Source organism: Limnospira sp. PMC 289.06 (genome assembly GCF_032350395.1).
GTDB classification, from domain to species: domain Bacteria; phylum Cyanobacteriota; class Cyanobacteriia; order Cyanobacteriales; family Microcoleaceae; genus Limnospira; species Limnospira platensis.
In genome coordinates this window covers 8312-54255 of sequence record NZ_JARPLC010000003.1, presented here as the reverse complement: position 1 = coordinate 54255, position 45944 = coordinate 8312, and the positions used below count along the sequence as shown (strand labels likewise).

At 44.9% G+C, this 45944-nt stretch carries 28 protein-coding genes, 2 pseudogenes and 1 riboswitch; of the genes and pseudogenes, 17 read left to right on the top strand and 13 right to left on the bottom strand.

Annotation, left to right across the window (positions count from 1 at the left end; genetic code table 11):
- Positions 1 to 204: 204 nt before the first annotated feature.
- The 4 genes from P5674_RS01435 to P5674_RS01420 form a co-directional block, all read right to left on the bottom strand.
- The gene (locus tag P5674_RS01435; RefSeq protein ID WP_315669736.1) at positions 205 to 2811 is read right to left on the bottom strand and encodes a GAF domain-containing protein; all 2607 of its coding nucleotides are present in this window, start codon (positions 2809 to 2811) and stop codon (positions 205 to 207) included.
- A 128-nt stretch (positions 2812 to 2939) separates the two neighbouring features.
- On the bottom strand, positions 2940 to 4073 hold the full coding sequence (locus P5674_RS01430) for a glycosyltransferase (protein WP_315669735.1): 1134 nt from the start codon (positions 4071 to 4073) through the stop codon (positions 2940 to 2942).
- A gap of 103 nt (positions 4074 to 4176) precedes the next feature.
- Positions 4177 to 4974 (bottom strand): DUF3153 domain-containing protein, encoded by a 798-nt coding sequence (locus P5674_RS01425; protein ID WP_006617168.1) that lies wholly within the window; start codon positions 4972 to 4974, stop codon positions 4177 to 4179.
- A 91-nt stretch (positions 4975 to 5065) separates the two neighbouring features.
- Positions 5066 to 5881, bottom strand: a complete 816-nt coding sequence (locus P5674_RS01420) for a carbohydrate ABC transporter permease (protein ID WP_006617167.1) — start codon at positions 5879 to 5881, stop codon at positions 5066 to 5068.
- A 475-nt stretch (positions 5882 to 6356) separates the two neighbouring features.
- On the opposite strand from P5674_RS01420, the gene P5674_RS01415 reads away from it, so the two are divergent.
- Together P5674_RS01415 and P5674_RS01410 are read left to right on the top strand one after the other, a co-directional pair.
- A complete protein-coding gene (locus P5674_RS01415) occupies positions 6357 to 7052 on the top strand; it encodes an aldehyde oxygenase (deformylating) (RefSeq protein ID WP_014276809.1) in 696 nt (231 codons plus the stop codon).
- Positions 7053 to 7811: 759 nt separating this feature from the next.
- Entirely contained in the window at positions 7812 to 8831 is a 1020-nt protein-coding gene (locus tag P5674_RS01410) for a long-chain acyl-[acyl-carrier-protein] reductase (RefSeq protein ID WP_006617164.1), read from the top strand.
- Between the two features lie 474 nt (positions 8832 to 9305).
- Here P5674_RS01410 and P5674_RS01405 read toward each other — a convergent pair whose 3' ends face one another.
- On the bottom strand, positions 9306 to 10508 hold the full coding sequence (locus P5674_RS01405; RefSeq protein WP_006618893.1) for an argininosuccinate synthase: 1203 nt from the start codon (positions 10506 to 10508) through the stop codon (positions 9306 to 9308).
- Between the two features lie 121 nt (positions 10509 to 10629).
- Between P5674_RS01405 and P5674_RS01400 the strand changes: the two genes are divergently transcribed.
- From P5674_RS01400 to P5674_RS01380, 5 genes are all read left to right on the top strand, one after another.
- Complete coding sequence (locus P5674_RS01400) at positions 10630 to 11556, top strand: glycosyltransferase family 2 protein (protein WP_006618892.1); 927 nt, start codon at positions 10630 to 10632, stop codon at positions 11554 to 11556.
- Positions 11557 to 11599: 43 nt separating this feature from the next.
- Positions 11600 to 11760: riboswitch (cobalamin riboswitch) on the top strand.
- Between the two features lie 20 nt (positions 11761 to 11780).
- Complete coding sequence (locus tag P5674_RS01395) at positions 11781 to 12536, top strand: energy-coupling factor ABC transporter permease (protein WP_014276806.1); 756 nt, start codon at positions 11781 to 11783, stop codon at positions 12534 to 12536.
- An 11-nt stretch (positions 12537 to 12547) separates the two neighbouring features.
- Complete coding sequence (locus P5674_RS01390) at positions 12548 to 12856, top strand: energy-coupling factor ABC transporter substrate-binding protein (RefSeq protein ID WP_006618890.1); 309 nt, start codon at positions 12548 to 12550, stop codon at positions 12854 to 12856.
- Positions 12857 to 13660, top strand: coding sequence for a cobalt ECF transporter T component CbiQ (gene cbiQ, locus P5674_RS01385; RefSeq protein ID WP_006618889.1), 804 nt, complete (start codon positions 12857 to 12859; stop codon positions 13658 to 13660). It begins immediately after the preceding gene.
- On the top strand, positions 13644 to 14495 hold the full coding sequence (locus P5674_RS01380; protein ID WP_006618888.1) for an energy-coupling factor ABC transporter ATP-binding protein: 852 nt from the start codon (positions 13644 to 13646) through the stop codon (positions 14493 to 14495). Before cbiQ ends, P5674_RS01380 begins: the two co-directional genes overlap by 17 nt.
- 5 nt (positions 14496 to 14500) lie before the next feature.
- Here P5674_RS01380 and P5674_RS01375 read toward each other — a convergent pair whose 3' ends face one another.
- Complete coding sequence (locus P5674_RS01375; RefSeq protein WP_152088577.1) at positions 14501 to 18088, bottom strand: sensor domain-containing protein; 3588 nt, start codon at positions 18086 to 18088, stop codon at positions 14501 to 14503.
- A 312-nt stretch (positions 18089 to 18400) separates the two neighbouring features.
- Here P5674_RS01375 and P5674_RS01370 point away from each other — a divergent pair, with 312 nt between their 5' ends.
- The 3 genes from P5674_RS01370 to P5674_RS01360 all read left to right on the top strand — a co-directional run bounded on the left by P5674_RS01370 (position 18401) and on the right by P5674_RS01360 (position 24028).
- Positions 18401 to 20428 (top strand): amylo-alpha-1,6-glucosidase, encoded by a 2028-nt coding sequence (locus P5674_RS01370; protein WP_006618886.1) that lies wholly within the window; start codon positions 18401 to 18403, stop codon positions 20426 to 20428.
- 117 nt (positions 20429 to 20545) lie between these two features.
- A complete protein-coding gene (locus P5674_RS01365; protein WP_006618885.1) occupies positions 20546 to 22765 on the top strand; it encodes a serine/threonine phosphatase in 2220 nt (739 codons plus the stop codon).
- 9 nt (positions 22766 to 22774) lie between these two features.
- Positions 22775 to 24028: a protein kinase domain-containing protein gene (locus P5674_RS01360; RefSeq protein WP_006618884.1), complete on the top strand. Its 1254-nt coding sequence runs from the start codon at positions 22775 to 22777 to the stop codon at positions 24026 to 24028.
- A 14-nt stretch (positions 24029 to 24042) separates the two neighbouring features.
- Here P5674_RS01360 and P5674_RS01355 read toward each other — a convergent pair whose 3' ends face one another.
- Complete coding sequence (locus P5674_RS01355; RefSeq protein ID WP_006618883.1) at positions 24043 to 24261, bottom strand: DUF4327 family protein; 219 nt, start codon at positions 24259 to 24261, stop codon at positions 24043 to 24045.
- Between the two features lie 273 nt (positions 24262 to 24534).
- Between P5674_RS01355 and P5674_RS01350 the strand changes: the two genes are divergently transcribed.
- Together P5674_RS01350 and P5674_RS01345 are read left to right on the top strand one after the other, a co-directional pair.
- The gene (locus P5674_RS01350; RefSeq protein WP_286131378.1) at positions 24535 to 24660 is read left to right on the top strand and encodes a hypothetical protein; all 126 of its coding nucleotides are present in this window, start codon (positions 24535 to 24537) and stop codon (positions 24658 to 24660) included.
- A gap of 97 nt (positions 24661 to 24757) precedes the next feature.
- Positions 24758 to 26083, top strand: coding sequence for a serine/threonine-protein kinase (locus P5674_RS01345; protein WP_172973449.1), 1326 nt, complete (start codon positions 24758 to 24760; stop codon positions 26081 to 26083).
- A gap of 21 nt (positions 26084 to 26104) precedes the next feature.
- On the opposite strand, the gene P5674_RS01340 is transcribed toward P5674_RS01345, so the two are convergent.
- The 6 genes from P5674_RS01340 to P5674_RS01315 all read right to left on the bottom strand — a co-directional run bounded on the left by P5674_RS01340 (position 26105) and on the right by P5674_RS01315 (position 37668).
- Entirely contained in the window at positions 26105 to 29170 is a 3066-nt protein-coding gene (locus P5674_RS01340; RefSeq protein WP_014276802.1) for a CHASE2 domain-containing protein, read from the bottom strand.
- 14 nt (positions 29171 to 29184) lie between these two features.
- Complete coding sequence (locus tag P5674_RS01335; RefSeq protein WP_014276801.1) at positions 29185 to 32067, bottom strand: CHAT domain-containing protein; 2883 nt, start codon at positions 32065 to 32067, stop codon at positions 29185 to 29187.
- A 104-nt stretch (positions 32068 to 32171) separates the two neighbouring features.
- Positions 32172 to 33611 (bottom strand): DUF1822 family protein, encoded by a 1440-nt coding sequence (locus tag P5674_RS01330; protein WP_006617157.1) that lies wholly within the window; start codon positions 33609 to 33611, stop codon positions 32172 to 32174.
- Between the two features lie 81 nt (positions 33612 to 33692).
- The gene (locus P5674_RS01325; RefSeq protein WP_006617158.1) at positions 33693 to 35165 is read right to left on the bottom strand and encodes a hypothetical protein; all 1473 of its coding nucleotides are present in this window, start codon (positions 35163 to 35165) and stop codon (positions 33693 to 33695) included.
- 87 nt (positions 35166 to 35252) lie between these two features.
- Complete coding sequence (locus tag P5674_RS01320) at positions 35253 to 37124, bottom strand: ThiF family adenylyltransferase (RefSeq protein WP_006617159.1); 1872 nt, start codon at positions 37122 to 37124, stop codon at positions 35253 to 35255.
- A gap of 16 nt (positions 37125 to 37140) precedes the next feature.
- On the bottom strand, positions 37141 to 37668 hold the full coding sequence (locus P5674_RS01315; RefSeq protein ID WP_006617160.1) for a hypothetical protein: 528 nt from the start codon (positions 37666 to 37668) through the stop codon (positions 37141 to 37143).
- Positions 37669 to 38346: 678 nt separating this feature from the next.
- Between P5674_RS01315 and P5674_RS01310 the strand changes: the two genes are divergently transcribed.
- The 5 genes and pseudogenes from P5674_RS01310 to P5674_RS01290 all read left to right on the top strand — a co-directional run.
- Positions 38347 to 38598, top strand: a complete 252-nt coding sequence (locus P5674_RS01310; protein ID WP_231852007.1) for a hypothetical protein — start codon at positions 38347 to 38349, stop codon at positions 38596 to 38598.
- A gap of 297 nt (positions 38599 to 38895) precedes the next feature.
- The gene (locus tag P5674_RS01305) at positions 38896 to 39495 is read left to right on the top strand and encodes a GerMN domain-containing protein (RefSeq protein WP_006617162.1); all 600 of its coding nucleotides are present in this window, start codon (positions 38896 to 38898) and stop codon (positions 39493 to 39495) included.
- 181 nt (positions 39496 to 39676) lie between these two features.
- A pseudogene (locus P5674_RS01300) lies at positions 39677 to 39985 on the top strand (Bax inhibitor-1 family protein); the annotation flags it as partial.
- Positions 39986 to 40271: 286 nt separating this feature from the next.
- On the top strand, positions 40272 to 41543 hold the full coding sequence (gene iscB / locus P5674_RS01295; RefSeq protein WP_315669734.1) for an RNA-guided endonuclease IscB: 1272 nt from the start codon (positions 40272 to 40274) through the stop codon (positions 41541 to 41543).
- A 651-nt stretch (positions 41544 to 42194) separates the two neighbouring features.
- Positions 42195 to 45944 (top strand): annotated as a pseudogene (locus P5674_RS01290) (DUF4347 domain-containing protein); the annotation flags it as partial.

Sequence of the window (45944 nt, the reverse complement as noted above, 5' to 3'; positions counted from 1 at the left end):
CATCAATTATCGATTATCCGGTAGGGGCGGGTTCCACGGTCAATGAAATTGACAACAAATAAGATTACTAAACCCGCCCCAAGCCACCTAGTCATCAATTATCGATTATCCGGTAGGGGCGGGTTCCACGGTCAATGAAATTGACAACAAATAAGATTACTAAACCCGCCCCACGCCACCTAGTAATCAATTATCAATTATCAATTATTTAGTTGTCATAGTATGGATACCATCCCAGTCGGAGGGTGGGGTATTTTGTAGATAATTGTGGGCGCGACCGATATGAATTTCGACGGCTCTATCATCCGATCGCATTTTTTTAGCCACTTCAAAATGCTGAATAGCTAAGGCAAAATCCCTGGCTAAATAAGCCTGTCGTCCCAGATTATAATATCCCAAAAACTCGACCCATTCATCATCTAAAGCCTGATTTTTTGAGCCAATCAACTCATAAATATTAACGGCATTATTTTTACCTTTAACCCGGACTTTATCCAACTCCCTAACCCAAATGCGATCGCCACACAAATTATAAGTCATTTCACTTAAAATAATATCACAGCCATACAATTTAGTAAGCTGTTCCAAGCGGGAACTCAAATTAACCCCATCGCCAATCACAGTATAATCCATCCGTTTTTGAGAGCCAATATTTCCCGATACTACTTCTCCCGAACTCATACCAATACCAATTTTAATTTGAGGTTCATTAGGTCGAGACTCATTAAAATCTTTCAACCGTTTTCGCATATCCAAAGCGGACTTAACCGCCATCCAAGCATGATTATCTCTGAGAGGAAGAGGCGCACCAAACACCGCCATAAGTGCATCTCCGATAAACTTATCCAAAGTTCCTTCATGGGAAAAAACGGCTTCCACCATAGTTTCAAAATATTGATTTAGCAACGCCACGACATCAGAGGCTTCCAAATTTTCAGTCAAGGTGGTATAGCCACGAATATCAGAAAATAGAATAGTTACTTCTTTCCTTTCCCCAATCATCAAAGCATCTTCTCCCAAAGCCATAACCCGTTCAGCGACTCCGGGAGTCATATAGCGATACATGGTAGTTTTCATACGTTTTTCGCGGCTAATATCTTCCAAAACCACCAAACCACCCCGGACACCACCTTCGGGGTTAGTCAAAGGATTAACAGTCAAATTAATGCTACGTTCTAGGAGTCTAATTTCGGAAGCGATCGCCTCATTATCAGCCAAAGAATTGCCATCCAAAGGCTGATATTCTTGACCCCAAACATGATAAATATCTGGTTTTTTCTCATCAGGAACCACCAAAATGGGGATGGGTGTTGTATCTCCAAATTCCCCAACTATCATTTCGACTAATCCTACAGTTAAACTTTGTTCGGGGACAAAATGGCGGGCGGCAAATTTGAGACTATCCTCAAGACGCAATTGCAAATTTTCAATAGGAAGAACATCCCAGATATATTGTCCGCTAAGTTGATATTCCCAATATTCGCGAATTTGTCGATGGCGGGGACGGTGACGGGGACAGCCGAGCAATTCTAAAGCGGCATCATTAATGGTAACAATGCGACCTTGTAAATCGGTAGAAATAACCACATCTGAGAGACTTTGGAGAATATCTTTTTGATACTGTTTCTCCACCATGACATTTTCAAACAGTTGGGCATTTTGCAAAGCAATACCCGCCTGAGCATTAAAAGCCCGCAGAAATTCCTCATCAGAATCGGTGAAACTGCCTTTATGTTTATTAATTAACTGAGTGACACCAATCAGCTCACCTTTAGCGTTGTCAACTGGCATACAGAGAATATTACGAGTGCGATAGCCAGTTTTGCGATCGGTTGTCGGGTCAAAGCGAGGGTCTGCATAAGCATTGGTAATATTTAGCACTTGACCTGTGGAAGCCACATAACCCGCAATTCCTTTATTAGCGGGAATGCGAATTTCCATCATGGTTTTACCATCAGCCTTAGCTACTTTAGTCCAGAGTTCCTCGGTTTCTTTTTTGAGTAGGAAAATGGTACTGCGATCGGCTTGCATTAGGTCTCTCGCCTGTTCCATTACGGATAACAAAGTAGTTTCGAGATCTAAACTTTGACCGAGGGTAGTGGTAGCTTTGAGGAGGGCTGCTACACCTCGCTGGTTACGGGCGGCCACAAAAAACGATTGACAGCTTTCGAGGATAATGCCAATAGAATCAGCAAAGGAGCGAAATTGCTGTTCGTCTTCCTCGGTAAAAGGGCGATCGCCTGCTTTATTGAGGAGTCGCACCACGGCGACGGCCTCTTGAGGATTTTGGGTGCTAAAAATGGGCATACAGAGAATGCTGCGCGCTTCGTACCCTGATGGTTGATCAATAGCGGGGTCGAAGAACTCATGGGTTTGAGCATCAGTGATATTGAGGGCTTCTCCGGTACAGGCGACATGGCCGAGAATACCCACATCCATAGGTAGGCGAATTTCCTCGGTATGTTTAGAGTCGGAGTTCCCCTCGCCGTCAGTTTCGTTGTTTTCGGGAGAGGTTTTGTACCAAAGCTGACCCTTGCTGCGATTAATCAAAAAAATGGTAGTGCGATCGGCTTCTAAGATTTGTCCGATTTTGAGAGTAAAGGCATCGAGAAGCTGTTCGAGGAGGGTTTCGATCGCTTCATTGTTAATCAGTTCGATAGCTCGGAGAAATTGTTGAAATTCTGCGGTAATGAAATCGAGAATACAAATAAACTCTCCCATTGGCAGATTTTTTACACGATCTGCCAACAAGCCCATGCGATTAACTTGAGTCAATGTAGCCAGAATGCTACCTGCGTGGGAAACTGTCATGGGTCGGGGTTAAATTGACAAAGGACTCCATCTGAACGGTTTATCCCCCGATTCAGTAGCCTAAAAAGGAAGAAGCAAGGAACAGCAATAATCCATTCCTTGTCTCAAGTCTACGGGTTTCCTCTCAGCTAGGCAACAGAGGGCAGTGATTGACGAGCTAAAATATTTTGATAATAGCGTCTCAGTTGGCTAGTGGCAGCAGCCCACCCCCAGCGTTCGGCTTCTAATCGGGCATTTTGTCGCAACCTTTCCCGCTCATCACTATGGGATAACAGTCTACTGGTGGCTTTGATGGCTCCTTGTTCATCCCTGGGGTCAAACAGATAGCCATTTACTCCATCAGTGACAATATCGGGAATTCCCCCAGACCGCGCGGCTACTACGGGGGTTCCTGCGGCCATAGCCTCGAGGAGGACTAAACCTAGGGTTTCTGTCCGGGAAGGGAAAATGAAGGCATCAGCGCAGGCGTAAGCGGCCGCTAATTGTTCTCCCCGCAGATAACCCACAAAGTTGGTGGGAGTTCCGGCGAAATGTTGTTCTAGGTTTTCTCGGTTCGGACCATCTCCGACTAGGGCTAGACGGGCGTTGGGTATTGCTGCTAGAATAGGTTTAATGCGATCGATTTCTTTTTCGGCTCCTAGTCTGCCTACATACAACAGTAGGGTATCGTCTGGGTTTCCCATACTGAGGCGATCGCGCATTTCTTTAGTGGCTTTATGGGGTTGGAACATTTCTGTATCCACCCCCCTCTGCCATAGGTCTACCCGTTCAATGCCATGATTGCGTAACTCCTCAACCATTGCTGTGGAGGTACACAGGTTTAACATAGCCTGATTATGGGCTGTACGCAATAACCCCCACAGGAATTCCTCTAGCATTCCTAAGCCGTAGTGGTGCAGGTATTGGGGTAGATGGGTATGGTAGGAGGCTACTAACCCGACGTTGAGTTTTTTACCATAATACAGGCCACTTAATCCCAATACGGCTGGGTTGGCTACATGGATAATATCTGGTTTAAATTCCGCTAATTTTGCCCCAATTCCCGGATGAGGAAGACCGATTTTGAGTTCAGGATACATGGGGAGAGGAAATCCCTCTACACCGTAGATTTGACAGCCTTTATATTCGGTTAATCCACCTTCTGGAGAAACTATTAGCACCTCATCACCTAGGCGATTTAGTTGTTCGGCGGTATGACATAAACGGGTGACAATCCCATCTATTTTCGGTAAAAATGTTTCAGTAAAAAGGGCGATTCTCATAAAAAGTTAGCGCGGCTTGTCAAATATTTTGGAAGGGTTTAGAGACCATAAAAAAACCAGTCTTTTCGACTCAAGTAATCACCAGTGTATAATTAACCCATTTTTAGTTATCTGAGGTAACGGGTTGATTATTGTTGGCGGCTGGTGTGGTAGTGGGTGATAACAGTCGATACTTCAGCAGGAAGCCAAAATATGCGAACAGGACAATGATGGCTGTGCCAATGCCGACAGGACTAGGAACCCAGAAAATGGCTTCTAGTCGGTTAATCTCCCCAGGTTGGAGAGTCCATACTACCAACTTGCCGTTTTCTTCTGTGGTCGGGTTGGAGTCAGAGTCGGGGTTGCCGTCAGCTATCACCCGCGCTCCCCAAGGGGTAATCAGCCTAAATTCTAGGTCGATCAGGTTTTCGGCCCCAACAATAACGTTATCCTCGCTGGCTACTAGGGCTAGGGATGTTAGGTCTAATTCTAGGTTAATCCGATTACGCAGAGCAAATATTAAGTTATTTTGCTTTAAACGCAAATCTGAGGCAAATTGTGGTAGTTGCCCTTCTGTAGCCGGAAGCGATCGGCTAGAGGGGGGAGTGATGGGGTTAAAAAAGGCGCTAAATTTTTTCTGTAAATCTGCCCCATTGTAAAAGGGGATAGTAACTTCAATCTCCTGATTGGACAATTGTTTAGCTTTACCGTTGAGAAGTTTGGCGCGACGACGTAGACTCGGAAGCCACTCATCTAAAGCGTCTGACCCTAAGTTAGTCACTTCTTCGGCTAACCGGATATGCTGGACAATTTTGCCGTGGGTCTGATCAGAAAATTCAATCCCTATATCGGAGTGAACACATCCCCCCAGCATCAGGGAAACTAAACCCATGATGATCAGAACTCGCAATCGTTTCAACATCCCTATTTGCCTCACCAGAACATCGGCTGCTCATCTGTTTCTCCTCTTCTCATCAAACCCGATCGCCAAACCATTGTCAATTGCTGAGGGGTTAATTTTTAATTCCTGTGGTAGCAATGCCTCGGATGAACTGTCGCTGACCCAACAGGAATAAGATCACCACGGGGACAGTGGCAATAACTACGGCGGCCATTAGTAGTTGCCAACTGCTGGTAAACTGTTCCTGAAATTCGGCTAAAGCTAGTTGTACGGTTCTTAACTCGGGTCGGGTGGTAAATACTAAGGGCTTGAATAAATCATTCCATTCGCCAATGAAGGTAAATAGAAACAGGGTTACCAGGGCGGGACGGGCTAGGGGTAGCATGATCTGGGTGAGAATTTGCCAGCGGTTGGCCCCGTCAATGGTGGCCGCTTCCTCTAAGGCTAAGGGAATGGTGATGAAATATTGGCGTAACAGAAAAATCCCGAAGCCATTGACGGCTGTGGGTAGGATTAAGGCCCAGTAGGAGTTGAGTAAATGACCCCATTTGAGGACGAGAAAAATGGGAACTACTAACAATTGAAAGGGAATTACCAAGGTCGCCAAGACTACTAAGACGATCGCCTGTCGGCCGCGAAATTTGAGTCGCGCTAGGGCATAACCCGCTAGGGCTGAGGTGATCACCTGAAAGGCGGTTACAGATAAGGCGACAAAGGTGGAATTAGCGAAGGCTAACAGAAAGCTACCCCGCTGCCATGCCTGTTGGTAGTTTGCCAGGGTAAGCTGAGAACTATCGGCGGCGCTAGGTTCTGATAGGGAGGTGAACACTACGATCACTAGGGGCAGCAGGACAATTCCCGCCCCCACCAGTAACAACAACAGGGTTAGCACCTGAAAAAAAGTATTCCAGTTTACAGATTTTTTCATAAAGTTGAGTTACAGAGCGATCGAAAATTGGATTAAGATAAACTTATCAAAAATGCCATGATTATTAAGTTTAACTGGGTGTGTCAGGAACTAATCTTAGAAAATACGACAAAGTTGGTCAATTCCTGGAATAAATAGATAAAGTAAACTATAAAGATCCTAATGCTTGCTGATGCTAAAGGCCATTGAGTGAGTCAGATGCCATAATTCTGTATCTGGATTCTCAGTGTAATGGCCATTGATGGGGGAAGCAAGCCATAAAAATAGCAGAATTTTGACCCCCACTGTACGGTCAGGCAGATCGAAACAGGTTCTCGGACATGAGAGCAAAACGCTTGGGGAGATATCTACCTCTGGATATCTGGCTTTCGAGTTGGATGTGTAAGTGATATCAGTGAACCAAGAATTCCACTGCTAATAAGGGTGGGAGTGTCAAGAACAGCTCATTTGTTTGTTACCAGGAGAAATTTAATTTATGCCACAGCTTGAAACAATTGCTGAACTAGACTTTCAGAACGAAACCTATAAAGATGCCTATAGCCGGATTAATGCGATCGTAATTGAAGGTGAGCAAGAAGCATATGATAATTACATCAAACTGGGTGAAATGCTGCCGGAAGAACGGGAAGAGTTGATTCGTCTGTCGAAAATGGAAAAGCGTCACATGAAAGGGTTTCAGGCTTGTGGTCGCAACCTGGAAGTTAGCCCCGACATGGACTTTGGCCGTGAGTTCTTTGCTCAACTGCATGGTAACTTCCAAAAGGCGGCGGCTGAAGGTAAGTTGGTCACTTGTTTGCTGATCCAATCTTTAATTATTGAAAGTTTTGCGATCGCTGCTTACAACATCTATATCCCGGTGGCTGATCCCTTTGCTCGCAAAATTACCGAAGGCGTGGTTAAAGATGAGTACGAGCATCTGAACTTTGGCGAGGAGTGGCTGAAAGCTCACTTTGAAGAGTCCAAAGCTGAATTAGAAGAAGCTAACCGCCAAAACTTACCCCTGGTCTGGAAAATGCTTAACCAGGTGGAAAAAGATGCCAGTATCCTGGGAATGGAGAAAGAAGCCTTAATTGAGGACTTCATGATTGCCTATGGGGAAGCTCTGAGCAATATTGGTTTCACTACCCGCGATATTATGCGGATGTCTGCTTATGGCTTGGCAGGAGTTTAACTTAGTCAGGTTGAGATTTTGAACAAAAACGGTCGGTGCTGTCGGTGCTGTCGGTGAGCGCAGCCGAACCGCTGAACAGGTGGCGGTCTGCGATCGCCACGGTCTTAATCGTCATAGCCTGATCCTCTGAGCAACAAATCCCAGCCCTAGAGCGTTTAATCCACGCAACAGCTAAACGTCCTGTCGTGAAATACCCGTCCATCGATAGGATATTCTACAAGTTCCCTAGCTACTACCGCAGAGCGGCCATCAGCGCCATTGGGCAGGTCAGCATCAAAACTGGCTTACGATGGGTCTAGGATGGTGAAACGAGACTCAAAAAACTATGCTCTGGCTGTATTTTCCCATGGGAAGCGCTATAACTGCGACCTGAATGGAAGTCAAGATATTGCCGAGAGGAATGCTGAAGCTCACTCGCAGAAATGACGGTGAGGAGGGCTCGCGCAAATGTTCTGGAGGTTCGCCTAGAAGCTGGGCTTGTTTGTGTGATATTTGGACTCAGGCGAGTCCGGGATTACCATAAGACACTCCCACCTCGCGCCCTCGCAGGTGGGGAGGGCTTCATTCTGAATTGCTGGCACTATGGGCAGGTTGGTGATGAGATTAAGGATAAAGTCACAAGCCAACCTGCTCCTTTGCAGGTAAAATTAATTTCTATATCCGGCATCGACTCCCATATTTTTGCCGGGAGATCGGTAAATAGAATAGCCTCCCCCAAGAGGATGTTAACTAAAAATAACTAAATAACTCAATCGAATCATGTTTGGTCTCATCGGTCATCTTACCAGTTTGGAACACGCCCAGGTTGTGGCTCGGGATTTGGGTTATGCAGAATATGCTGATCAAGGTCTGGATTTTTGGTGCAGCGCACCACCCGTAATTGTTGAGGATCTTAAGGTAACAAGTATTACGGGTCAGGTAATTGAGGGTAGGTATGTAGAGTCTTGCTTCTTACCCGAAATGTTGGCTACTAACCGCATGAAAGCTGCTACTCGCAAAATTATTAATGCTATGGCTCATGCTCAAAAAAATGGCATTAATATTACGGCTTTGGGGGGGTTTTCTTCGATTATTTTGGAGAGATTTAATTTGGATCAACTGGGTAGAATTCGCAACATTAAGTTAGAGTTTGAGCGCTTCACTACCGGAAACACACACACGGCTTATATTATTTGCCGTCAAGTTGAACAAGCCGCACCGAAATTAGGAATAGATTTATCTAAGGCTACTGTGGCGGTTTGTGGTGCTACCGGAGATATTGGGAGTGCGGTTTGTCGGTGGCTAAATGGCAGACTTGATGTGGCTGAAATACTATTGATTGCTCGCGATCGCCAAAGACTCCAAAACCTCCAAGCTGAATTGGGACGGGGTAAAATTATGGCCTTAGATGAAGCATTACCCAAGGCTGATATTGTGGTTTGGGTCGCTAGTATGCCCCAGGGGGTGGAAATTGACCCGGAGGTTTTGAAAAAACCCTGTTTGTTGATTGATGGCGGCTATCCTAAAAATATGGCAACTAAGTTTCAAAGTCCCGGTGTTCATGTCCTGTCTGGGGGCATTGTGGAACACGCTTTAGATATTGACTGGAAAATCATGAAAATTGTCAATATGAATGTTCCCGGTCGCCAGCTATTCGCCTGTTTTGCGGAATCTATGTTATTGGAGTTTGAGGCTATATATACCAATTTTTCTTGGGGCCGAAATCAAATCACTTTGGATAAAATGGATATGATTGGTCGGATGTCTATTAAACATGGTTTTAAGCCACTGATGTTATAATTCTTTCCCCCTCCTCACCCGCTATTCTCAAACTCTGTTGATCTGGCAATTTCGGGTGAGGATCTGATTATTACTTGTGGCTTTTGGGGGGAATGCACAAAATATGGTTTTTGTCAAGGGTGATAAAAATAGTGGGGGCATTTTCCTCAAAAACTCGTGCATCGTGAATTTTATTTTTTGCTGGCAGAATAACTTTAACCGCGAGATAATCAGGGTTTCCGGCTGTATTTTTGCATATAGGCACAGTAAGCCCTTGGGTGCAATTTCTCCCAGCTTACCACAACCCCTATAATCTCGTCAACTTTTTGCGAGGAATTGGCAATAAAATTGTATTAATTCTTAACAATCTTTGGAAAAAAAAATATATTTGGTTGTATTAATTAGCAAAACTTATATAAAATTCGACAAGTAGGGGCAGGGGGTGGGGCAGTTCATTAACGGTAGAACCCGCCCCGATAGTTGAGAATTAAAGGGTTAATCTCTCATTTTTTCAGACCAAACGCGAGTGGGAAGACCCCAAACATAGATAAATCCTTCGGCGGCTTTGTGGTCAAATACATCTTCAGAGCCGTAAGTAGCCAGGTCAAGGCTGTAGAGGGATTTGTCAGACTTGCGGCCGACAATGTTGCAATTGCCTTTAAACAGTTTTACCCGTACAGTGCCGCTGACCCGTTCTTGAGTTTGTTTGATAAAGGCATCGATCGCACCTTTGAGGGGACTAAACCAGAGGCCATTATAGACAATTTGGCTATAGGTTTCCTCAATGCCGCGTTTATAGCGGGTGACATCAGAAGTGAGAACCAGACTTTCAAGATCTCGGTGAGCCTGAATGAGTACAACCATGGCAGGGGATTCGTAAACTTCCCGAGATTTAATGCCTACCAAACGATTCTCGATCATATCAATGCGTCCGATACCGTGGTTTCCGGCGATCGCATTTAAGCGAGAGATCAGGTCAACCCCGTTGAGTGCTTCCCCATTGAGGCTAACAGGAATGCCAGCTTGGAAGCCAATTTCTACATATTCGGGCTCGTTAGGAGTATCAGCGATCGCTTTAGTCATCCCATAAATATCCTCTGGGGGTTCAACCCAGGGATCTTCGAGTGGTCCAGCTTCGATCGCCATACCAAGCAAGTTGCGATCGAGACTGTAGGGGGAAGACTTTTTAACCGGGAAGGAAATGCCACATTTTTCCCCATAGGCGATCGTCTCTTCCCGACTCATACCCCACTCCCTAGCCGGAGCCAAAATCTTAATATTAGGGTTGAGAGCGCCGATAGACACATCAAAGCGGACCTGATCATTGCCTTTTCCCGTGCAACCGTGAGCGATCGCGTCTGCTCCGTATTTTTCGGCAACTTCCACCAAAATCTGAGCAATCAAAGGACGTGCTAAAGCCGTAGCCAGGGGATAGCGATTCTCATACAAAGCATTGGCTTGAATAGCCGGAAAAGCAAATTCCTGGACAAATCGCTGTTGTACATCAATCACTAAAGACTCACTCGCGCCAGAGTCGAGGGCCTTTTGTTTCACTGGTCCTAGTTCATCACCTTGTCCCAAGTCAACCGCCACAGTAATTACTTCAGCTACCCCAAACTCGTTTTTGAGGTAAGGAATACAGACGGAGGTATCTACACCACCAGAGTAGGCAAGTACAGCTTTTTCAGCGCGACCCATAATCTACCAAAGCTCCTAGACAACAAACATTTCATTATCACCCCAATCGCCACGATTTAACAGTGAACGGGTAACAATTAGGTTATAGTTTCAGAGCATCGCCAACTGTCCCCCAAAATCTATGTTTTTTAGCGTTGTTATCCCCACCTATAACCGTTTACCGATTTTACAGAAGTGTCTGAGAGCATTAGAAAATCAAGCCTATAGCGCCGCCGTGACGGGTTTAGAGGTGGTGTTAGTCGATGATGGTTCCACTGATGGGACTGTGGAATGGTTGGCCACTCATCAGGGCGCATTTCCCCATCTTCGCATTTACCAGCAAGACCACCAGGGACCGGCGGCGGCGCGAAATTTGGGAGTTGAACAGGCTAGGGGAGAGATTATTGTTTTTATCGATAGTGATTTGGTGGTAACTGATAGCTTTCTGGAGGCTCACGCTAGGGCATTAATTGCCAACTCTCAAAAAAGCGATCGCATCTTTACCTATGGTCGAGTTGTCAATACCTGCAATTTTGAACATCCCACCACAGAACCCTATAAAATTACCGATTTTTCCGCCGCTTATTTTGCTACTGGAAATGTGGCGATCGCCCGCCATTGGTTAATCGAAGCCGGATTATTTGACCCTCAATTTCAGCTTTATGGTTGGGAAGACCTCGAACTAGGAGTTAGGCTAAAAAAATTAGGTTTAAAATTAATCAAATGCCCCGCCGCCGTCGGATATCATTGGCATCCACCCTTTAGCTTAGAACAAATACCCGCCCTAATTGAAAAGGAAAAACAAAGGGGCAGAATGGGGGTAGTTTTCTACCAAAAACATCCTACATGGTCAGTAAAAATGATGATTCAAATGACAATTTTGCATCGGATACTCTGGGGGATTTTATCCCTCAGAGGTCAACTTAATGAAAGGACAATGGCGCATTTTTTACAGTGGTTAATTAATCGTGGTCAGTCTCAATTAGCCTTAGAAATTTCTCGGATTTTTTTGAATTGGTATAATGTGCAAGCCGTACAACAATATTGGGCCACCCGAGAGCATACTTAATTAAATATTTGCCAGCTTGGTTCACTATTGACCTACACATGGTATAATAGCCAAAACTATAGGTTCTAGTGGGGAACAGCCACTAGGAGTAATGGGGAAAGTTCGGTGTAAATCCGGCACTGTCCCGCAACTGTAATCAGATTTAAGGCAAATTTTTCCACCCAATCTGTGAGTCAGGATGCCCGCCTATAGTTATTTCTCACTCACAAATCTGCGAGGTACAGATGAGCAAAAATCATCGAATGATACACCTAATCGCCATGATTGGGTTAACATTTTATTTGGTAATAGGTGCAGCCACTCCAGCTCAAGCAATGCACATTATGGAAGGTTTTTTACCTATTACCTGGGCGGTTTTTTGGTGGGTGTTAATCATCCCTTTCTGGGTAATTGGTTTACAAAAACTCACCAAAATCACCCAAAAAAACCCCGAATTAAAGCTATTAATTGCCCTAGCCGGAGCCTTTACTTTTGTCCTGTCAGCCCTGAAAATACCCTCAGTGACAGGGAGTTGTTCTCACCCCACCGGAACCGGATTAGGAGTTGTTTTATTCGGACCGTCAGTGATGACAGTTTTAGGCAGTTTAGTTCTACTTTTCCAAGCCGTATTACTCGCTCACGGCGGTTTAACTACCCTGGGAGCCAATGTATTTTCCATGGCAATTGTCGGCCCTTGGGTCGCCTATGGCATTTACCAACTATTCTGCCAATTTAACCAACAAAAACTAGGTATTTTCTTCGCAGCAGCCTTGGGAAGTTTAGCCACTTATTTAATTACCTCCATACAGTTAGCCGTAGCTTTTCCGGCTGCTTCTGGGGGGGTTATCGCTTCCTTTATCAAATTTGCGGGGATTTTTGCAGTCACTCAAATTCCCCTATCAATTAGTGAGGGACTATTAACGCTGGTAGTTTGGAATTGGCTAGAGTCCTACGCCTCAGAAGAACTGCAAACCTTGAAAATTGGGAAAGCTAATAGCTAAGTAAAATAATCATGACACCAACTTCTGATCAACCCGTCAAAAATCGCAATTTATGGATGATTTTAGCCGTCGTTATTTTATCCATAACGCCACTAATTTTTATCCGAGGAGATTATGAGGGAGCCGATGAACAAGCCGAAAATCTCATCGGCGAAATTCAACCCAATTATCAACCCTGGTTTGAACCTATCTTAGAAGTTCCCAGTGGCGAAATTGAGAGCCTGTTATTTGTTTCTCAAGCCGCCATTGGTGCGGGTATCGTGGGCTATGTGATTGGCTTATATAAAGGTCGTCAACAAGGCAAAAATCGCTCATCCTAAATGCACCATCAAATTGATGCGATCGCCTATACCAATCGGTTAAGGTATTTACCCTCTGAACATAAGTTAACCTTTGCCGCCACCCTGTTTTGTCTCAGTTTGGCGGCTCCCCCCCTCCTGCAAATATTGATCACCATTTGGGTGACAATTTGGGTTGTGATTTACGCTAAAATCCCCCTAGGAATTTATCTGAAATTGCAAGCCATCCCCTTTAGTTTTTGGTTAACTAGCATTCCCGCCTTACTATTGGGGGTGGTTAATTCAGCTAATCTCGAATTAATTAAAACTGATATTATCTGGGGATTTAACCTAGGGGATATCTTGATATATTTCAGTAATCAAGGAATGCAACAAGCTGGGTTTTTGCTAACTCGCTCCCTAGTGTTAACCTCCTGTATGTATTTTATTTTACTCACTACCCCCCTAGTGGAAATCATTAGAATTTTCCGTAAGATTGGCTGTCCGAGTTTAATCACAGAATTATTAATGTTAATGTATCGGTTTATTTTTATGTTAACTGAAACCGCTAGTCAATTATTAATCGCTCAACAGGTTCGCATCGGTTATGGTGACTGGAAAACTACCATTCGCAGTTTAGGAATTGTCACCAGTCAACTACTCCAACAAACCCTAGAAAATTATCGACAAATTTGTTTAGGATTAACCGCGCGGGGGTTTAACGGAGAGTTGCGGGTTTGGTCGGTTTATCGCCACCAACCTAACCCTCGATATACCTGGGAAGGATGTTGTGGTTGTCTACTATTGTTGGTGAGTATTGGATGGTTTTATGTCCTCGGAATTTGAGTTACTAGAATTTGAGAATGTTCAGTATACTTACCCCGGTAGTCAGCAGCCAACCCTGGAAAATATCACTTGTCAATTTGGTAGATATCAGCGTTATGCTGTCATTGGACGTAATGGCTGCGGAAAAACTACCTTATTTCGATTAGCTAATGGGTTATATCGTCCCCAGTCAGGGGTGATTAGTTGGCGAGGTCAACCGCTACAATATAAACGGCGATCGTTGAATCAATTGCGCCAAAATGTGGGTTTAGTATTCCAAAATCCTGAACAGCAGTTAGTAGCCACTACCGTGTCAGAGGATATTTCCTATGGCTTGTGTAACTTGGGTTTATCTACCTCAGAAATTGCTCAAAGGGTGCGCCAAATTTTGGCTGAATTTGATTTAGTCAGTTTGGCGGATTTACCGATTAATTATCTGAGTTTGGGGCAGAAAAAAAGGGTGTCAATTGCTGATATAATGGTGTTGCAGCCACAATTATTATTTTTGGATGAACCTACGGCTTATCTTGACTCTTATCAAGTTACTAACTTTCACTGCTTATTAAATCAGATTCAACAGCAAGGAACTACTCTAGTTATCGCTACTCATAATTTGGATTTTGTGGAAGCATGGGCGGATTGGGTTTTGGTACTTGATGGCGGAAAACTGGCTTGTCAAGGTACACCAAAAGCCGTTTTTAGTCAAGGTCAACAACTCCAAGATTTAGGTTTGGGGGTTCCTTTAGTGGGGGATTTAATCAATTGGTTACAAGCTGAGAATATGGCTTTATCGGAAACACAGTTAAATCAGATTCAGCAACAGATACGCGATCGCTATTGGCGCTCAAATTCTTAATTTGGTTAAAATTGGCTGGGTAGTGGTAATCCGATTTGAGCATGGTTTAATAATGCTTCTACTGCTTGACGGTTGAGGGGACGGAAGAAAAAATAACCCTGTCCATATTTGCAATTAAACTTCTGTAAATGGTGGAGTTGTTCGGCGGTTTCAATACCTTCGGCGATCGCATCCATCTTCAGACTTTCAGCTAAAGCCACAATGACCCGGACAATTTCCCGCTTATCCTCGCCTTCGGGAATTTGACTGACAAATGAGCGGTCAATTTTGAGGATATCTACTGGGAATTTATGCAGATAACCCAACGAACAGTAACCTGTACCAAAATCATCAATACAAATTTTGATTTGTTGTTGTTTGAGTTGTTGTAAAGTGGCGATCGCTAATTCTGGGTCGTTCATAATTGCCGTTTCTGTAATCTCTAATTTTAACTCCGAACCCGCCACCCCCGTCTCAACTAAAATATTGCTAATACGCCGCCCCAAATCATTCGTAAATTGCTGAGAAGACAGGTTAACACTCATCATCAGATTAGAATAAACCGCAAACTTATCTTTCCATTCGCTTAACTGAAAACAAGCCTGTCGCAATACCCATTCCCCAATATCAACAATTAAACCCGCCTCCTCAGCTATCGGGATAAACTCAGCCGGAGATATCAAACCCTCTTGGGGGTGGTCCCAACGCAATAAAGCCTCAAATCCTGCAATAGTCCCCGTCGATAGTTCAATAATTGGTTGATAGTTCAGTTCAAACTGTTGTTCTTGTAACGCTAAACGTAGCTGGGTTTGCAGGTATAAGCGCCGTAGGGCGTTCGTTCGCATCGTTGAGTCAAAAACCACATAACAACCTTTTCCTTGCCTTTTAGCGCGATACATAGCCGTATCTGCATCTCTCAAGACCTCTGGAGAACTTTCATAGTTAGAGTTGTTACCCTCAACAATACCAATACTCGCACCCGTAAAAATCTGATTGTCTCCTAGGAATATCGGCAATTTTAAGGCTTCCTGAATCCTCTCCGCCACATCGATCGCCTCTTGAATATCCGTAATATTTTCTAATAAAATCGTGAACTCATCCCCTCCCAATCGTGCTAGGATATGTGAATCCACACAATCTGTAAGCCGTTTACTAATCTCGATTAGCAGTTGGTCGCCGATGGCGTGTCCGAGACTATCATTAATAAATTGGAAGCCATCTAGGTCTAAGAACAGAATAGCAAATTGATAATTATCTAGGGTCTTACATTTCCTAAGAGAATCATTTAATTTATCTAGGAAAAATGCCCGATTCCATAAATCCGTCAGAGAGTCATGGGAGGCGCTATGACGCAGTTTAGCTTCCGTTTCTTTCAGGTGGGTAATTTCCATAATTGACCCTTCATAGTAAAGCACACGGTCATGGCGATCGCTATAAAGAGCCCGCGCATTTTGCCAGATCCAAATTGATTGACCATCTCGCCGATAAACTTGGGCTTCAAAATTAGAAACTGAACCCTTAGTTTGCAGAAGATTAATAAACCTATTATAGGTTTCCGGATCAGCATAAACACTTTTAATTTGCTTCCCCCTAACCAACAGTTGTTGTTGAGACTCATAGCCAAAGATTTTAGCCAAAGCCGGGTTAGCACTAATATACTTTCCTTGTAGGTCAATTTGAAAAATTCCCTCTAAGGCATTTTCAAAAATATCTCGATATTTCTCCTCCGCTTGCTTCCGTTGAAATACCGAACCCAATTGCATAGCCACCGAAGACACCAGTTTAACTAAGCGATTATCTTGTTCCCTCGGGGTTGACATCAAAAACACTAACACCGCCAACACCCGATCATCTGCTAAAATAGGCACACCCAACCCCGCTTTAAACCCATATTTTTTAATCAGAGAATAGCGGGAGAAATTCGCCTGGGATTCCTCAGAAATATCTCGATCCCATTCCGGTTCTTGACTAGCCCATACCCGACCGGCTAAACCATCATTTACACCCAGTAAAAATTGTTTACTCTCTTCATAAAAACCCGCGAAATCCGGCTTTTCTTGATAGCTAACTAAACTATATTCCAGATGGGTTTGTTCAGGGTGAGGAATCCATGCTTCCCCAAATTCCCAGTTGGTGGTTTGACAAAGAAGATCTAAAGCCACTGCTAAAGCTGAGTCAAAATCTACCGCGATCGTGACAGCGTGGGTAATTTGTTGAAGTAACTGGATTTCCTCATCGGCGCGTTTGCGATCGGTAATATCCAAACCAGCGCCCACAAAATATTCATATTCATCTGTTTCTTTATTAAAAACCGCGCGACCATACCATTCCACAATAATCTCGCGATCGTCCTTCGTGATCATAGTTTCTTCCGTGCGGATAGGTAGGCGGCGATTAATCATTAATTCAAACACCCAGGGCGCTGATTTTCCCTCTTCCTTGGGAACAAATGTAGCGCTGTAGTTCATCCCTTCCACTTCCTCTTGCTTATAACCTAGAGTATGGAGCATCGAAGGGTTCATAAATTTGACTTTTCCTTCCACATCTAGGACTATAAAAAAAGCCGGATTAGCTTCTAGCAAGGTTTGGGTAAAGTTTTTTTCTTTAATTAATTCCGCCTCCGCTTTATGGCGTTCTAAGATTTCTTGGCTAATTTGATTCGTGAGGGGACGTATGGTTAGCACTAAACAGGTGGTTCCTACCATGATAAATAGCATCATGGTTCCTGATAATAGTAAAATCTGGCGATAAACTGGGCTGTAGAGGTTCCGTTTTTTTTCACCCATAATTAATGATGCTTCCAGATTGCCAATCGGACTATAGGCGATGAAAGCATCACAGGAAATACACCAGAGACCTCCGGTTCTAGTTCCTCGTTGGTAATTTCTTTGGATAATTTCCAAAATATCCGCTTCTTGACCTAGTTGCTCCATCACCTGGCTAGGTTGATAATTCAGTATAAAAATACTGGCAAATTGATGACTGGGTAAAATCGCCAATTCTAGGGAATCTGATTGATAAAAATGCGCGTTATTTGGGAGTTTGTTTTGTATATATGATAAATTAACTAAGAATATATGACTTCCGTTCAATTCCCCATACTTCTCAATCATAATATGAGGAATATTGTCAATAGTGAATAGCTCCGAAATTCCTCCGGTTAGATAAGTGACCATTTTAGGTTTATTTAAAACTTCTCTGGGTATGGATTCACCTACTTCTAAGACAACTGATTTTTGAGCATTTATATAGGCAATTCCGGTCAGAGAATCACTCAAGGAATCTTGCCAGATCTGGCGAGTATTTTCTAGGGCTTGGGGAGAAATATTAGAAAGATTATCGGTTAATAGTTCAGTATTACTGGTTATCCAGATGGGTTGTTGACTAATTTTTAAGGCTTTATCCACATAGTTATCAATAAAGCTATTAATGATTGATGCACTATTTTGAGCTTCAAAAATTAGTTGTTTTTCCTGATTATTTTTAAGGCGGTTATATAGAGGGACTAAACTTAGGATGGCAATAACTGTACTAATCAACAGTAAACCAAGGGCAGAACCATTGATAATTGATGATTTTATCTCTTGTGTTTTTAGACCTGAATTCTCCGGCATATATTCCCAAGAAATTAATGATTCAACAATCTTAAACAATGAAATATTGAGAGGTATAACAAGGCACAATCCTAAGTTTTCAGGATACGGTTAAATGCACAAACAGCAGAGGTTATACATAATACATTGCCTACATCCGTAGGAATATCAACAATCCCGATCATGATGGGGATACTAACAACTAAACCAGATCTGGCTTAGGTAAGTTATATTATTGATCATGACATGGGGATCTGAATTAATTTAATTTTTATTTAAAGATAGATTATAATACATTTAAGTAATCTACACCACAGAAATTCAAGATAGAACATGGTTTTAGCATTTGGTCGAGAAATTTGCAATTATCTGAACTCCAGTGAATGTCGAGAGTGGTTAATCACTAATGGTATTGGGGGTTATGGTGCGGGGACGGTGAGCGGAATGTTGACCCGCCGTTATCATGGATTAATGATAGCGGCTTTAAATCCTCCTCTCAATCGAACCCTGTTATTAACCAAGTTAGATGAAACAGTCAGCTATGATGAGCAATTTTTTCCAATTTATACAAATAGGTGGGCTGACGGCAAAGTAGATCCCGAAGGTTTCAAGCATATTCAACACTTTCGACTAGAGGGGACTATTCCTGTGTGGGACTTTGCTTGTGGAGATGCTTTGCTAGAAAAACGAATATGGATGAGAACAGGTGAAAATACAACCTATGTCAAATATACCTTACTCCGGGCTACAAGAGCCATAAGTTTGTCGATCAAAGCGATGGTCAATCATCGGGATCACCACTACAATACTAATGCCAATAATGCCAATAACTGTCAGATTGATATTAAATCGAGATCACAAGGGGTAGAGATTCGATTATTCCCTGATACTAACCCTCTGTATCTGTTCACCCAGGGAAGTGGGGAAGAAGAGGTAATGATTTCTACGCCGGGTAATCCTTGGTACTATGGATATGATTTGGCAATAGAACGTTACCGAGGAATGGACTGGACGGAAGACCACCTCCACGCTTGCACTTTACATACAACTCTGACACCGGGAAGCGCGCTAACTGTGATTGCCAGCACGAAAGCGGATCCTAATCTGGATATTATGACGGAGTTGGAGGCGAAGCGCCAAAAAGACCGGGTATTATTGGAGTATAAGTCACCCCCAGCACAGCGACCAGATTGGATAAGTCAACTGATACTAGCTGCAGATCAGTTTATAGTCGATCGCACCCTGAAAGACGGAACCCCAGGAAAAACGATAATTGCAGGTTATCCCTGGTTTGGAGATTGGGGACGAGACACGATGATATCCCTACCCGGTTTGACCCTATCTACCGGACGCGCAGATATTGCTCGCACGATTTTACAAACCTTTTCCCATTATGTCGATCGCGGAATGTTGCCCAACCGATTCCCAGAAGTAGGAGACACGCCCGACTATAACACAGTCGATGCGACTCTCTGGTATTGGGATAGCATCCGGGCCTATTTCGACCATACGCTAGATATTAACTTATTAGCAGAACTTTTCCCGGTCTTAGATTCGATCATCCATTGGCATCATCAAGGAACCCGCTATAATATCAAAGTTGATCCAGAAGACGGACTACTGTATGCAGGAGAACCGGGTTCACAACTAACCTGGATGGATGCCAAAGTGGGCGATTGGGTAGTGACCCCAAGAGTTGGCAAACCGATTGAAGTTAATGCCCTGTGGTATCATGCCCTACAGATCATGATCCGTATTGCCAAAATATTGGATAAACCCAGTCAGGACTATGAAACCTGGGCAAAAAAAACCGCCGAAGGCTTCTCGCGATTCTGGAATCCACAGACAGGCTACTGTTATGATGTTCTGGACACTCCCGAGGGAGATGATCCCTCACTGCGACCTAATCAAATTTTCGCGATCTCTCTGCCTCAATTAGGGAAAATGGGCTATAGTTGCCTACTCACGCCGTCACAGCAACGTCAGGTAGTAGATATCTGTAGCCAGAAACTGCTAACATCTTATGGTCTTCGCAGTCTATCTCCAGAAGATGCGAAATATCAGGGTGTCTATGGTGGTGATCAGCTGCAACGGGATGGAGCCTATCATCAGGGCACTGTTTGGGGATGGCTACAAGGTCCGTTTGCATTGGCTCATTTTCATGTCTACGGCGATCGCTCTCAAGCACAGTCATTTTTAGAACCGATGGCTGATCATCTCAATAATCATGGACTCGGCACCCTCAGCGAAATTTTTGACGGCGATCCCCCCATATCTGCGCGGGGATGTTTTGCTCAAGCCTGGACGGTTGCAGAAGTTCTCAGAGCCTGGTTTGAGTTAGAATCTGATCAAGGGGCCTGATTGCCTGTTGCTGCTTGCCAACTATCAGGCGGCGGGTATCAAAAATCCGGCGCTAACTTTCTGGTTAGGGTCGGGAATATGTCAAAATGGAAACAATCGCTACGGGGAACCCCAAAAATGCTTGTTTGTCCCCAATGTCAGTTTGAAAACCCAGACCATCATAAATTTTGCCAAAGCTGTGGCACATCTTTAACCTATAGGTCTTGTCCTCAGTGTAGCTGCCAAGTTTCGCTTGATCAGCTCGATTGTTGGAACTGTGGGGCTAAAACTGGAAAGGTGTGGCAGGCGGTTATATGGTGCCATAAGCCATATCAGGAATCTGCCCCCCAACAGATACCCCCAAACTTGGCGGCAACAGATAACTTTGATCACCTCATGGGTGGAGTTGATGGGGTTGAGGATCAGATTTCCTCGAATTGGGATGTGATCACTACTTTACCGGGTGCTGAGGTGACAGCAACAGACTCTAATCTGATGTTAGCTGATGACTATGATACCCATTCCCTTTTAGAGACCCTAGGGGATGATTCTCTGGCTGTGTCACTCTCTGATGAGGATGAGGAGGAGGAGGAGGAGGAGGAGGATGTGGGATTATTCCAGATGTCTAATGTTGAACAGGTGGGCGATCGGGATTTGCTCTCGACGGATACGGAATTATTTCCCCCCTCGACTTCTCTGGCTGATATAGCTGAAGTTGATACGTCTGAAGAAGCTACTGTGGTGGATAAACCTGTTTATTTGGATTCCCAAGGGCGATATAAACTGCTAGAACCCCTGCCACCTTTGCCGGTGGGGGAAATGGCAAGGGTCCCGGTTTTGGATTGTCAACCTTTGCAGATGTCTCCGCTGGCGGCTTTGCAGTTGACTGGGGATGATCGCCAAAATAGGTCGGCTTTGGTAATGGCGGCGGCGCAAGTGTATTGGGATTTATACTATAGCTACCCACAACATTTTCCCAAGGTACATGATGCCTGGGAAGACGAGTATCAGGCGATCGTGTTGTTGGAAGATTGTTCGGATTTGCCGGATTTTGAACAAAAGTGGCACGATATCCAGACTCCACTTCAACAAATTGTGGCTTGGTTACAACAGATGACGCAACTCTGGTACGTTCTGGAACCTGTTGACTATCGCCAAAGTTTATTGCGGTTGGATAATTTGGCAATTTCTGGCACTGCTCCTGGCAGTTTATTTATTAAACAGTTGTACGCTGATGACCCGGAAAAGATGCCGACTGTGGCGGATTTAGGACAACTTTGGCAAAGTCTATTTAAATTATCTGGACGCACTTTGATGGGTTCGATTACGCAAATGTTGCGGGATCTACGGGAGGACAAATTTCAGCGGGTTGAAGAATTACGCTTAAAGTTAGATGAAATTATAGCAGAACTGACACCACCACAGCAACCGACAACAGCACCTCAGCGCTCGTCTGTAACTCGTCTACAGACAGATGTTCCGACTACGGGATCTTCTTCGGGACAAATTGGAGATGCACCAACGGTTCCTAGGTTGCCTCAGTTGTTGGATTTACAGGCTTCTGGTCGTACAGATGTGGGAAAAGAGCGATCGCAAAATCAGGACTCCTTTGGTCTGCAAACTTTGTTAGATCGTCAGGAAATGCCGGGTAGTCAGACTCTCTATGCTCGTGGTTTATATATCCTATGTGATGGTATGGGTGGACACGCGGGGGGAGAGGTGGCTAGTCGTATGGCTGTACAGAGCCTGAAAGAATATTTTCAGACTCACTGGGCTGATAGTGATAGTTTACCCTCAGAACAATTAATCTACCATGCGATCGCTGAGGCTAATGAGGCTATCTATAGGGTTAATATGCAGGGGACTCGTTCTGGTAGTGGTCGCATGGGTACTACTTTGGTATTAGTGATTGTAGCTAATACTCAGGTGGCGATCGCTCATGTGGGAGATAGTCGCCTTTACCGTTTTACCTGCAGTCAAGGTTTGGAACAAATCACTGTTGATCACGAAGTCGGACAGCGGGAAATTGCTAGAGGTGTAGACCCGGAAACTGCCTATAACCGTCCTGATGCTTATCAACTTACCCAAGCCTTGGGGCCTAGGGATGGCAAGTATTTAAAACCAGATATCGAATTTTTTGATATCACTGAGGATACTTTGCTACTGCTGGCTTCTGATGGGTTGACAGATAATGATTTGGTGGAAACCTATTGTCAAACTCATCTGAAGCCTTTGATTGATTCCCAGACTAATTTGGATCGGGGAGTTGATGACTTGATTGATTTAGCTAACCAATACAACGGCCATGACAATATTACGGCGATCGCACTGCGAGCCCTAGTGCATCACAGAGACTAAACTCTAATTATGTCCGATATCTTGACATTGACCCTACTTGATGGCACTCGAACCAACCCCATTCAAAAATGGCGGTTTGAAACGGAGTCTTTAGTTAAAATTGGTCGCGCCCCTGATAATCACGTTGTGGTTATCGATCCCCTGGTTTCTCGATACCATCTCGATTTACAAAGGTCTGCTACTACCCATAATTCTCGATGGATATTCAATAGCCGGGGAACTAATGGGACTTTTGTTAATGGTGTTTTAGCCAGCCAGGGACCCTTGGCTGATGGCGCTTTATTAGAATTGGCTAAGGGAGGACCTTTACTCCGGGTCGCCATTGAACAACCGCCACCGCCTCCCCCTCCGGTTATTAATACTCCTAATTGTAATCATGAGGGTAATCTCCCTGGTAGTCTATTCTGTATTCACTGCGGCTGGCCAATTAAGATAGAACGGACTATCCGAACTTATCAGATTTTGCGAACCCTTGGTCAGGGAGGTATGGGAACCACGTCTTTAGCCTGGGATAGCAATAATAGCAAGGCTAATGCGCCTCAGACTCTTGGCGGAAAGCCGATGCCAATTTTGGTGGTGGTCAAGGAGATGAATGCAGATATGGCTAAGATCGCTAAGGCGCAAGAATTGTTTGAGCGGGAGGCTAAAACTCTTAAATCCCTTAATCATCAGGGAGTCCCTAAGTTTTATGACTTTTTTGTGCATGGGGGTAAAAAGTATTTAGTTATGGAGATGATTCACGGTCAGGATCTGGAAAAACAAGTTTATCAAAGCGGACCCCTCAGGCCGGAAATAGCCATTAAATACATGATCCAAGCCTGTGAAGTTTTGGATTATCTCCATAACCAAGAACCCCCGATTATCCACCGGGATATTAAACCGGCTAACCTGATGGTGCGCCATCGCGATCGCCGGATTATTGTTCTCGATTTTGGCGCGGTTAAGGAAATTGGTACTCCCCCAGGAACCCGTATTGGTGCGGAAGGTTATAGCGCACCAGAACAAGATAGGGGACAGCCACTCACTCAGTCGGATTTATATGCGATCGGTGCGACTTTGATATTTTTATTGACTGGTGAGAGTCCCCTAAATTATATCGGAAAACAAGACCAAGAATACGGATTTGATCTCGATCGCATTCCTACTATTACCCCGGACTTACGCGAGGTAATTAAACGGGTAACTAGATTTACCCCTCGCGATCGCTATCAGACTGCTACAGCCTTAGCTACAGCACTAGCAGAATGCTTACCAAAATGTTAACGCTTCACAGGGTTTTATTCTTCATCCCAAACATCAACAGCCAACAGTTCACTAATTGGATCTTGCATGGAAAAACCGAATTCAATCAGTTCCGCTTTCCAATACTTCCATTTATCGCCAAATAGCAGTGCTATTTTCCATAGGCTATCTTCAGGTTTAACAATGTCAGACTTCACTAGGGAATGCACCTGACGCTGAAACTTATCCATCGGGTGTATAACCTTTTGGCTCATAATACCTCTTCAATTTTTGAAATCTTAAAGAACTTTTTGGGTTTTCCCCTAACGCTATGTCGCACCGATGCCTAATTGAGCTGCATTTTTTCGGGGAAGACACCTCCTGATTTTATACGATAGCATACTTTCCAAAAAATGTCTAACTTTTTTTTCCACAGTGGTTGAGAGCTACTCGAAGATTCTAACAAGCAAGTCGGAGGACATCACCCACCCAAAATAGTGGGTTGAAGGAGAAAAACCTAATTTAGCTACCTATAGTAGCAGAATGTCTTGGTTAAGACAAGATATGATCAGCAGACCCGGGAATATGACGAATTACAAGCCGTCACGTTGAGAGAATCAGCACGATCGCAGCCAGCCAGTTGGTTTGAGGAAAAACCCTGTGATGCTGAGTAAAGTTGCACCTTGGCATCTGTGCTAAAGCCATTATACCCATAAAGTGAATTTAATGCAATAGGTGCGTTGCGTGATTCAACTTTACCTGGTCTTGACTATGCTAAATCCATCAGACTCCCCACCTAACTCGACTGTGATCCTGAATAATCGTTACCAGATCCTAGTGGCGATCGCCAGCGGTGGCTTTGGGGAAACGTTTTTGGCGGAGGACAACCAAATGCCCTCTCGCCGCCGTTGTGCCATCAAACGCTTAAAACCGAAAGCTGATGACCCCAATGTTCATCATTTTATCACCGAACGTTTTCGGCGGGAAGCGACAGTCTTAGAAAAATTAGGAGAAATTAGCGATCACATTCCTAGCCTGTATGCTTATTTTGAAGAAGACGGACAGTTTTACTTAGTCCAGGAGTGGATAGAAGGAGAAATTCTCACCAGTCGCATACAGCAACAGGGGTCGATGTCGGAAACCGAAGTCCGGGATCTTTTGCTAAACCTGCTACCAGTCCTCCACACCATCCACAGCCATGGTCTAATTCACCGAGACATCAAACCAGACAATATCATCCTGCAATCTCCCGACCAAAAACCAGTTTTGATTGACTTTGGGGCGGTTAAAGAGATTATGGGGACTGTGTTAAACTCTCGCGGTAATCCTACGCCGTCGCTGGTCATTGGGACACCGGGATTTATGGCTTCTGAGCAGGCGGCGGGACACCCATTTTTTGCCAGTGATTTGTTCAGTCTGGGAGTAACTGCTATTTATATGTTAACGGGGAAAACGCCCCAGGAGTTACCGATTGACTCAAACACGGCGCAAATTCAATGGCGGCACTTAGTCCCAACGGTGAATGCGGAATTTGCGGATATTTTAGATCGCGCCATTCGGTTTCACCCTGGCGATCGCTTTTCTGATGCTCAAGAAATGCTCACCGCCTTAGAAGGATTATCCCATCCCATAGCATCGACGGAAATTTCTGTTCCCCCTTCGACGGTAATTTTTCCCAAATCCACCCCACCGAGGCCACCCCAACGCCAACCCGATTGGCAAATCCCGGCTATAGTAGGTGTGATCTTAGGGATTCTGGCAGGTTTAGGATTAACCATATTTTGGCACTCTCCGTCAGAACCGAACAACTCGGAAGCGATCGCGGAAACCTATCAACTCCCCCTATCATTTTATTTTATTGGAGATTCGGCTTTTTATACTCCCCACCACGCGGAAAATAAGCGTCAGTCCCTGGTGGAGGACGGCTACAACCAAGCTGATTTTTTCTGGTCCGCCAACTATCGCAACCTATCTAGCCATAATTCCTACCAAGTCTATAGCAAGTGGTTTGAGACTCAAGACGACTGCGAAGCGGCATTAAAAGAGTATCACGAATATAACCCCAATTCCTATTGTGGATTTGCGACGAAGATTTAACCGCTCAAGATTTCCATGGGACTATTGGGACAAACCGATCGCCTCCAATAATTCTTGCCAATCTTCTTTGTATAGGGGATTTTGGGGTTGTTCTTCTCGGAACTTCATCACCAGAGTTAACAGGTCGAACCAGATACTGTTGGCTGCATAAACTAGAGCCAAATCTCGACCGAATTTGTCTCGGATTTGTGCTTGCAAATCCTGGTCAAGTTCCCGTTTTAAAACCTGACCCCTGACGACTAAATCCCCCGTGCGATCGCTCGGTTCACAAATAAGTGAAAACCGCCAAGAGTAGTTAGTTTCCGCTGTTTCCAAGGCGATATCTTCCGGGAGAGTGACTTCAATCAGTCCGGGGTTGACAGTTAAGCTCAATTCAACCAGCCGGTTTTTCTGATGGTCTTGTAGTTCAAATTCCGCCGACCAGGATGAATCTTTAGACGCGGTTAAGTAAAACCAAAAGGAGGGGCGATCGGATAGGGTATAGCCCCAATTTTGGGAAGGAACTAAAGCGGTGATTTGGGTGTCTTTGGTACAGTTTCCCCGACCTCCAGCTTGACTGGTGCGATCGCCTGGTCTACCGCGATCTGGGAGTCGAAAATTGAGAGGTTCTCTGATATACTCAGAGTCAGGGAATGCTCTATAAGGCTGGGTTTCCCGACTATCGGAAAGCTGGAGGTCGGAGGTATTTAATGCCAACGGCAGGGCGAAAATCCCCACAAAAATCCTATTTAAAAAAATCATAAAAACGGTCAATGGCGGGGGGGGGAGAGCGAAAAACGCCCATTCCCTCGCCGTTAAAATATGGTGGTTATGCTTCCAGGTGGCTGAGTCCCGGTTGGTGAGGATGATTGCCGTCAGGGCAAAACCCAATCCAGAGGGAATCAGAGGTATCCAATACCCTGCCAGAAAGCTCACAAAACAGATACTATATATAATAACTATAATTCCTCCAACTGTAAAGTAAAATCTCATCCCCCCAGGGACGCGCCACCCGACCACGCCACCCAGGGATGACCAAGCCAAGATCGAGATAATTTCAAGGGATCGAGGAATAGGTTGTATGAGGGGACGGTTATCCTGGACGGCACTGATAATTTGACTGACCATTTGGGCTTGAATGAAAACCCCGGCTGTTTGGTGATGGATTTGAAAGCTGGGGGTGATGGGAGTCCGGTGAAAGTCTTTGTAGCTGGGGGCGATATTGCCAATTAAAATAATGCGATCGCTCACCAAATTGGGGTCAATAGATTCGGTTAAAAGTTGTGTCAAACTGATGGTATCAGCAATTGCACCAGACCGATAATTTAACAGCATTTGATAGCCACGGGTATCTAGTTGGTGGTATCCTCCCAAATTCCGCTCCAAAGCAGTTAAATAAACCCCGCCTAATTTTAAATACCCTTGGGGTGTCACTTCCGGCTGGATTCCCTCCGCCTCTAAATAAGATAAAGCCACTTGTAGGGCGAAGGATTTGTTAGTAGGACAAGGAGTATCATGGGAGGGATTCATATACCAAAGATGGCGGCGAATTATCCCATCTGTATCTACTAAGACATTGCTGAATCCTAGGCGGGTGTGGGCAACCTCCGGCGGCGGGGCGATACCGAGATGATTATTATCGCGATCGCTATCTTGACAAATGGCAAAAAAATTGGGGTGATTTTTAAAAAAACTCGCCACTTCAGGATAATGGCGATCGACCGGAAAATCGTGATAAATATCAGAGCCAATAACACGGGGTTGATGGGGTAAAATTTTGGCGATAATTTGGGAGAAAGCCGCATCAGATAAGGAGCCTTTTCGGGTCATTCCCTGTTGGTTTTGATACTGTATATCCGGTTCATCAACAGTGATAATTAATAGGCGATCGTCCTGGCTTTCCGGCGGGCTAATCAGCATAAAATGGTCATAGGCTCGCAATTCCAAACCTGCGAATAATCCCAAATAACGCATTAGCAAAATCCCCAATATTACCCCGATAGCCAGCATCACCTGATGTAGTTTCCCCCTTCCCCAGCGCAGTTGTTGCCAAGTTGGGGGGATAACAGCCGGGTTTTGATAGATGACGGGGAAGGAAGTAACCCCCGGAAAATCTGCTTGGAATTCCTCTAATTTTTCCCTGGCATTTCGCACCGATAAATATAAGGAATTTCCCCCTGTATAATCTGTTAAAAAGTATTCCAAAAATATTGTCGCTACCAGGTCGGGAATCGGTTGTCGCATAAAAATTGACTGGGGAATATTTAAATTCGCCAAATCGCGGGCGAGTCCGATGCCATCACAGGAGTTAAAAATTGCCAGTTGTAAACCTTTAAATATGGCAGTTTTTAAGGAATTTTTTACATCGTCAATGGTCAAATATTCCGAATCATTTATCTTGAGAACTCCCCGGCTTTCCTCAGTATGGCTATGACCCGCAAAAAACAAAATATCCCATCCTTCTGGTTTGCCAATATGGGCGATTACTTCTGACTTGGTGCTGTTAATTAAAGGTGTAATTGCCGCCCCATATTTTGCCAAAACCTTTAAATCATCGGCGGGGTTAATGCCGCTATCATCGCCAATAATTGCCAGGATTTTGACTTTTTTGTTAAACTTAATTGCGGGCTGAATTTGCTTATAGGAGTGACCACAAAACCCTATTTCCAGGTGGGAATTGTCTGTGCTGATTTTCCAGTCATGCCAGGGTAAACGTTGGGTAACAATATCATCAGTGGCGATGAGAAGGCGAATAGATTTCCTGGTTTTAGCAATAGCAGTTAAAAGCTCATCGCGCACAGAAGAAAAGGTTGGATAGGTTAGCCATTGGTTGAAAAGTTGAATCACCCTTTGGGTGGCTTTAGCGCAATTATCGGGTTCGGAAACATTTTTGACCTGGTTTTTTGTGGTTTCCAGGCGGGTGCGGTGCGGTGCGGAATTTAAAGCCATCTCAAGGAGGCGGATCTCATCATATAATTGATTATTTGCCGGTAAATCACCTGATTTTTGCAGGTATACAGGTTTACCTTCTTCGGCAATTTCTAAACTGACATTAAATCCCATTTTGAGAGAACCAGAATGTAGTTTTAGGGTAATAATTTTAGTCATAATATTTCCTGATATTAAAATCCATTTCCAATAATAATAAATCCTGCCCAGTGATAGGGTGCAGAAATATCTTGATTTTGTGGGTGGGGGACTTGTTGATTAATCAAAGCTAATTGCGCCTGTCGCAGCGCCTCTGCCCTACTGTTACCTTCCGAGAGTTTTTGATAAAAGACATTCATCAATTGTTGAGTGCTGGCATCCTCAATCAACCAGAGAGTGGCAACGGTGGCTTGAGCCCCAGCTTCCTGCATTATATATCCCAAACCCAGGATTTCTTCCCCATTTCCCGATAAATCTCCCAGTCCGGTTTGACAGGCACTCAAGACGGCTAAATCAACATTCTTTAAATCCCACCTTCTAATATCATTAATAGAAGCGCGATCGCCATCTCCAAATAAAATAAAGGAATCCATAGGCTGACCCGGAATAAAAGCCGCATGGGTAGCCAGATGAATGATATTATAATCTCCAAGATAACCTTCGGTTTGCTGACGGTTAAAGTCCCGGTCTAGGAGTCGGTTTGTATTAGGAATTATCCCCGCAATATTGTTGATTTCATCGTAGGCAAATTTCAACCCGTAAAAATCGAACTGCCTCTGTGCGACTTGGAATTGATAGCCCGTGTCAACGTCAGCAAAAGCACCCGCTAAGACCGAGGGAGGCTTGGAGGGAGTAACGATAAATTGGGTTAGGGAAGCGACAGTAATATTGTTGATTCGGTATTTTTCCACTAACCACTGTTGACCGTCATAGAGTCCCGCGAGAGGAAGATAACGTAAAGCCCGGTCTGGGGCATAAATTAAGGTTTTCACCTGGAGGTTAACCAAATCTTTTTCAATGGGTTTAATCAGGTAATCATAGAGAACTTTTGCCGTATGTTTAAAACTTTCGGAATCTTGGTTTTTGAGTCCGGTTCGATAATCTCTAATGGCTTGATTTAACTGCTTGGCTGTGACATTGACTGGCTGACGTAGGGGGGCAGCAGTTTGGGTAGTGACCAATAGTAATTCTAGGCGATTATCTAGCACTAAAGGATAGAGAATTACAGATTTTTCTGGCAGATTTGCCAGGAGTTTATGCAAATTTGGATAATTCCTGATATTGATGTTATGTTGGTTTTGGCTGATATTTTTAATCAGGTTTTCTACTTCTGGACTAGATAAAAATTGGTCGAAAATGCCGCGAGTTTTTCCTTGTTGTTCCCGGATTTCTTGGAGGCGTTGCTGTTGTGCCGGTAGGCGCTGATTAACGGGGATTTTTTCGAGTTCCGCTAACTCCCGACTGATGGCGATCGCCTCTTGCTGTAAGGCTTGGTATTGACTCCATGCTTGCCGTTCATCCGGTAACATTTGAAGATTTTGGGGGTCTCCCCGGACGTTTATTAAGTAGTCTTCTAGTTCTTGAACTTTGAGTAACTCCAGCACCTGTTGGGCTTCGATAATCCGATCAAATTGCAGGAGTAAATCCGCCAAACGGCGATAGGTATCAGCCACGGTTTCCAGATACAATTGTTGCAATTCCGTCGGCAGTCTCCTGAGACCTTGGCGGATGTCTTCGGTAACATTGACTGATTGTTTGTAGAAGACAATGGCTAATTGGGGTTGGTCTTGTGTGGAAAGTAGTAAACCGATATTACTGAGGATTTGACGTTCTCTATTGCGATCGCCTATTTCTTGAGATATCTGCAAAGATTGCTGATAGGATTCTATCGCTTTGTGATACTTTCCGAGACTCCGATAAACAACTCCCAGATTACCCAAGGATGTGGCGATACCATTGCGATCGCCTATTTGTTTAAAAAGCTGCAAAGATTGCTGATAGGATTCAATAGCTTGATCATACTTTTCTAACTTCCCATAAACAATTCCCAGACCCAGGAGGGATTTGGCAACACCATTGCGATCGCTTATTTGTTTAAAAATCTGCCAAGATTGCTGATAGTATTCAATAGCTTGATCATACTTTCCTAAATTCCCATAAACAATTCCCAGACCCAGAAGAGAATTGGCAACACCATTGCGATCGCTGATTTTATCAAACATCTCCAAAGATTGCTGATAGTATTCAATAGCTTTGTGACCATCTCCCAAATTCCCATAAACAATTCCCAGACCCAGGAGAGAATGTGCAACACCATTGCGATCGCCCATTTTCTCAAAAATCTGCAAAGACTGCTGATAGGATTCTATGGCTTTGTAATACTCTCCCAGAATCCCATAAATAATTCCCAGACTATGGAGAGATTTAGCCATATTCTGGCGATCGCCCATTTTCTCAAAAATCTGCAAAGACTGCTGATAGGGTTGAATAGCTTGGTGATACTTTCCTAAATTCTGATAAACAATTCCCAGATTATTGAGGGAATTTAGGACACCCTGATCATCGCCCATTTTCTCAAAAATCTGCAAAGATTGCTGATAGGATTCTATCGCCTTCTCATGCTCTTCTAGTGTCCGATAAACAAGTCCCAGACCCATAAAAGAATTAGCGAGACCATTGCGATCGCCTATTTGATCAAAAATCTGCCCAGACTGCTGATAGTATTTAATCGCCTGATCATAATCTTTCAAATTCCGATAAGCAATTCCCAGATGATGGAGAGATTTAGCCATACCGGGGCGATCGTCAATTTGTTTGTAGAGTTGTAAAGATTTTTGGTAAGGTTGAATCGCCTCCGAAAATTCACTGAGATCCAAGTGATGTATTCCTCGATTAAAAAAGCGATCGGCTTCCTGCCTTTGGTCCTCAGTAGTTGGCCCTAAGGCGGGGGATACAAAATCAATGGGAAATTGGCCGTTAAAGGCTGGACTGTTGACCCGCGCCAAAATCGATGTGTCACAATAAAAAGTCAGGAAAAATGACACCAGGGCGAGAAAAGTAAGTTGCCAAAATTTCATCAGTCCGTCTCCTCAACTTCACCGATTTACCATTACGCATTCCCCCTTCCCTATTCCCTAATCAAGGGGAATCACCTAAGCAAGCCGAAGGGCGTGATGGTTACTCAGATTAAAAACCCTTCCATAATGCTATTTTCCCCCCATTTTACCTCCACATTTAACCATTCGCCAAGATTTCCGCTTAACTTAATCTGAATATAATTATCTCTCTCTCTAGCCGTGGCAGAATCGAACAGCGTACCCATCTCATCCCACACTCTCAACTGTACCCCAGGGGATAAAAACTCCCGCCACACTCTCAACTGTACCCCAGGGGATAAAAACTCCCGTTCCCCCATAGCATACAACCGTAAAAATACCGCAAAACGATTTGCCCCTTTCGGCAAGACTGCCACCATCAAACTCAGCAATTCTCCTGTAATTTCCATTCCCAAATCTTTGACTTTTCGGATACCCGCCGCCGGATTTTCCGGGTCTAATAACCACAGAGTTTCCGCCGCCGCCCAGCGAGTTTCTTCCTCAGTAGTTTTTGCTAATAAATTCACCAACGCTTCAATCACCCTCGGATTGCCAGGGGTAGTATACCTTAAAGACTGAGCCGATGTTTTCCATAATTCCTCACTATTTTTACCTAAAATTACATCAACCCAATAGGCGACTCTTTCCCGATTAGTTTCTCCTCGTAAATCGACCCTTTTTCCCCTATATTCCATCTGTCTGGGTCTCCATAATCCCCGAAAATCCTGCCACTCCGGTAGGGCGAGATCGGCTAACCATTGAGACAAATAGTTAAAACTTTGTCGAATTTGTGTTGATAGGCGATCGCAACGGCGTTGATATAATTCCTCTCGCCATTTATCATTTGCGATCAAAGCCGCCCACTGATAAAAAGGCATTGCTAACCGGGGATTTTCCACGGTATTTGAACTGAGTTGTTCTAACCAACGTTCCGCTTGATTTTGATATAATGGTGGTAGCGGAGAGACAAACGCTATCTCTGTGTCGCACAATTCCTGAGCGACAACCATCACATTTAAATCATCAATTATATCCGCTTTCGGGAGAACATAAACTCGCTCAAACTCATCATATACTGCCTGATTTTTTAGCTGTTGGTGGGTCGCATATCCCCACACTTGCAAGTAACCCGCCTCTGGGTAAACTTGAACCGCTAAATAATAATTCGCCACCCAACTGGGAATATCCACCCACTCTTGGGGAACCCGAAATTCTTCGGTGTCTACTGTCTCGCTGGGAATAATGACCACAGAATAATTATCATTAATTAATAGTCTAGTTCCGTTGACATTTTCCCAAAAAGATGGTAAGGAATTGGGCTGCCAAATAGTGGGGTTTAAATCCAATTCCTCCTGCAAACCGGGGATTACTGCATTGATAGCTAATCGATTCAGATAGCCATTCCATTGGGAATAAGCATGGGAAAAAAGCCGGGAATATTGCCAAGCGATTTCCCGTTGTTCTTCCGAGAATGATAACCATAAGCGATCGGGATGTAATTCGGTCAAATCTTCTATTGTAAACATGATGTTTTTTTCCAAATAAAGGAGATAAATTCGGTGGAGTTTTAGCGTCCTCCGGCGACTGATGACTGATGAGAAACTGACTCATAGATCCGGTTTTTTTAACTTCGACTCCCAAACCGCATAAGGGGCTTGTTGTAGATACACTTCCACGAAATCGACCACTCTTTTATCAAGCGATCGCATTTCCTCAGTGCCACCGGAACAGAGAGTTTCTACTTCCGATTTTAAGGTATCTTGTAGGGTGACTTCAATCTGCTTAATTCTGGCTTTAATTTCATCCTGAGAAAGTTGGCTATTCTCAGAAACATCAGCTAAAGATAGCTGACAGCCGTAGATTAATTTTAACAGCCTGAAATCATCCGCATCTAAAGCCCCAAGTTTGGCATTTAACAAGTCATGAAACCGCAGAGATCCATGTTTTTCTAGCCAAATATTTATCAGTTTGACCAGTTTATTTAATTCAGGGGAAGACAGGTTTATTTCCCAATTTTTTTTAGCATACTCAGCGAATTTTGTCAAGAGATTTCGCTTAGTTTTTGTCAGGAATCGTGAGAGTTTAGGCTGTTGTTCAAAACCCATAAAATTACAGAGGTCGCCTTGGTTAATATTCAGACCATAGACCAACTCCAACAGGGTTTTAATCTGGGGGGTAAGTTCCTCAAATAACTGGGAGAGAATTTGATTAAGTTCCTGTTCTTGTCCGCGTTCCTGTTCATCTTCCGATACCTGGGAAAAATCTGGGGAGTCCGAGGGTTTTTCTTCCCCCTTGGTAAGTAATTCTTCTAGGGACAAAAAATAAACTTTAGCATCCCCGCGAACCCAGGATACAAAATTATTTAAACATTCCTGAACTTGCTCAGGGGTCAAATCAGGAAAATCTGGCGATCGCCATTGATTATAATAGAGTGCGATCGCTTGTAATTGGCAACTGTCCGGCGGTTGTAAAGCCCGACTTCCCGATTTTTTAGTAGGCACATATTTTTCCTTAAAACACTTGAGCAGCAGCCGATATGCTTGGATATTTTCCGGGGAAAACCTCCGTTTTTTCAAAGTTTTTTCTAATTCCAAATAACTGAGAGATCGTAATAATCCAGTAGGCGAATATTTATCTCGTTCTCGACCTTTAAACAACTGTTCAGACAGATAATCTTCCAGGGTCTTCTCCGCAAAAGTTTTCACCCCAGACTTGGCATCATCATAGCGACCAAACAACTGTAAAGGCTGACTTGTTGCCTCCCTAGCCATACAGAAAAAATCCACCTTTCGCAATTGATAACCTTCCAACTTATAACGCATTTTCATCACCGTCCAATAGGCAGTTTCCTCCAAATAAGCCGCCAGGTGTTCTTTAGCCAGGGGCGCAGATGCCAGGGCTTCCCGCAGGATAACTTTAGCCCAATATTCCTCTTTAGCAGTGCGATCGGACTCCCGCCGTTGTCTCATATTATGCTTCAATTTAGGCACATAATACCAGCCCAAATCCAGACTATCCTTAGCATCATCAACCTCTAAAAAAGTCGAAAATTTTGCCACTAAATCCGTTCTTTTTTGCATTAATTATACTTCCTTTAAATAGTCAATAGGGAATGGTTAATTTCCTTAAAAAATTAGCACCATTCCCAGCATATTTATGGCGAAATTCTACACACGAGACGTATTTAAAACCGCTCGAATTTCATCCGCTTTCACCCCCGCCAAAGGCACCGTCAGCGGATTAGTGCGGTGGTGAACTTTTCCACACACCGGACAGTTTTCTTGACTTTGGGCAGTCAACCAAACACTCTGATAAGCATACTGTCCCGCCGTCTCACCAAAAACAGCCGGATAAAACCAATAATTCTGAACCATTGACATGGTTAAATAATTGAACCCCTCCTCAATAGCCGGATTTAAAAAACCCTTCAATTTCACCCGTGCAGTCTCTGGCAGCAACAAAGACAAAGCCATTTTCACCGCCACACTCGTGACATGATGAATATCCGTCCCCAGTGCCACTTCCCCCATTACCCTTCCGTTGCTGCCATAATCTCCATCATTGCTAACCTTTCCCACCTGCACCTCAAACTGATGGCGGTTAGCAGTCGCACAGACATAACAGGGAGTTTTGTCAGGCATCGTAATAATCACCTCCCCCCCTTCAGCCCCTTGATAAAGCCCCACAAATAGGGCTGGCTTCTTGCGAAAATAGGCGAAACGGTTGATAATGCGCTGGGCGGCTACATCATCAGTTGTGGCAACAATTAAATCCGCCTCCTGCACCAACTTATCAAACTCCGACGGCTGATAATCCAATAAACTTTTTTCCTCCAATTTCAACTGCACCAAAGGATTAATATTCAGCAACCGTCGGCCCAACGCTTTCACCTTCGGCTGTCCGATATCGATAATTTCATAGGTGGTGCGACAAAGGTTCGCCGTTTCCACCGTTTCCGGGTCAATTAAAGTCAGCCCCCCTACACCACTGCGAACCAACTGTTCAGCCAAGTAAGAACCCACCGAACCAGTCCCCGCAACTAACACCCGCTTCTGACTAATTTGTTCGCTTAAAAGTCCTGTACTGCGGGCGAATAAACTTTGTTGAACCTGTTTCGCTTCTCGCTGGGGGTCAGTTTCCGAATAGCAGCCACTCCAACCAGCTATAGCCGCGATTTTTTCGTCTTTTGTCAGTCCTGGCTTTCCCAAAGGGCGGTACACCTTTTGATAATATCCGCTACCAGTTATGACACTTTTGAGAGCGACGACCAACCGTTCTTCTGCCGGTGTCTGCAACGACCAAGGGAGTTCCACCTGTTCGGTATCTTTGTCCGTTAAAGTTGCCAATAAAATTGGCGGGGTTGTCGGATAAGTATTGCTGAACAAAAACAGCAGTTCCAACCCTTTTAAATTGAGGCATCCTGCCTGTATATTTTGCCCTTCCATTTCCGTGACAAAAATCATCGGCGGTTTATAGCTTCCGAAAGCCTGCTGCACTCGCCCCAAGTCCGTTTCGATTAGATGAGTGACCGAGGGTAATTCCTGGTGCATAGGGGTAAATTCCGATTCTTCAATTGACTTCATGGGTAGGGTTTCGACGCGAATGCCGTTACCTTGACGATAGGCGGCATAAAAGGATATTTTTCCTTCACCCAGTGGGAGTTCGTGAGAACGCAGGGCTTGACGGGGTGCGAGTAAGGTGACAATTGGCGCTACAAAACAGGGAATGTGAGGATTGATTTGTAGACCCTCCCGCATCGCTTCTTCATCGGGTCCTGATGGACGGTCTAACCCGCCGGGGTGGGAGTGAATGACACCTTTAAATTCGAGGTTCATTTCCTGTTCCATTTGTTGCACCCGACAGGTTAAGGTGCGTGAAGGCAAATAGCTGGCACTGCTGGTCTGTCCGTTCTGATCCAGGATAAAATGACTGATCACGTTTTTGCCGATGGGCCCTAACAATGCCCCACCCCGTTCGGGGGGATCAAGGGCGATGTGTTGATGGATTTGACGCAGTGCGTTTTCTGAGATTAAGTACATGATGATTCAATGTTTGTTATAGCGGGAAATTTCCGGTGCGGGCATAAATACTAAAACCGGTTGCCCAAAGGACAGATTTGGCGTAGGCTTGTTCGAGCGATCGATAGCCGTGTTCCTCGTTGAGACAAATGCAGCCGTTGGGGAACAAATGCCCCTCAGTAACGCTATAACGCCCGGCTACTTCGGGAAACAAAACCATCACTTGATATAAGCTGCCGTCATTGAAAATAAACATGGTGTAGTGGTCCCCCAATTCGCTGGTAATTTCGTACACCCACCCGGTGACACCACTGATGTTCATTTCTTGGGCGTTGGGAGGCAGTTTGCGGACCACAACCTGCCGATCTTGCATGAGGCTGGCGGCAAAGATTTTTTGCGGAACTTGCGAGAGGTGACGGTGCCCGCTGGGTTCCGGGTCCGTGACAATATTTCCTCCGTTATCGACATATACAGCCTGACGGGGAGACCGGGGAAGGTCAACGTCTTGCTGACGGTTAGTGATGACGCGGTTACGGACTTCATTGAGATCTACTTGTTGTGTCATGGGGATAGCCTGTTGATGGTTATGATCCTGTTATCGTTCAGACTTCTGATTTTTATGCGGTGGCGGTTTCAGGTCAGACCAATACCCCGCCCACAATTGACTACTTTTTAGAATCCGTGACACCGTAGCCGCCGGAGATGGTTTTGGTAGTTTTGAGTGTTTCAGAAGTCATCAGATGTTTTCCTAATTAGTGTTGCAGTACGCCAGAGGTGTTTCTCTCAGGCCCTATGAATGTTGTCGTGAGGAGTTTCAGTTTTTATGCAGTCAGTGAGGAAAGTGCGAAGCGACCACAACCAAAGCCCCAGACCAGATGAATTTAAGCAAGTAGACCACTCCCTACCAGTTTTTTCCTCCGATTTGCATAAAAGTTGCGTTTCCAAAAGATAACTATTTTGAAAGCACTTGCAACCTTCGGGAGGCACTGAAAAATGAATTGCACAATCACGGTTGTTTTATTGATCTCTCTGTCTACGCTGAACCTAACTCACCTCCCCGGACAGATAGTTAGGGCGGAAACTTCACCACTTTTTGTGATCTCAACAATGGATACCTCTGAAGACAGTGATGATGGTTGCGATCTGGTTAATCCTGCTTAACTCTCGATCGCACTGGGGGAAATTGTCTATCTTGAGACATTCCCCCCACTGTCAATTATGATCCCTTTTTAAGGAGAAGATTATGACCTGCCCAATGGATCACCACGGCCGAGCCAAATGCCACATTACCGCCCATCCAGACCACCCCCAGCAGCAGTTTTGTTCTACCTGTGGACGTCGTTTTCATCATACCGAAAAATGGAATGATATTTTTTTCTTAGTTGTAGCCGTTTTAACATTGCTACTCATTACCATTAATCGGCTGCCACAACCATCGGAAAACACCAGGTCAATTTCCACCGTGGAAAATGCCGAATACATCATTCCCCGGTAATAATATCCTCCTCCGCTTCGGTTTGTTCGATTCCTTCAAGCCGTCGCTTGGCTTCAGTTTCCCATTGTTTGAATTTCTAGCCAATCTAACCCCGACTTTAGATCAAGATTAAAAAATGGGCAGCGATCGCCCCCCGGTTCATCACTGGTAGCTGGTGAAATCGATCGCTGGTAACCGTGGGTGTCCGGTGGGCTTGAGATCCTCAATCTCGCCGCCGATAAAATTAATTTGTCAGATAATTTGTCAGAACCCCCGATCGCCAGTTAAACTCAAAAATACAGTTGTGAATGGATAGTGATGAAAGATCCACAACCCGATCACCATCAAAATATTGCTATGATTGCTGGGGTAGCGCTATTCGTTGCCGCTATCGCCGCCGGTGTGACTTGGTGGCGGGCCGCTGTTGACACCGAACAACCGCCAGCGATCACCTCTCCTCAACCCCCAGAAACAACCGATGCGATCGAAAAAACCGTCAATATTTACTGGGTCGATGAAGCTGATAACCAAATTGTCTGGATTCCCAACTCCGTCACCCTCACCGTCAGTGCTTCCCAACCCCATACCGTCCTAGCTGCCGCCTTCGATCGCCTACTCTCAGGCCCCCAGGAAGCCAACCAATATAGCGAAATTCCCCCAGGTACTCAACTACTAAATTTGACCGCCACCCAAGACGGGGCGATCGCGATCGACCTATCCACCGAATTTACCACAGGCGGCGGTAGTGCCTCCATGATTGGCCGTTTAGGGCAAGTAGTTTACACCGCCACCAGCCTCGACCCCCTCGCACCAGTACGGATTTCCGTCAATGGCTTACCCTTAGAAGTCCTCGGCGGAGAAGGTTTAGAAATCCCTCAACCCATTACCCGACAACAGTTTGAACAGGATTTTAGGTAGGTTTCATAAGCCAGAAGCTCTGCTTCCCAACCCCTCTATAATCTCATGTAGCACTTGGTTTTCCTGGTAGTTTATATTACAATATTCTTAGTGTTGGGTGGCAATTCATCCCGTCGTCAATTGCCTGATGATGGGGGTATTCTTGCCTCACTAGATAAATCGGAAACTTTCAGGAGTTGCTATGGCAAATACCAGTAATTTTCGGCAAGCAATGGCTCAAGCCCAAGGTCAAGCCCTTGTAGGCCCTAACGTCATTGCCAATGCCCTCCCCTTTGTGGGAGGTGGTTTAGTTCTAACTGCTGTTGGTTCCTTCGGTGGCCTGAATGTCATCAGCACCAACCCGGGAATCTTCATGACCACCTTCTGGGTGGCCTTGATTGCTCAGTTAGCCCTATTTTTTATCGCTAGTAGGGTTCTTGCTAACGATAATAACCAGGTTGCCCTCCCCCTGTTAGCAACCTATAGCCTCATCACCGGATATACCCTCAGTCAGCACCCCGTACTGAAGTAACGGGGCTTCATGCCTCGGATTCCTCAGTTAGTTGACCAGTCTAAGCCTTAACTGGCTACGTTATTTAAGCCATGATACCTTGAGGTGCTTGCCAGCCTCTCGCTCTATCGTTAACTATTAAACATCTTTACAAGGGGTAAGGAAGTGTAGTTAGCCCAAAAAGCTTTTATAACATTGACGAGGCAAACTTTACCTGCTTTGCAGAGTTGGGGGCAACCATACCCCCACATTTTTAAGGTGACGAGCAATCAGAAGAGACGCAACAATGTCTAATCATGTTTTCGTTTTAGATACCAACCGTAGGCCCCTGACCCCCTGCCAGCCAGGGGTCGCACGGTCCCTACTCAAAGCCGGAAAAGCATCGGTATTTCGACGCTACCCATTCACCATTATTCTCAACAAGGAGGTTGATGCGAATCCTGAACCGCTCGAACTCAAATTAGACCCAGGTTCTAAAGTCACTGGAATTGCCCTGAAGCAAGGGAATCGAATCATCTTTGCTGCCGAGTTGCAGCACCGAGGACAGCAGATAGTAGAAGCCTTACGGTCTCGTCGGCAACTGCGACGTTCTCGACGAAACCGCAAGACCCAATATCGGCCGGCTCGGTTCTTGAATCGGACTCGTCCCCAGGGTTGGTTGGCTCCGAGCTTGCAGCATCGAGTCGATACCCTGATGACCTGGGTTAACCGATTCCGTAGACTTGCCCCAGTGGGCCGCATTGTTCAAGAGCTAGTACGGTTCGACCTACAATTGATGGAAAACCCTGAGATCTCAGGTGTTGAGTATCAGCAGGGAGCCTTACAAGGCTACGAAGTCCGGGAATACCTGTTGGAAAAGTGGGGCCGAACCTGTGCTTACTGTGGTGCTAAACATGTGCCCCTTGAAGTTGAGCATATTCAGCCCCGGTCTAAGGGGGGCTCTGACCGGGTGTCTAACCTGACGATCGCTTGCCACTCATGCAATCAAGCCAAAGGCAATGGGGACATTCGGGATTTTTTATCGGGCCAGCCTGATGTCCTGAGTCGTCTTCTGAGGCAGGCCAAATCACCCCTTAACGATGCGGCTGCCGTTAACTCGACTCGGTGGGCCTTGTTCAAGGCTCTCAAAGCCACAGGACTTCGGGTCACCACAGGAACCGCCGGACAAACGAAGTTCAATCGACTTCGGCTTAACCTACCCAAGGCTCATTGGCTTGATGCTGCCTGTGTTGGAGACGTCGAATCACTCGATATTGTCACGTCAAAACCGTTGCTGATTCTAGCGAAGGGGCATGGAACTCGTCGGATGTGCGGGACGAATAAGTACGGATTCCCCACTCGTCACCGCTCCAGGAAGCAAATTCACAAAGGTTTTCAGACTGGCGATATCGTCACGGCTACGGTCACGGCCGGGAAGAAAATTGGCTCCTATGTAGGACGGGTTCTCTGCCGTGCCTCTGGCAGTTTTGATATGACCACCGCCTCGGGACGGGTGACAGGCATCAACCACAAATACTGCCAACCTATTCACCGAAAGGATGGTTACGCCTATGCTTGAAAGATTCACGGGGACTAAAGTCCCCCGGTCCCGTTTCCTCCCCGGTCTAAAGACACGGGGCTTCCACGCTCCCCAGAGGTTTACGTGATGACCAGCCTATTCCCGCCGCTTTGTCCATGTACCTCACCTACATCAACCTGTTTATCTTTATTTTGCGCTTACTGATTGTTCTTAATCGCGATTAAGTCCCAGGTTGATAACCACCGTTAATCTAAGCGATTATAACTACTTGTGAAATACCAGCCGTAGCCACTATTACCAGGCTACGGTTTTTTTGCACTTCCTAGGGGTAAAAAATTGGTTACTCCTAATTAGCCCATGGCTTTGGTAGAGTTGATATAACCGTAAATTCCGTAATTTTGCTCCTACTCCCCCTCACAAAATACGTCAAAATTTCAGTAAAAATACTGAGGCGATTTACATCAAAATCTGCTATTTATAGAATAGGACTCAACAGGAAACATCTTAAAACTCAATTAAGGATTCCAATTAACGCTCTTTTAGGTTGGGCGGTGAGTCAATAGGATTGGTGCTTCCTCCTGGTGGCTGAAGGGGGGTACCAATTCTTTTACTTGATAAATTAACCAGTTAAACCTGAATTTACAACTCCAGGGTTGAATATACCAAATATACCCTCTTGGAGTCTCATAAATGTTTAAACGTCCAAGGTGTGCCCCTAGCGGTAAGCCTAAAACCCTCGTTTTTATCGATCGCAATGTAGAAACACCCGAACAACTCCTAGATGGGGTCAAAGACGGCCAAGGAATTATTCTCGATCGCCATCAAGATGGGATAGCACAGATTTCGGCTGTACTATCTGATTATAGCCGTCTGGGTGAAAAAATTGCCCAGGTTCATATTTTATCCCATGGCAGTCCAGGCTGTTTATATTTGGGGAATGGGGTTGTTAATAGCGATACCCTGAAAAGCGATCGCCTTCACAGTTGGCGCAAGGCTTTATCAGAAACAGCTACCTTATTCCTTTATGGTTGTCGGGTCGCCGCCGCCACCGGAACTAATTTTATCGAGCAGTTAGCAGAAATCACCGGCGCAACAGTCGCCGCCTCACAGGAAATCGTCGGTGCTGACTATTGGCATTTAGAATATTCTACCGCGACCGTTGAGTTAAATTTACCCTTTACCTCAAAAGCGATCGCTTCTTATCGGGGAACTTTCGGCACTATTACCGTCACCAATACCAACGATTTTGGGCTTGGTTCTTTACGGGAGGCGATCGCCAATGCCAGTGATGGGGATGTTATCACATTCGATAGCAGTTTGTCAAGTCAAACCATTAACCTTAGCCAACAATTAGTCATTGACAAAAGCATCACTGTTGACGGAGAATCTGCGTCAGGATTAACCCTGAGTGGCGGCGGAAATACTAGGGTTATTGAAATCCAAATAAGTCCTGATTTTATCCCTCCATCAGTCACCTTAAAACATCTAATTATTGCCGACGGTTTAGCCACAGGAGAAGGAGAAGATGGCGCTGGCGGAGGTATTCGCATGGCGAGTCGGACATCTTTAACCTTAGAAAATAGCCAAGTTAACAATAATCGTGCCCAGTTTGCGGGGGGGATTTTCACCGGATTTAGAAGTAATACAACCATCATTAATAGCCAATTTGATGGTAATGATGGCACCGCTGGAGGAAGTGAACGGGGAGGGGGTGCGATCGCCACCAAAAGCGCCGGAACTCTGACAGTAATTGACAGCACATTTACCAACAATAAAGGCATCAATGGCGGCGCAATTAATCACCTGTTAGGGGACTTAACTATTGAGGGTTCAACTTTTCTCAATAATGACTCCACCCCTGGAGATTTAGGGGGTGATCCATCTGGTTTTGGCGGCGCAATTTTTACCGATGGTGCTAATGCTTCAGGCGAGAATTTTGGACCCGGACCAGTGGGGGGAGAAATTCGGATTAGCAATAGTTTAATTGAGGGAAATACAGGTGCGGGACAGGGTGGCGGACTGTTCTTATATGCTTATCCTCCTGACCGTGTTATCATCGAAAATAGCCAAATTATTAATAATGAGGTTGTCGAAAGTATTCGCGGACAGGCGTTAGGTGGCGGACTGCGACATGGTAATGCAGAGTTAACTATTAACAACACAACCTTTGCTAATAATCGTTCCCAAAGTCAAGGTGGTGGGTTGTGGATTGGAGAAACATCTCCAGTGACAATTACCAATACTACTATTTCCGAAAATCGCGCCGAATCAGCCGATGGAAGTGATGGCTTGGGGGGTGGAATTACCTTCGCCAATGGTACTAATCCCACCAATATTATCAATACTACTATTGCGAATAATTACGCAGGTGGTCAAGGCGGTGGCTTTTGGGGTGGTGGGGATAACGTAACTTTAACTAACACAATTTCCGCCTATAATGTAGCCAATAATCGCGGCAATGATTGGAATATAAACCATCACACAGGAACTACATATAATGATGGCGGTGGTAACATTCAATCAAATGAATTGAACCCTAACGATACTTTAATTACCAGTAACGTTACATTAACCGATCCACTGCTGGGAGATTTACAGGAAATTAATGGGGTATTAATTCATCCCCTTTTACCTGGAAGTCCAGCGATTGATGGCGGAATTGTTGTTAATACAGTTACCACAGACCAGCGGGGAGAAAGTCGTCCGGTGGATGGAGATAATAGTGGTACAGCAGAGTTTGATGTGGGTGCTTATGAGATGATTCCGACCATCAATGAACCCAGTTTAATTGTTACTAATAATAATGATGGGGGTGAGGGTTCATTAAGGGATGCGATCGCCAACGCGCAATCAGGAGATACCATTACATTTGCATCTGAACTCACGGGGGGAAATACTATTACCCTGACGGGAGGACAGTTAGAAATTCCGGTGGGTAAAAACCTGATTATTGACGGGAATAATAATCCTAATCTGACCATCAGTGGGAATAACAGTTCCCGAGTATTTTATGTTAATTCAACCTCAGCAAATCCCACCAGTTTAACCATTCAAAATCTGACGATCGCCAACGGATATACTCCCGAAAGGGGTGGGGGTATTGCGACCACACACCAAGGAATTTTAACAGTCGAAAATGTCACTTTTAACGACAATGTGGCTGACCAGGGTGGCGGCGCAATTTTTAGCGCCTTTGAGGGAAGATTGACGGTTAATCAAAGTTATTTTAATCGGAATAAAGCGGTCGCGGGGAATGACGAAAGAGGTGCGGGTGCGATCGCCTTTCGGGGACCCGATGAAATTACCGTCACCCATAGCGAATTTGTCGAAAATGAAGGCATTAATGGCGCGGCGATTAACAGCTTAAATGGTCGGTTAACGGTTGAAAATTCCCGGTTTATTAATAATACGACTACCGCCGCCTTTTACGACACCGGAAATGATAACCCTTCTTTACGGGGATATGGTGGCGCAATTTACACCGATCGCGCCAGTACATCTAGTAATGATACATCAGGAACTATTACCATTAGGAATAGTTTGTTTGAAGGAAATAGCGGACGAGGTGAAGGTGGTGCGGCTTATCTGTACACGGGAACCCAAGATAATGTCATCGTTGAAGCGAGCGTTTTTAAGGATAATCAAATTCTCCCCCTCCCCGGTGGAAATGGCGGAAATGGTGGTGCGATCGTTCAGATGAACAATGGCTTAAATCAAGGATTTGAAGTCATAAATACGGCTTTTTTTAACAACACCGCCGCTAATCAGGGGGGTGGAATTTGGATGATGAATGCGCCGACTGTCATCACTAATAACACCTTTTCGGGAAACCGCGCCGAATCTTTGACGACCTCTGGAAATGGTGGTGCGATCGCTTTATATGGTCCTACTGAGATCATCAATACTACCATTGCGGAAAACTACGCGGGATGGGTGGGTGGAGCGATCGCCGCCTCTGCTGACCAAACGGTTACGGTCCGAAATACGATTTTCTACAATAATACTGCTGATAACGGTACGAATAATTGGGGAATTCAACAACACACTAACCGCGAATTAGTTGATGGTGGTGGTAACATTCAATGGCTGGAAAAACTCACGAACCTTGCTAATGATTATAACGCCACGGCTACGATTACTATCGCCGATCCTCTATTGGGTCCCCTACAACATCAAAACGAAACCTATTTCTATCCGTTATTAGAAGGAAGTCCGGCGATCGATGGTGGTGTCAATGCGGAAATATCCACCGACCAACGCGGCGAACCTCGTCCTATTGATGGTGATGGAAATGGAACCCTTGAATTTGATATTGGCGCTTATGAATTTTCAACTGTAGCTGAACCGGAACCGGAACCGGAACCGGAGGTTGAACCGGAACCGGAAGTTGAACCGACTCCTGAAGTTGAACCGGAACCGGAAGTTGAACCGACTCCTGAA

What these genes read in the sequence shown, in the direction of transcription:
- P5674_RS01435 (WP_315669736.1), bottom strand. Translation starts at nt 2,811, where the DNA reads ATGACAGTTTCCCACGCAGGTAGCATTCTGGCTACATTGACTCAAGTT.
- P5674_RS01430 (WP_315669735.1), bottom strand. Translation starts at nt 4,073, where the DNA reads ATGAGAATCGCCCTTTTTACTGAAACATTTTTACCGAAAATAGATGGG.
- P5674_RS01425 (WP_006617168.1), bottom strand. Translation starts at nt 4,974, where the DNA reads ATGTTGAAACGATTGCGAGTTCTGATCATCATGGGTTTAGTTTCCCTG.
- P5674_RS01420 (WP_006617167.1), bottom strand. Translation starts at nt 5,881, where the DNA reads ATGAAAAAATCTGTAAACTGGAATACTTTTTTTCAGGTGCTAACCCTG.
- P5674_RS01415 (WP_014276809.1), top strand. Translation starts at nt 6,357, where the DNA reads ATGCCACAGCTTGAAACAATTGCTGAACTAGACTTTCAGAACGAAACC.
- P5674_RS01410 (WP_006617164.1), top strand. Translation starts at nt 7,812, where the DNA reads ATGTTTGGTCTCATCGGTCATCTTACCAGTTTGGAACACGCCCAGGTT.
- P5674_RS01405 (WP_006618893.1), bottom strand. Translation starts at nt 10,508, where the DNA reads ATGGGTCGCGCTGAAAAAGCTGTACTTGCCTACTCTGGTGGTGTAGAT.
- P5674_RS01400 (WP_006618892.1), top strand. Translation starts at nt 10,630, where the DNA reads ATGTTTTTTAGCGTTGTTATCCCCACCTATAACCGTTTACCGATTTTA.
- P5674_RS01395 (WP_014276806.1), top strand. Translation starts at nt 11,781, where the DNA reads ATGAGCAAAAATCATCGAATGATACACCTAATCGCCATGATTGGGTTA.
- P5674_RS01390 (WP_006618890.1), top strand. Translation starts at nt 12,548, where the DNA reads ATGACACCAACTTCTGATCAACCCGTCAAAAATCGCAATTTATGGATG.
- cbiQ (WP_006618889.1), top strand. Translation starts at nt 12,857, where the DNA reads ATGCACCATCAAATTGATGCGATCGCCTATACCAATCGGTTAAGGTAT.
- P5674_RS01380 (WP_006618888.1), top strand. Translation starts at nt 13,644, where the DNA reads ATGTCCTCGGAATTTGAGTTACTAGAATTTGAGAATGTTCAGTATACT.
- P5674_RS01375 (WP_152088577.1), bottom strand. Translation starts at nt 18,088, where the DNA reads ATGCCGGAGAATTCAGGTCTAAAAACACAAGAGATAAAATCATCAATT.
- P5674_RS01370 (WP_006618886.1), top strand. Translation starts at nt 18,401, where the DNA reads ATGGTTTTAGCATTTGGTCGAGAAATTTGCAATTATCTGAACTCCAGT.
- P5674_RS01365 (WP_006618885.1), top strand. Translation starts at nt 20,546, where the DNA reads ATGCTTGTTTGTCCCCAATGTCAGTTTGAAAACCCAGACCATCATAAA.
- P5674_RS01360 (WP_006618884.1), top strand. Translation starts at nt 22,775, where the DNA reads ATGTCCGATATCTTGACATTGACCCTACTTGATGGCACTCGAACCAAC.
- P5674_RS01355 (WP_006618883.1), bottom strand. Translation starts at nt 24,261, where the DNA reads ATGAGCCAAAAGGTTATACACCCGATGGATAAGTTTCAGCGTCAGGTG.
- P5674_RS01345 (WP_172973449.1), top strand. Translation starts at nt 24,758, where the DNA reads ATGCTAAATCCATCAGACTCCCCACCTAACTCGACTGTGATCCTGAAT.
- P5674_RS01340 (WP_014276802.1), bottom strand. Translation starts at nt 29,170, where the DNA reads ATGACTAAAATTATTACCCTAAAACTACATTCTGGTTCTCTCAAAATG.
- P5674_RS01335 (WP_014276801.1), bottom strand. Translation starts at nt 32,067, where the DNA reads ATGAAATTTTGGCAACTTACTTTTCTCGCCCTGGTGTCATTTTTCCTG.
- P5674_RS01330 (WP_006617157.1), bottom strand. Translation starts at nt 33,611, where the DNA reads ATGTTTACAATAGAAGATTTGACCGAATTACATCCCGATCGCTTATGG.
- P5674_RS01325 (WP_006617158.1), bottom strand. Translation starts at nt 35,165, where the DNA reads ATGCAAAAAAGAACGGATTTAGTGGCAAAATTTTCGACTTTTTTAGAG.
- P5674_RS01320 (WP_006617159.1), bottom strand. Translation starts at nt 37,124, where the DNA reads ATGTACTTAATCTCAGAAAACGCACTGCGTCAAATCCATCAACACATC.
- P5674_RS01315 (WP_006617160.1), bottom strand. Translation starts at nt 37,668, where the DNA reads ATGACACAACAAGTAGATCTCAATGAAGTCCGTAACCGCGTCATCACT.
- P5674_RS01310 (WP_231852007.1), top strand. Translation starts at nt 38,347, where the DNA reads ATGACCTGCCCAATGGATCACCACGGCCGAGCCAAATGCCACATTACC.
- P5674_RS01305 (WP_006617162.1), top strand. Translation starts at nt 38,896, where the DNA reads ATGAAAGATCCACAACCCGATCACCATCAAAATATTGCTATGATTGCT.
- iscB (WP_315669734.1), top strand. Translation starts at nt 40,272, where the DNA reads ATGTCTAATCATGTTTTCGTTTTAGATACCAACCGTAGGCCCCTGACC.